Here is a 57,671-nt window from a genome sequence, read left to right as displayed (position 1 = left end):
TTCCATTTTCGCCATTTTCCTTGATTCTTGGTACAGGCCATGGACTTTTTCTAAAAAATTGATTAGAGCCCAGTTTAACGATGCGAGGTTGCTAATTTCGGACCCGTTACAATCAAAAGTTTCTACAGTTTGGCGAAGGTTACATATATGGCCCTCCATTATATCTTTTTTGAATGTCTCTAAATCTGCAGTAAAGAATAAGCTTTGTACAAGTGGGTACATTTTGTCATCAAAACTGCTCATTTCCTTTTTGTCTTCATTTTGGTGTTTTCTTAATGGATTCATCTTTTTTATAAATTATGGTTCTACTTACTCTAAATATAACTAAATCAATTACATACCCCCCCCTCTAAAAATTCTCCCCGAGTAAAATCTTTACTAAGGGGCGATGTTGAGGTACTGAAAACGCTAGTGATTTGACCCCATATACCCCTAGCATTATGAATTGAATTTGTGCGAATTATTAATATACCCATTGGCCAAAGAACAAAGAAAGTTGAATAAAATTTCAGGATTGCGTGGCATCTCTTTTATTTCAACCAAACAATTATAGTCTGCAATAAATTTTTGATACTGAGGTATTGCGTTTTGATACTTCTTTAACCACCCATTAAATCTATTTGGATAATTCAATTTTAAAAAATCAAAAGCGGGAACGCTCTCTCTTTTTATTATTTCTTTATTAGATTCTTTATTATGATACTGGTTTTTCGGTATATCAGATACCGATTTTTCGGTAGTCCTATATTGGTTTTTCGGTATTGTGGACTTGATACGCCTTTTTCCGTTTAAAATGGTACGTTCAATCAGTTCCAAGTTTTCTAATTCCCTCAACCTATCTTGAATTGTGTTTATTGATTTGCCCATTAATTCCGCCAAGTGTTCATCTTTTGCAAAACACCCCCTTTCATCATTATCATACCAAACTATTGTTGCCAATAACATCTTTAGGCCATCATTGATATTTAAACGATATACTGAGGGTGAAATCCATAAACCAACATCTTTTTTTGTACCTTGCATACGGTTATTTCTTAATGGCCATCAAAGTTTTGAACGACTTTAGAAACGCTCTCCGGGGCGTTTTTTTTGTGCCAGTTGTGGCCGTCTATCAATTGTGTTAATTCCTTTCTAGACCTTGGATAATATCCGTAGAAAGCATCAATTATTAATTCCTTTGTTTGCTCGATAAATTGGAAAAGTAGGAGGTCTTTACTTTTGGTACCGTCAGGGTGCTTTTCGTATAAATCACCATAATAGGCATTTCTAAATCTAGTTGGGAAAAGTCCGGTTTCATCCCTTGCATAAGGTTCTGTTTGAAGATACAATATTGCCCCCCTAGTTTGTGTATTGCAATCCTTAAAAGGTTCTAGCACAATGCCCACCGTTAAACGGTTTTCGACATTAGGTCGAATACCAAAAGGATGAATTGTATTTTTCAATGTGAAGCGGTCAAAATCTCCAATTTTCATTTTGGCCGGGTTTGAAAATGTATTGCGGTCTTTGTGTGAGTAGTATTTACAATCGTAAACATATCGAGTAAAAAGAAAGTCCTTAACTATTGTTCCCATGGCCTAAGAATTGGATTTTAACAATAGTTCTTTGATTTCGCTACGTAGGTAGTAGACCCTATTCGCTATCTTCTTAGGGTTTAAAATGCCCTTTTTGCCCCATTCCCACCGGGTGACGGAACTAATTTTTAAAACATCTTCTAACTCTTTCGCAGTCAAATATTCCTCAGGTTCCCTGGGTGTGAAGTTCTTTTTTAAATCTTCGATTCGTTCATCCAAAATGGATGCAAATGAAGCTGTTAATTGCTCTGTAGTAGTGTTGTGGACTTGTGTAATGTTTCCCATGATTGACAATGATTTTTAGATTCATTGCCAAAATTCCCGCATGAAAAACTCTATAAAAACTCCTTTAAACTCTAATTTTATGGAGCTTCTAATAAACTCATCAATTCAGATTCATATGGTTTTACTTTTTCCCTGTATTCATGCTCTGGAAAGTCCATTTTTGTATATCCGTTATTGTTGAGGTATGTTCCTCTAACGTAATCCATGTACGGACGTTGTTTAAATTTTTCTGGTAGTACTTTGTTCCTTTTCATAAAGTGAAAAAGTATTGTAAACTTTACGGTAGGAGCATCATAATGAAATCGATTTGCCAATTTTGCCAAAACCTTTTGCCATTCCGGAATTTCTTTAAATCTGGAATTACCACTAATTTCATTTTCAATTATACCGTTTCTAATAAATTCCAAAATGTTTAAGGTTGCAACGTTTTTAAGATATTCCATTGCCTTTATTTCGGCCAAATCATTCACATAGGGAGACGATAGACCGACAACCTCAAAACTCATTACAAAGGCATTAAATTTGTCATCATTTATGGCATAAGTTTCTTTGTCGAGTATATCTCTGTAAATTTCTAAAAAATCGGTTTGGTTAATAATTTCGGCGTGATACCTCTCTAGAAGTTCAATTTTTGCTCTGTTAGAAATATGCATATCGATTTTTATTTGGAGCTCATCCCTTTTTATTTGGGAAAACCCATCAATTTGCCAATTAAACCGATTTTTTACCTCAACAATTAACGCCTTTTGATTATTGGTAAGTTTCGATAACCAATACTTCAAAGGGTCTTGGTTTTGCATTTTCCAGTCCTTAAAATCCATAATCTAAGTTTTGAACGAACGAAATTATTTTGCAGCTTGTACGACTTGCAATTGTGCTTCTTTGGCCTTTTTCTTGGTTTCCTTTTGCCAAAATTCCTGTAGTACCATGGCATTATCTTTGGCGGTCTTACCAATATAGGCCAATAGCATTTTTTCTGTAGTGTGGCCCGTGGCAGACATGATTACGGGCGTGGGTAACTTGCCATAGTGATTAGTTGCAAAACTACGCCGAGCGGTGTGGGTGCTTACCATTTGCCATTTTGGATAGTTGCCCAGGACTTTGCGTTGAGGTGTTTTCTCCTTTTTGGATTTCCCTTTTTTCTTGTTCAAGAATATGGCCCCCTTTTGCAGTTCATCAATACCGGCCAATCTGCAGACCTCTTTAATCCAATCATTATACCGTTGATTTGATATTTTATGGGGCAATTTTCCATCATTGCGCTCAATGATACTCTCAACTTGCCAATGAACGGGCAACATGATTTTTTGTTTGGTCTTTTGGGCGGTGTACTCCAAAAATCCGTTGTTTATATTGGCCGAGGTGAAATTTAAAAGGTCGCTAACCCTTGCCCCTGTCCAAACTCCAATAATCAACCAATTACGGGCGTTATCCAAATACGGGGTACCGGATAGGTCAAGATTAAAAATTGTATCAATCTCCGTTTCGTTAAGCGTTACAAAGTAGGTCTTTTGGTTTGTGCTTCTAAATTCATCCTTTTCCCCGTCCGGGTGAATCCTTAACCCGTATTGTTTGGCACCCTTCAAAATGGTTTTTAGGCATTTAATGTATTTGCCTATAGTGTTGAGGTTCAAATTTTGTCCACGGTTCAAGAATTGTATAAAATCATTATGAAATTTTAAATTGACCTCATCAATTTTAAAACGTTTGGACTTGATTTTTTCAAATGCCAGTATTTTGTTAAGGGTTGTCCGATATTGTTTGATAGTGGCCTCTGAAACGCCCGTATTGCCATTTTTTTGAATCCTGTACGGCATACCGTCGATAAAATGATTTGCGTAGTCCGTGAGGTAAATAAAATCGATTTCGGCCGTGGTACGTCCAAAAAAGATATTCAATTCCTTTTCCAACCATTCGGCATCGATTTCAATTCCCTTGTAATTGGCGTTTCTAACTGATTCTAGCAGTTTATTTTTGAGTTGTGGCAATTTGCGCCTAAGAATATAGTAGTTCTTTTCCCCGGTCTTTGATTCTGCAATCGGGGCCTGTTTTTTGCCGTTCCAATGTTTGCCCAGGATTTTGAAACCAGTTGATTTAGAAAGCTGCTTTTTACGACCGTTTTTCAGGATAAAATTGATTGTATATTCCCGATTCGGGTCTTTCTCATTGATGTAGTAGGATAATGTGGCCATATTAAAAGTTTTGAACACTCAAATATAAACATTAAAGCAATTCGTATACCACATTCGTATACCACATTTTCCTAATTTGTACGAATTATTACTAACCTCAACTAATGATAAATTTTTATAAAAATGGCCTTAAACCCTTATTTTTATAGGACTTTGGCCCCATTTTATTTGAGTTGTCAACAATTGGTAATTAAGAGGGTTTGGTTTCTGGAGGTACCACAATATGCACAAACCCATCCACTTTAGTGAGATGGGTTTTTTTTATGGGAAAAACCAAAAGCGTTTACGCTTAACAGGTTTTGGAGATAAAAAAACAACAGCCGTTGAGGCTGTTGGGTTTGTGTATTGACTTTTGGGAACAAAGGAACAACGAGCAAAGCGAAGTTATCTACTGGAGAAGAACCTATTGCAATGAATAATTTTATTGTAATGAGCCTTATTTTGAATGAGAATTGTTTTAAATCATTTTGAAATATGACCATCCTAATCGATGGCGTATTTAAAATTATGAAACTGGATAGTTATAAACTGCCCGAAAAGGGTTGGGAGAGGGTAGAGCAATGATAAATGGTTAATAACTGAGTACAAGTATTTGATATTTAGCCACCTAATAGGTAGTACTTTTGATTCTAAAATAATAATTTCAAATGCGTACACTTAATTTAGATGAATTTAGCCAACAATTTAGCAGGTTAATTAATAGGATTGAAGTGGCGAATCCTGAAGATACAACAACACTTGTAGATCATTTGTTTTTCTTTATTCATGAACAATCCATATCAAAAAGGATTATAGAAAGAATTGAGTTTGAATTTAAACCTTTGAAGCTGTTAATTGATAACATCCATTTTGAAACAGAGTATAAACAAATTAAGGAAATCAAATCCCAATTAAAGAGTGATGAAATTCAAGGAGCTTTTTCATTGTTTCTTTTGAATAGATTATTTAATAGCAATGAAAAAAAGTACAATACCTATTACATCGAACTAGGTCATAGGTGGTACGATGGCGGTGGAGATTATTACGACTGGCAAAATAAATTCAATTTATATTTTTTGTCTCCACTTTTTAATATTGTTGAATGGTATTGTTACGAAAGTCATCCAAAAGAAGGTGGTGATTATTTTTCTTTGGATTCGAGAAACGAAGTAAGGGAAAAACTAAATCAAATATTACTTGAAGTCCAAAAGCAGGGCTTTGCCAGCCAGATAATTTTTGAAGAAATAGAGGAGTTGAGCGATACTCTAATTTTTCTGAATAAAAGAAGCTGGTTGCAATTAATGCAAGCAAAACTGACACCCAATGCTGCATCACTTGTACCTCCTGAAATAGCAAATGATTTAAGGAATACTTTATCTGAATTTGTAAATAATCTACCAAATAGTCCATTTACATAAATGACATGGCTTATATAACTTTTTTATTTGGAGCAGGGGCTAGTGCTGACAAACTACCTGTAGTACAAGCTATTCCTCATGTAATGGAAAAAACGATTGATTTTATTCAGCAGGAAAAATTCAAACTTTCCAATTCAGATAATTTTGAGAATAGACTGATACAAGGAGAACCTAAATCAAAACAATATTATTTAGAATTGTTAATTAGTGAATTGAAATGGCTAAAAAAAATGTCCATGACTCATGCCAGCATTGATACATATGCAAAAAAGCTTTCTATAACTGGGTCTTTTGGAGAGTTAAGACGACTTAAAATTGCAGCTTCAGCTTTTTTTGCTATAAACCAAGTTCGAACTGAGTGGTCCGAAAAAAGAATCGACCCAAGATATGATTCTTTTTTTGCTTCCATTATGGATAGTGAAATGGGTCTGCCAGAAAATTTAAATGTAGTTTCTTGGAATTATGATTTTCAGTTTGAAATGGCCTATATGGAGTATAGTAATCAATATAAGGATATTGATACTGCTGGGATGGGTTTGAATGTTAAATCGAAATTCATGGGAAAAAGAAGAACTGTTGGTTTTTCCATTATGAAACTAAATGGAAGTGCTTCGTTTCATAGTCCTGATGGACAAAGCAGGCACCATTTTGTAGATACTTTCGACTTAACTTTAAATGAAGATTTTTTAAATAAATTAGTTGAACAATACGCCATTTTTTCTACAAATACAGAGTTAATACCATCATTATCATTTGCATGGGAAAACGACACTCATTCACTTAATCCTATTGTGCAGTACTCTGCACGAGAACTTCGTCAAACCGAAATATTAGTAATTATTGGTTACTCATTTCCTTTTTTTAATAGAAATGTAGACAAACAGATTTTAGGAGGAATGCATCAATTAAAAAAGATATACTATCAGGATTTGAATGCTGACAAATTACAGTCAAGACTTAGTGCGATATTAAATGTTTCTCATATTGAAGTTGTACCATATAAGGAAGTTGGGCAATTTTTTATACCCTATGAGTTTTAATCATTTAAGTTACTTCGCTGAAATTTGACTCCATTTGCAATACGTATTGCGCCTTGATTTAAATTTTCTTTATTCAATTTTTCATATGTTGCGTTTTTGGTCTCAAAATTTTATCATAACCCCAATTAAAAGCGTTTTTCCAAAATATTCCCAACCCCAAACATCCCATCACTTTACTAAAGCTGAAAAATACAAATTTAATTCACTTACCAATAATCCCTACCCCCAACTACCACCATCCCCACATTAACCGTATCTTGTATGATTAAAAAAGTCTCTTATTTTGATACGTATCCATGAAGAAATGCCCATTGAAACGCTCAAAGCCTTTTTGGCCGAGCGTCAATGGTTACACCCCAATGAAAAAATTGACCGACTTTCCAAAGCCGGGGAGGGCAATATGAACGTGGTGCTAAAGGTGCACACCGATCAGCGTTCCTTTGTTATAAAGCAATCCCGGGAGTATGTACAGAAGTATCAGGACATTCCCGCCCCTATTGAACGGATTGCCGTGGAAAGTGCATTTTACAAAGCTGTTGCGCAAGAAGATCTAGAAAAACACTTGCCCAAAATCTTGGGTTTTGACAACGATGCCTACCTTTTATATATGGAAGATTTGGGCGATTGTAAGAACATGACCTTCGTATACCACCAACGGAATGTTGAGCAACATCAATTAAATACTTTGGTCGAAGTACTTTACAAAATACACTCCAGCAAGGCTCCAAAGAATTTTCCTTATAATATGGAAATGCGCCAACTCAACCACCAACACATTTTTGTGCTTCCTTTTATGGAGGACAACGGGTTTTCCTTGGATACCGTTCAAATAGGACTGCAAGATTTGGCCGCGCCCTATAAAACAAATACAGAATTAAAGTCGGTCATTTCCGAACTTGGAAAAAAATACCTCAGCCAAGGGGATACCTTGCTGCATGGCGATTATTATCCGGGCAGTTGGATGTCCAAAAACGAGGAAATCTATGTTCTAGATCCCGAATTCGGTTTTTTGGGTTTCCCCGAATTCGATTTGGGGGTCATGGCCGCCCACCTCATCATGGCCACGAACGATGCGACTTTCGTGGATAGTTTATCCAATACGTATCCCGGCAAACATGACAAAACATTGGTAGCACAAATAGCTGGTGTGGAGATTATGCGTCGGATCATCGGTCTAGCACAGCTTCCCATGGAGCGCAGTATAGAAGAAAAGGTATCACTTTTGGCCATGGCCCAAAAACTGATGCTGTCTAAATAGCAAAGAATATAAAACAATCAATACTTAGTTTTTGAGGTTCAAACATGGTTTTAAGATGTCAAAAAATCTATGCTGTATTTTAAAAAAATATGTTACTTCGAGTGGATTTTTCGATTGATAATGAGAAAAATTTTTATCGAGAAGCGGTATTTTTCCATCGTTTAGTTCTCGATACGATTTTTCGTGCCTCAAAATCACTACCAATGACATAATTGTTAACAAAAAAATTGCCGGATATTTAGATTGCATCTATACTCGTGGCTTTCCCTTCATTTTTTTCTTGATAAAAAAACGAAGCAAAAAAATCAAGTTGAAAATAGGCAATTGCTGCGCACCATTCACTATCGGGTTTACATGCGTTGTGCTAGCGCACCGCACTTCCAACCCTTCGTTCATTATTGCTGATTTTCAAAGGACAATACAAACTCTAATTTATAAGCATAGAACCAACAATGAAATCTACACACTCCGTTCAAAAAAAATGTCATTCATATTTCAACGAAATTTTTTCCAATGTCTCGAACTGTCGATACATTGAGTTTTTGACACATATTTGTAAATAAATCTAAATTGAATCCCAAGAAGAACATTCTCTTCTTTTGAGATGACTGTCGGATATTTGTTGACCCTAAAAAAGTATAAGCCTATGAAATATAATCATCCTAACATAAGTAAATGTATTGTTGCCCTTTCGTTGGTTCTAATGTTTTCATGTAAGCATAACGAGAAGGAAACCCCGCTTATACAGGCTCCAAAAAATGCGGCATACACCTCGGATACCCTACAACTCTCCAAAGAAGCCTATTACGATAGGGTCTTGGGTGCTTTGGTGGGGTCCGCCATTGGCGATGCCATGGGCGCAAGTACCGAAATGTGGCACCGGAAGGACATTCAGCTAAAATACGGCTACATTACCGGCCTAACCCCAGCGGAGCGGGTGCAGTCCCCGGAGGGCACTTGGGAAAATAACCTCCTCCAAGGTGCCACGACCGATGATACCCGCTGGAAATTTCTCATGACGGAATATGTTACGCAATCCGAAGGAAAGCCAAATGCAAGGTCCTTTTCAAAATTCATCAACGGCTATTACGGGCAACTTACCAAAAACCTTTCCGATGCCGGCCTGGCCACCCAAACAGACCTGCTCGACCAAAAAATGGAACAGATCGATTGGATCAAGGAATGGGCCCGGGTCTCACTGGCCTACCAAAATGGTATGGACGCATATACCCGTGCCCTAAACCGATTCTACGGTGGCGAAATGTCCTGCGCCGGACAGTTGTATGCGCCCATGTTCGGGTTGATCGCCAACAACACGGAGGATGCCTATGCCCTTGGGTACGAGCATTCCCTGTTCGATATTGGCTATGCCAAGGACATCACGGCCAGTGTATCGGCCATGACACATATGGCCCTGCGCACACATGATATGGATTCCATTTTGAATGTGGTTCCCTTTACCGATTTGGAGGGCTATCAGGACAGCAGATTGGTCGGCAGGATACCTTACAACATCTGGGTGGCTTCCACAAACCAAGTTAGGGGAATAAAAAAGATAACCGCTGAACGAGATTCCCTAACTGAATATATAATAGGTAACGTCGTCCCACCTCAAAATTATCCTGGGTCCGCCATTGACTGGGAACAACAGGAAATGTCCTATGCCTTCCTGGAAAAAGAGCAAAAAGCCATTCCCTTCCATTCCGGGGAAATTTGGCAAATCCTGATTACCGGCCTGGCCTTTGGCGAAGGCGATTTTTTAAAAACGATACAATACATAGTAAACTATGGCCGGGACAATGACACTGTTGCCGCCGTGGCGGGGATGGTTTTGGGGGCGAAAACCGGTTACCAAAACCTGCCAAAAGAAATCAAGGAAGAGGTCGTGAAGGTAAATCGGGATTATCTGGGCATCGATTTGGTAGCCATGGCCCGAAAGATCACACAGTTAAAATACCCTTAGAGACTGTTATGAAATATGTTGTTAGAATTGTTATGGCCTATTTTTGATGTAGAATTAGGCAAAATTTTTAAGCATAGCAGGGCTACGGTTCAAAATTTTAACGACATTATGCGCAAAAAGAGGATATAAGAAAATAATCGAGATATTTCAAAACAGTATCTTAATCCCAAATCCGCATCACCTTACTTTCAGAGAGTCTATCTATTTTCTGTTCGGTATCCGATGTATTCTCCAAAGTAAGTTGTGTATAATCGGCATTGGGAAAGATTTGGTTCGTCATTACGTACTGGCCCTTATTCAAAAAGATTTCCAAGGAAGACTTGTCCAAGAGCATCCGGACTTCAATGGCATCGGTAGGCAAATTGGGAACGGGCATATGTTGTTGCCCCAAGACGAATTCGGGATTAAAATCTACCTTCCCGGATTTGGAACGGTCCAACGAAAGCACTTTCTCCGAACTATCCAATGAAATGACCAAACTATCCCCCTGCGAATTGCTAAAAATCCATTTGCTGCCCAAAGCCTCCAGGTGAAAACGAATCTCAGATTGGTTCCCGTATTTTAAAGGTAACTGGCTTTTCTGTGCCGGCGCAAGGAGCACGGGCCGTTTGGGGTTGGCCTGTTCTACAATTTCGTCAAAATTAGAAATAGGGTAGCTATACAGTTCCAAGGTTCCGTTGTTTTCATGGAGTGATAGGTTTCTGGGTATCGTGTTGGCACTTCGCCATACCTCGGTGGGCGTGTCACGGGCGTACTGCCAATTGCTCATCCAACCAATGAAGATTCGTTCGTTATCGGGTACATTATTGTAGGTGACCCCTGCATAGTTGTCCCGCCCCCAGTCGACCCATTTGGCATCTTCTTGGTCGGTCGTAAAAGTGGTGCCATCAAAATCGCCCACAAAATATTGCGTGCCGCTACCGCCATTGGGCGCACCAGGATTGATGCTGATCAGCAAGACCCATTTTTCGGTCGCGGTCCCCTCAATGTTCAATTTGAACATATCCGGACATTCCCAAACACCTCCGTGGGCGCCTTTGTCCTTGCCAAACTCACTTACCTTATTCCAATCCTTTAAATTATCCGATTGCCAAATCTGCAGGTGGTCCCCTGCGACCAAGAGCATGGTCCAATTGTTTTTGATTTCGTTCCAAAACACCTTGGGGTCCCTAAAATCACGCATACCCTCATTTTTAATAACTGGGTTTCCATCGAATTTCGTCCAACTATCCCCATTGTCCAAACTGTAGGCGATTCCTTGGGTCTGATAATCGGTTCTTCCCGCTTTCTCGCCCTCCATATCATGATAGGTAAAAATGGCCACCAAGGGCGGATTTTCTACCGTTCCAAACCCCGAAGTATTGTTTTTGCCCACCACGGCGGAACCCGAAAAGATATACCCATTTTCGTCTGGAAACAATGCTACAGTTTTATGTTCCCAATGTATCATGTCCTTGCTGGTGGCGTGGCCCCAATGCATGGGTCCCCAGACGATATCGTCTGGATAATATTGATAGAACAAGTGGTAGATTCCCTTGTGATATACCAAACCGTTGGGATCGTTCATCCATTTTTCCTCTGGGGAAAAATGAAACTGCGGCCGGTAGGCTTCGGTGTAATAGAAAGTTACGTCAGGATTTTCCATAGGTTCATTTTTGGGAGTTTCCTTACATGTATTCAGACACAAAAGAATCAAAAAAATAGGGATGATAGACTTGAACATTACGAGCAATTTAAGATAGGGCGATATGCGACCTTCGCACCTAAAATACTACCTTTGTATAGATGTTACAAAAAGTTTTATCCTTTCTGGTCTTACCGTTCCTTTTGCTTGTGCATTCCCATGCGATAAGGGCGCAACGCAGTTTGGACAACACCCTAAAATTGTTGAACAAGGAGACCGTTCCCTACATCCAACCGGAGAACCTGCAACCCAATGATTCCATTGTACTCTTGGATGCCCGGGAATTGGATGAATTTGAAGTAAGCCACTTAAAGGGTGCCGTTTGGGTGGGCAATTCCGATTTCGACGCGGATAAAGTCCTGCAAACCGTTCCCCAAAAGGAACAAGCTATTGTCGTATACTGCTCCATAGGCGTACGGTCCGAGGATATTGGCGAGAAACTACAGGAATTGGGCTATACCAACGTAAAGAACCTCTATGGCGGCATCTTTGAATGGAAGAACAAAAACAGAACGGTATACAATTCACAGGGTATGGAAACGGACAGTGTTCACGCCTTTAACCGTTTGTGGGGACGCTTATTGAAAAATGGGATTAAGGTTTACGAACCCTGAACGACCAATGACGTGCCATCTTAATTTCCTAAAGAAAAAACAGTACTGACACTTGGGTATTCTACAGACCAACAAAAACGAAAAGGACGAAAAAACCATAGATTTTACCTTGGCCAACAGCAAGAACCTGCTCCTCATCTTCACCAGAAACCCGGAACTTGGAAAGGGCAAAAGGCGCTTGGCGGCAACCGTGGGAGACCAAGCGGCCTTGGATATTTATAATTTCTTACTTGAACATACCGTAAAGATTACCTCCGGATTGTATACTGATAAAATTGTTTACTATTCCGATGAAGTTTGGGAACGGGACATTTGGGACAACAAGATTTATGGAAAAAGGCTTCAGGTTGGCGACCACTTGGGCACCCGGATGCTCAATGCCTTTCAGGACGGGTTTGCCAGCGGATATGAAAAGATAATCATCATTGGGAGCGATATGTACGACCTGTCCCAAGAAGATCTGGAAGAAGCCTTTAGGATACTAGCGCAAAACGATTTTGTCTTGGGCCCCGCCGAAGATGGCGGTTATTACCTCTTGGGCATGAAAAAGCTGAAGCCTGCCCTTTTCAAAGATAAGAAGTGGGGCACGGACACCGTTTTAAGGGATACCTTGAACGATTTGGAAAACGAAAAAAGGATACTTTTAGAAACGAAAAACGATGTTGATTATTACGAGGACATAAAGGACATACCTGCCTTTGCCCCGTTTTTAAAAAATAGATAAGCATGCAAAAGAAACAATTGGAAGAATCGGTCGCCTATTTAAAATCCAAGGGATTTGAAAACCCGGAAATAGGTATCGTGCTGGGTACCGGATTGGGAAAACTGGTCGAGGAAATTCAGGATCCCATTGAAGCACATTATAACCATATCCCATTCTTTCCCCTCGCTACGGTAGAATTCCACACGGGAAAGCTTCTCTATGGCACCATCGAGGACAAAAAAGTAGTGGTCATGCAAGGTCGGTTCCACCTGTACGAAGGGTATGACTTTCTGGATATTACCTATCCCATACGCGTGATGCACCTATTGGGTATTTCCAAGCTATTCATCTCCAATGCCGCGGGAGCCATCAACCTCGATTTTAAAAAGGGCGATATGATGTTGATCGAGGACCACATCAACTTGCAAGGGGGGTCACCGCTGGCTTTCAAAAACGTGTCTGAATTTGGACCCCGTTTTGTGGACATGTCCCAACCCTACGACAAGGACATGCGAAAAAAACTTTTAGAAATTGCCAAAGAACATGGCATTTCGCTAAAATCCGGCGTATATGCATCCGTGGTGGGGCCGCAGTTGGAAACCAGGGCGGAATACAGAATGCTGAAAATATTGGGTGCCGATGCCGTGGGAATGAGCACCGTACCCGAGGTCATTGTAGCGAATCATTTGGAACTGCCCATTGTGGCCGTTTCCGTACTGACCGATGAATGCGACCCGGATCATCTGGAGCCCGTAAACATATCTGAAATACTGGCCATCGCCGAAGCGACCGAACCCAAGATGGTAAAACTCTTTAGGGAACTGATCAAGCAGCTATAAACGTTTTTGGCCCTACCTGGGAATTTAAAATGCAAAAGGAAGTACCCAATATCAGTATCATCATCCCCGTCCTGAACGAGGAAGACTATATACAGCGGGTATTGGCCAAGATTCTAGAGAATACCTGCACGGACCAGATCATGGAAATCCTGATCGTGGACGGCGGTAGCACGGACCGAACCGTTTTTTTTGCCCAAAAATTTGGAGCCCGGGTTTTATCCAGTGAAAAAGGCAGGGCCAATCAAATGAACTGGGGCGCCAAAAATGCTTCGGGCGATATTTTGTATTTTTTACATGTGGACAGCCTTCCGCCACCGGGTTTCGATACACAGGTTCTAAAAGTGGTTGAGGAAGGAATACGGACAGGATGCTTCCGACTCAAATTCGATTCGCCCAGTCCCTTTCTGGGATTTTTCGCTTGGTGTACCAAAATAAACCGACCTATATGCCGTGGCGGCGACCAATCCCTCTTCGTGGACAAGGAACTTTTTGAAACGCTTGGCGGATTTGATGAAAACTACAAAGTCTACGAGGACAATGAGTTTATTGGACGATTGTACAAAAAGACGCCGTTCAAGGTCATCAATGATTATGTGGAAACTTCGGCACGAAGGTACATGGAAAAGGGAATGGTCCGCCTTCAATATCATTTCGCCATGATACACCTTAAGTATTATTTGGGCAAGGGTCCGGAAAATATATATGACTATTACAGGAAGAACATCGCCCTGTAACCCGGTTTATGCATTAGAGAAGTGTCGTGAAAGTAAAAGCGCAAAAAAATAACGTGGTTTGGAAATTTCAGCATAGCACCGCTATGGTGAAATTGAAAACACGGGGCAACCTTTTATTTTGAAGGGATTTTTAGCTGCAACAGCTTTTCTAATGTATAATCCGGATTGAACTACCGCTCCTCATAATCCAGTATCACACCTTCTGAAATCCATTTGGCCAATGCCTGCCTATTGTCAGGGTCCAGAATACGTCGTTGGTCCTTTTCATTACGGATATTCCCGATCTCGATAAAGGTCATTGCCGGATGCGTCTTTTTGACCAGGAACAGGGAAGTACGGTCCTCAAAAGTTCCGGAATAGGTCCTGTTGGGCTGGTACTGTTTGTATTTCGCCTCGAAGGTCTTGTGGATACTCTCCGCCAGCCGCTTCCCATTTTGGCTCTTTTCATGATGGTAAAAGAACACATCTATATTTTGGCCTACGCTCCTGCTGTCCACATGGGTAACGATTAGCCGCTGGTAGGCACCTTTGTTCTGTTTGTACAAACCGTTCACGATATCCACACGCTGTTGCAGTCTATCCCTTTGGTTCAATGGAATGACCTTATCGGGATAGGCGACCTCGTCCCGGTCCATTTCCAGAATGCGTTCCTCGCGAATGCCATCGTTTTCATCCCTGATTATAATATATACCGATGCCCCATGTGCCAGAAGTTCCTTGGCCAAACGCAAGGTAATGTCATAGGCATACTCATCCTCCGATATGGATTTGCCCGCATACACGGCCATTGCCCCTGGGTCCGGACCGCCGTGGCCGGATACCAAATAATAGATGGCACCTTTCAGACGTTCGCTCTTGGATAGTACCGTTTTGTGCTTCTCCCCAAAAATATCGTAGGTCTTGGCCTCCACTTCCTTCACTTCCTTGGCCTGCCGTTGGATGGAGTCCACCACGGGTATGGTGTCCATGAGCACTTTGGGGATGGCATAGATCCTACCCTCGTACAAATGAACGCTGTCACGTAGATTTACCAGGTTGATATCTATAAATTCACGGTAATATTCATAGGGGTTCACACCATGTTTTCGCAAAAGGGAATAAATACCGTCGCCTTTTTCCGCAGTAACGGTGGCCAAGGTATCCTGCCCATGTACAGGGAAAAATTGGAAGGAGAAAACAAAAATAAACAAGATAAATTTCCGCATCATACACTTACCAAAATCAAAGTCCATGCCGAAGAATCCAAGATATTCCCCACTAATTTTCAAAATTCAACTGGGAGTAATCCTCTAGAATGCCGTCGTTCAACAGACCCACTAAAGGTTTCTTTTCGGATTTTAGGTTAAATCCGCCCTGTAAGGGTTTGGAACCATCGGTAAAGTTCAAAATTACGATGGGCGGAACCAAGTTGTTGGCAAAATACAAACTGGCGTCGTCCTTAAAGGAATTCGGTTCGTTCTTTTCCTTTACGGGAACCGAGGTATTTTTTCGCAATACGTTCTCCAAAACGGAAGCAAATTGTCTGCCTTCCCTACTTTTAGGATTATGGCTAATACGTACGACCGAATTTTCCCGTGGTCCAAAAGCGTCCTCAATTAGAATCACGCGTTGGTAGGCGCCCTTATGCCTCAAATATTTTTTATTGATCGCGCTGGAAAAATTTCCGTACATCTCCTTTTTTGCCACAAGGGACAGCGAATCCGAAATCGCCGCCGCTATTTTGGAATCCTCCAAAAGATAGACCCGCGCCCCCTTTACCATAAGGTCATTGGCCAATTGGCGTGTGAGTGAATCAAAACGTTTTTTAGATTCGGTACCACCGGAATGCACAAAGTAATAGACCGTATTTTGCAAGGTGGTATCCTTTTGGTTCATCAGGGACAACTCCGTTTCATTGAAAATGGGAGCTTCTACCTCTTCGCCCGTATCGATTCGGACCCCAGTGCGCTTAAAGGAGTCTGGCGCATCCGGAAGAATGTATTCCTTCCCCACAATCAACTCGCTACCGTTCTTGATGTTATCGGCATTCAACTTCAGGAACTGCTCATAGTAATTAATAGGATGGATTCCGGATTTCCGCAAAACGGAAAAGATACCATCACCCGTTTTGGCCACAATGGTATTGGACGTTTCTTGGGCCACGGTTGCATGGATATGAAGTAGAAAAAAGCAAATGGATAAGCTCCTAAAAACGGAACGAGGTATAGGGTTGTGCATGCTGATAGTATTCCTGTTACAAAGATTAACAAAAATAATAGCCCTTTCAAAACAGTGGGCCGACTAATTTTCAAGGGTTTACTCTAAATCAATCCTTATGTAGCCTGTAATAGTTGGCAATAATGGCCTGTGAAGGTTTGTTCTGGGGGGTAAAACGATTATCCTTTTCCCCGCCGGAACGGTCATGCTGTATGAACCATTTCCAGACGAAGCCGCCGGCGAACCATTCCTCGCCCCAAAACTCCTCAAAAATGGCCTTTTTGGCGTTGGACTGACCCACCATATTTACGCCCTCTTCGGTTCTATCCACCAACCAGGGCTTTTTGGCGGTGTAGTCCATGGATCGGTAGCCGTATTCCGTAAACAGCACCGGTCTTTGTACTTGGAGGGCCAATTGTGAAATTTTCTGTTTCCAGGGCTGCCAACCCGCCTTCAATTCGGTTACAGTAGGTGTTTTGGATTCCGATAAAGGAAAATAGGCATCGATGCCGATGAAATCCAGTTGGTTCCAAAAAGGTGTTCTGGCATATTCGTCCCAGTTGGCCGCATAGGTCAGCTTACCGGAATAGATTTTACGGATTTTCGCGATGAGCTCGTTCCAGTATTCCGGCCGGTTCTTTATAAAGGTCTCCAGTTCCGTCCCGATGCAAAAAATAGGCGCATTGGTCTCCTGTGCCAACGCTGAATAGTTTAAAATAAACTTGTCGTAAGATTCCTCCAGCACCTTCCAATCTTCGGGCGATTTCATGGCGATGGTACCCGTAAACTGACCGCCCCCGATCCAAATCTGGGGTTTTACCATCACTTGGATCCCGTTCTTCTTTAAAAGTTCGATGTACTGTTTTGCGCCTTTTCTGGTTTCCCCGAACCATTGTCTCTCCGTATCGAAAATAATTTCGGGCGAAGCCAAATCACGTATAAAACCAAAGGGCATTACGGCCGCACTGTTGGCATGGATCTTAATGATCTCGTCTACGTGGGGCTGCGCCGCCTCTTCCCGGGAAGCTACAAAACTGACGCCGTTCCACTTTTTCTGTGCCTTTCCATTACAGCAGAATTGGAGAAAACATACAAGAATTAGACCTAATTTCCTCATAGTGAATCAATCTAAAATCTAAAGTAATGTATTTAGGCTTTCCAAGTAAGTCCATTTTTTAAAGTGAAGTGTTAAACTTTTTATTACTACAAATCATACATGCTATACAAATCAAAGAAATCAAACCTATTTCCATAGGACATTCCTATCTAAATTCTTTATAACTTAACATGGCTTGTTAAGGAATTCGTTTTTAGAACGACCCACACTATAACTAAATCAACCGGCCCATGGAACACATCGTCATTATTGGAAACGGCATATCGGGCGTGACCCTTGCCCGACACATCCGTAAACTATCCGACAAAAAAATCACCATCATTTCTTCCGAATCCGATTATTTCTTTTCACGTACCGCCCTTATGTACGTGTACATGGGCCACATGAAATTTGAACACACACAGCCCTACGAAAACAACTTTTGGAAGAAAAACAGGATAGAATTAGTAAACGGCTATGTTGAAAAGGTGCTTCCGGACCAAAAAACGGTGTCCCTTTCCAATGGCGACCGCATTGAATACGATGCCCTGGTCATCGCCACGGGCTCCAAACCCAACAAATTTGGGTGGCCCGGTCAGGATTTAAAAGGTGTACAAGGGCTTTATTCCAAACAGGATCTGGAGCAATTGCAGAAAAATGCACCAAACAAAAATGTTTGCAAACGGGCAGTCATAGTTGGTGGCGGACTTATTGGAATCGAAATGGCGGAAATGTTGCGGAGCAGGGACATCCCGGTGACCTTTTTGGTACGCGAAACGAGCTTTTGGAATGGGGTCTTGCCCAGTGGGGAATCTGAAATGATCAACGAGCACATCAGGGAGCACCATATTGATTTACGGTTGGATACCAATTTAAAAGAGATATTATCTGATGAGAATGGCCGGGCCAAAGCTGTAGTGACAGATAAGGGAGAAACTATTGCTTGTGATGTGGTAGGGTTGACCGCTGGGGTAACCCCCAACATAGATTTCCTTAATGATTCCGGTATTGAACTCGGAAAAGGAATCAAGGTAAACCGAATGCTACAAACCAACATCGAGGACATCTACGCTATTGGCGATTGTGCGGAACAACACGAGGCCATTGGGTTGCGTAGACCCATAGAGGCCGTTTGGTATACGGGCAGGATGATGGGCGAGACCTTGGCGCAGACACTTTGCGGCAACCCCACCGAATACAATCCTGGGCACTGGTTCAACTCGGCCAAATTCTTGGATATTGAATATCAGACCTATGGCTGGGTGTTCAGCGAACCAAACAAAAAGGAATATGAAGAACATTTTCATTGGCGACATCCCAAGGAAAAACTTTGTATCACTATTGCTTTCCACAAAGACACTCATGAGTTTTTGGGCATCAATAACTTTGGTATACGATTACGGCATGAACTGTTCGATAGATGGCTGAATGAAAAACGAAGCGTGGAATATGTATTGGAACATTTAAAGGATGTGAATTTTGACCCGGAACTCTATGAGACATATGAGGAGGCCATTGTATCTAAATTTAATCAAGATTTTCACCAAAACATCAGACCAAAAAAGAAAAGTTGGAAGCGGATATTAAATCTTGCCTAACCTTACCAACAGTTAAAAACAACTTGTATGCGTACTCTAGACAAAAGCATGTCATTGGCCGGGGAACCGCCAAAGGCCTTGAACACCAACCAGAAAATATCCGTGTTGATCGGTATGACCGGTCTTGGCATTCTAGTCCTACAACTCTTCAACCTGCAATTGGGCAACAGTGCCCTTTGGCTAAGCATATCACTCCTGCTTATTTTCTTGGGCGTGTTCCTATTTTCCCAAGCGGCCTATGCACATAAACATGAGGGTATCAAAAACGATGGGGTGTGGTTCAAGTCCATTTCTAGCAGGGGCTTTTTAGGCTGGTTGACAGGAATTGCCCTGACGGGATTTTACATCGTACTTTATTTTTATCCGGAATATCTGGGTTTGGTTCAGGATGGGGATAACAAGGGTGTGATTGCCCTTTTTGACCCCTTGAGCAAGGCTTTGAGCGGGAATCCTGCCAGTCAGTGGTTCGTATATGGAGCCTTATATACTTTGGGCATACTGGCCTTTGGGTTAAAATTTATGTGGAAATACCGGCATAACGGCTACCAACGTTTGCGAACGCTAAGTGTTATGTTCTTCCAAACGGCCTTTGCCTTCATCATTCCCGAAATCATGGCTCGGTTAAACGGGGACCTACCCTATTACGACCTCAAGAATATGTGGCCACTGAACTACTATAATTTTGAGCGCTACCGGATAAACGGTTTTATAGAAGCTGGGGACATTGGGTTGGCCATGTTGTTTTTTGGGATTCTCTCCATTTTTGTCATTTCTCCTATTCTTACTTATAAATACGGAAAAAGATGGTATTGTTCCTGGGTTTGCGGGTGTGGTGCCCTGGCGGAAACGGTGGGGGACCCTTTTAGACAATTGAGCGATAAGTCCAAATTCGCCTGGAAGGTAGAAAGATGGGTGGTGCATAGCGTAGTAGTATTTGTAACCTTAATGACCACGGCCGTTATCTACTCCTATTTAGGGAACGACACCAGTAAATACTGGTTGACCAAAACCACCTTTCTTATTGGGGTATCCGTAATACTGACCGCAGTTTTCGCTTGGGCCATGATTTATAAAAGGGACCAACTTGAAAAGGATGCCCAGTACGGGGCCATAGGCTATTTTACCATCATTGCGGTGCTGATTGGTATGCACTTCTTTAGCGGTGACGGCAACATTTTCATATTCAAATCCAATACACTTAGGACCACCTACAGCTTTTTGATCGGGAGTATCTTTTCGGGTGTTATTGGTACGGGGTTCTATCCCATTTTTGGTAGCAGGGTATGGTGTCGCTTTGGGTGTCCCATGGCGGCCATCCTAGGATTTCAGCAACGCTTGTTTTCCAAATTTAGGATTACCACCAACGGGGGCCAGTGTATTTCCTGTGGCAACTGTTCCACCTATTGCGAGATGGGCATCGATGTACGCGCCTACGCCCAAAAAGGCGAGAATATCGTACGATCCAGTTGTGTGGGCTGTGGTATTTGCTCGGCGGTTTGCCCGCGGGGCGTACTCAAATTGGAAAATGGACCGCAGGAGGGTCGCATCAATCCAACCGAAATACTTTTGGGCAATGACGTTGATTTAATGAAGTTGGTGAATAGGAAGTAGTTCTCGAAAGGCCTGCCTTTAGCGGAGTTGTAACACTCGGAAAGACAGTCGAAAAACACAGTGTCACGCTGAGCCTGTGGAAGCGCAGGTCAATAAAAAAGTTCACTGAAATTTTATGTTATAGGTCCTCAAAAGGCCTGTCCTGAGCGTAGCCGAAGGACTTGGACTGACAGTCGTACATTATATGTCACGCTGAGCATGTCGAAGCGCATAAATTTGGTCCATATTAAAAGTGCCATCCCAAAAAGATGGTAAGTTATTGATACTTTTGCGACCTAATTACTTTTAGATGGTCAACCGCCTTTTCAATTAAGATAATGAAGGACATTAAAGTCATTATACCCGCCTTCAACGAAGCAGATTCCATTGCGCACGTCATCCACGACCTTCCAAAATCGGTTTCCGAAATAATAGTTATTAACAATGCATCTACCGATGCAACCGTTGAAAATGCCCGTGCCGCTGGGGCTACGGTGCTCACCGAGACCAAGAAAGGGTATGGGTATGCCTGTCTTTGCGGTATGGATTACATCGCCAAACAATCCAAACAACCGGATATTATCGTATTTATCGACGGAGACTACTCCGACTATCCGGAGGAATTGGATAAAGTTGTAGCTCCCATTATTGAAAACGATCTTGATTTTGTTGTAGGGGCCAGAAAAAAAAGTTTGCGGGAGGAAGGTTCCATGACCCCGCAACAGGTTTTTGGCAACCAATTGGCCACATTTTTAATGCGCTTGTTTTTTGGCTCTAAATTTACGGATTTGGGACCTTTTAGGGCGATAAAATACGAAAGTCTCAAAGAATTGAAAATGGAGGACAAAACGTACGGATGGACGGTAGAAATGCAATTGAAAATTTTGCGAAAAAAAATGGCATATACCGAAGTACCAGTGCGTTACAAAAAAAGAATTGGTGTTTCAAAAGTGTCCGGTACGGTAAAAGGTACTATCTTTGCCGGAGTAAAAATATTGGGTTGGATCTTTAAATACAGTTTAAAATAATATGGCAATTACCATCTCTTACATTATCATCGCGATCTATAGCATTGCACTGCTGTTGATCTTCTTTTACAGTTTGGCCCAATTGAACCTTTTGGTCAATTACCTTACCCAAAAAAGAAAAAACCAGACCGCTCCAAAATTCAATTTGTTGGACCCAAGGGAAATTCCATTTGTGACCATTCAGCTTCCCGTGTACAACGAGGAATACGTGATGGAACGTTTGTTGGAAAACATTGCCAAGATTGAATACCCAAAAAGCAAGTTGGAAATTCAGGTGTTGGACGACTCTACGGATGACTCCGTGGCGGTTACCTCAAAACGCATATCCGAACTTCAGGAAACTGGATTGGACATACAGCATATCCGTAGAACGGATAGAACGGGCTTTAAGGCCGGCGCCCTAAAGGAAGGACTAAATATTGCCAAAGGCGAGTTTATCGCTATTTTTGATGCCGACTTTATGCCGTCTTCGGATTGGTTGAAGAAAACCGTTATCTACTTTAAAGATCCGGAAATTGGTGTGGTACAGACCCGTTGGGGCCACCTCAACCGCGACTATTCAACCTTGACCAAAATACAGGCCTTTGCGTTGGATGCACACTTCACCTTGGAACAAGTAGGTAGGAATGCCAAAGGACACTTTATCAACTTTAACGGAACCGCTGGTATCTGGAGAAAAGAAACCATTTTGGATGCCGGTAACTGGGAAGGTGACACCTTGACCGAGGATCTGGACCTAAGCTACCGTGCCCAATTAAAGAATTGGAAGTTTAAATATTTGGAGGATGTGGAGACACCGGCCGAACTTCCTGTCGTAATCAGTGCGGCCCGTTCGCAGCAGTTTCGTTGGAACAAGGGCGGCGCGGAAAACTTTAGAAAGACCGTTTGGAGCGTAATCAGCGCCAAGAACATTCCTTTTAAAACCAAATTTCATGGTGTCATGCACTTGTTGAACAGTAGTATGTTCCTTTGTGTGTTCACTGTGGCCTTGTTGAGTATTCCTATGTTGTACATAAAAAACATGTACGGGCACTTGGCGTGGGTATTTGAGGCGACCAGCTTCTTTATCCTTAGTACAATCATCCTTTTTATCTGTTATTGGTTTACCTACAAGAGCGTACAGGGCAGTAGTTTCGACAATTTTGTGGACTATATAAAACTGTTCTTTACCTTTTTCTCGGTGGCCTTGGGCTTTTCTTTGCACAACTCCATCGCGGTGTTGGAGGGCCACATGGGCAAAAGAAGTGAATTTGTACGTACACCCAAATTCAATATCAATAACCTGACACAAAGCTGGAAGGGCAACAAGTACTTGGCCAAGAAACTGTCCCCCAACATGATCTTGGAGTTCGCCTTAATGTTGTATTTCCTTTTTGGCATGTACAGTGCGGTACCTTTAAACGATTTTGGACTGTTCCCGTTCCACTTTATGTTGTTCCTAGGGTTTAGCTTTGTCTTCTTTAAAAGCTTAACGGCCAGGGCATAGAAATTATAGATAGCTTAAACAAAAAAAGGACGGCAATTGCCGTCCTTTTTTTGTTTAAGTACCATTTTGTTAAGTATATTCCATTTTTATTGGGTGTATAGACCATTAAAATCCATTAGATTAGTATTCGTAAAACGGGTATAAACGTACCTAGGTACGTTTATGCGATTGTTGGCAATAATTTAACACTACTTACTAAATATGAATTTTAATCTTGATAATTTTTTATTTAACACACCAATCTATACGAAAATAAAAATAGAAGAGACTGACCAAAACGAATTCGAAAAAATAGTTTACAGCTATCGTAATATAAATGTCGAGGGATATAATCCTTGGCGGAAAGTTGAAACGACATTTGCTATTTCTAGAACTTTAAGATATGCTGACAACGATTTTCAGACAAATGGAGGTTTTGCAAGTGTTGAAATACAATGTAAAAGATATAATGATATTTTTAGATACTATTGTTTGTGGGAGCCAGAGTCACAAATTCTTATGAAAGTTGGACAATTTCCATCTGTTGCAGATCTACATATCGGCGAGATAAAGCAATATAGCAAGCTTCTCAATTCAGAGAAATTGAAAGAATTTACACGAGCTATTGGATTAGCTGCTAACGGAGTTGGAATTGGTTCTTTTGTCTACCTAAGAAGAATTTTTGAATTTTTAATTGACAAGGCTTACGAAAAAGGACTTGCCATTAAAACTGTAGACGAATCCAAATTTCAGAAAGCACGAATGGATGAGAAAATCGAATTGCTTAAATCTTATTTACCTTCATTTTTAGTAGATAATCGAACAATGTATTCAGTACTTAGTCTTGGTATTCATCAACTAGATGAAAACACTTGTTTAGAGCATTTCGATACATTAAGGGTCGGAATAGAAATTATCCTTGATGAACAACTTGACGAATTAAAAAAGAAAGAGAAAATTGAGGCAGCGAAAAAAAAGTTACAACAGCTAAAAGGTAAAATTGGGAAATAAATACTATTGCCAACCCCCGCTACCCCCCCGCTACCGCAGGCATCCATTCGTGTGGTCCCATTAAACAATAGTACTTCTTTTTCTCTTTTTAGCATAGCTCCTCAAAAGGGTTAAAAACCATAAATTCCACAATCCTTAGGTTCATGTTCATGGCAATACAAGGGATTATATTTTATGAGCTGGGGGTTTTATTAAAATACTGCTTTGACCAGTATTGAGCTAAATGGCCGCAAGAATCCATTCCCACGGCATCGATTGTCCTTTTTGTTTTGATCTGTTATTTTGTCTAAATTCCTTATGTTCTTGGAACTGAGAAAAAACAAAATTGTTACAAATGTAATGGCGGATAAAAAGAAACTATACAAAATAGCCTTCGGACTGGCGGTATTTACGATCATCTACAACGTTGCGGAGGGACTGATATCAACGTATCTGGGCTTTGAAGATGAAAGTCTGGCTCTTTTTGGTTTTGGTTCGGATAGTTTTATCGAGGTGATTTCCGGACTCGGGATTGCCCATATGATTATAAGAATCCAAAATAATCCAGATAGTAAACGGGATGATTTTGAGCGTACAGCCTTGAGAATTACCGGAATTGCCTTTTATATTTTGGTCTATGGACTTGTAATTACAAGTATTTTCAACATTTGGACAGGACATAAACCGCTTACAACGTTTTGGGGAGTCGTGATTTCAGCCATATCAATTTTAATTATGTGGATATTGGTCGTTTGGAAAAGGAACGTAGGAAACCGACTCAATTCTGCACCAATTTTAGCCGATGCTAATTGTACTATGGTTTGCGTTTACATGTCCATAATCCTACTTGTGAGTAGTGGTATTTATGAACTGTTCGGAATTCCATACATAGACAGTCTTGGAACGCTGGGACTTGCATACCTTGCCTTTAAGGAAGGAAAGGAGTGTTTTGAAAAAGCAAAAAGCGACAAGAATTGTTGTTGCGATTAAAGAATCGGTGTTTCATTAAACCCAGATGGAACAAGGCTTATAAAAGCGATTCTGTTTGTTGAAAAAGAGGGCAAGAGGCCCGTAAAACCAGTCTTTAAGAAACGTGGAAAAAACAATGTTATGGTAAACTGATTTTTTAGTGTACATTTAACACTAATTAAATCTGTAATACCGAACAAATTATGAGACCATTTTTAAAGACGTGTACGCTATTTCTATTTTTTGCGGCAATAAGTTTTACCTCCTGTAAATCCGACCCAAAACCAACCGCAGAAGTAGATTTGGTAATTGAAACCACCAACGGGAAGATAACCGGAAGCGTAAATGATAGCGTTTATGCCTACAAGGGAATTCCCTATGCCAAGGCAGAAAGATTTATGCCTCCACAGGATCCAGTGGCTTGGGACGATGTACGCGAATGTACGGATTTTGGGCCTGTAGCCAGACAAGTAGTGCCTTGGTATCCTGATGAGATGCAGAGCGAGACGGATCTGTTTAGCCTGAACATCTGGACCCGTGGAATAAAAGACGGTCAAAAACGTCCCGTAATGGTTTGGTTACACGGGGGTGGATTTTTTGTGGGTGCCAGTAACGACCCCATGACTTATGGAGAGGCCTTGGCCAAGAAAGGAGATATTGTAATGGTTTCGGTCAATCATAGATTAAACATTCTAGGATTTCTTGACCTATCCGCTTATGGCGATTCCTATGCACAATCGGCAAATGTGGGCATGCTGGACATCGTAAAAGCATTGGAATGGACCAAAAACAATATTGCAAAATTTGGGGGAGACCCTTCGGATGTGACCATTGTTGGAGAATCCGGGGGTGGTGGAAAAGTAGGTACCTTAATGTGTATGCCTGCGGCGAAAGGCTTATTCAACAAGGCGATTATACAAAGCGGTACCTTGATAAATTCAATGACCAAAGAGAAGTCACAGAAACTGGCGGCAACCGTGCTTGAGAAATTAAACCTTACCCCGGAAGACGTTAAAAAGCTGGACACCATTCCGTATCATGATCTTGTGAAAGCAGGAAATGAGGCCGTAGCCGAAATTTCAGGCCCTAGAATTCCGGGTTCGTCTGGAATGTTTGGTTTTGCACCCTCGGTAGACGGCGAGGTATTGCTTCAACAGCCTTTTAGCCCAGGCTTTGCCGATATTTCAAAAAACATTCCCGTGATGATCGGTTCAACCTTGAACGAGCTGATGCCTGTCGCCTATGGAAACAAGACACTGACATTGGAACAGGCCAAGGACAGTCTGGCCAAGGAATATGGAGACAGGACCGATGAATTTGTATCGCTATACGAAAAAGCGTATCCGGATTATACCCCTCAGGACCTGTTGTCCATTGATAAAATGTTCAGGCCCTATACCATTCGTACTGCCGATGCCAGGGCCGAAGAAACAGATGCACCTGTATACGCGTACCTATTGGCCTGGAAAAGCCCCGTTGAAAATGCCTCTAAGGGTTCGTTCCATGGTTTGGACATTCCTTTGGCCTTCAATACGGTCGATCTAAGGTCAGACTGGACCGGCAATGGAGAGGATGCCTGGGCATTGGCCGACAAGATGAGTTCTGCCTGGATCAATTTTGTAAAAACGGGAAATCCCAACGTACAAGGGGTACTTCCAGAGTGGGAACCTTATACCGCGGACAATGGCGCCACGATGTATTTTGATACGGAATGCCGCATAGTGCATAACCATGACCGGGAGTTGATGAAAATGATCAGGCCACTGGATTAGCCGGATACCTCAAGTATGTATTTAAAATGGATGTGAACAAATTAAAAATACGGAAAAGGGGCCATGAACAAGGGCCCCTTTTTATTTAGGAGCAAACTGGCAAGCTCGAATGATCTCTTTAGGCGGTTCCTAGGCATTATCCTTTTCCCCTTTAAAGACCTAACTGCCAGGGCCTAGCAATTAAAAATAGCTTAAATGAAAAAGAAGGGCTATCGCGATTCTTTTTTTTAATGTAGAATCATTTTGTTGACCATAATCCATTACTATTGGGTGTATAGAATATTAAAATCCATTAGATTAGTACTCGTAAAAAAGAAATAAACGTACTTAGGTACGTTTGTCTTTTCTTATTATAATTCTGGAGATAGACAAAATGATTAATTTAAAACTTTAAAATATCGAGTGATGAAAAAAATCAAATACGAAAAGAAGATAAATTCTTCATCCCAAAATGTCTATGAAGCGATGCTAGGGTTAAATGATAAATCCACCTATGAATATTGGACATCAGCTTTTAACCCAACATCAACTTTTGAGGGAAGCTGGAATAAAGGAAGTAAAATTCATTTTATCGGATTAGATGAAAATGGTAAAAAAGGAGGCATGGTTTCGGAAATTGTTGAAAACAAACCTGCCGATTTTGTTTCAATTCGTCACTATGGTATTCTGGATGGAGAGACTGAAATAACAACTGGGGAAAAGGTAGAAAAATGGGCTGGCGGACTTGAAAACTATAAGTTCAAAGAAAATAATGGAATCACTACCGTAATTGTGGAACTGGATGTTGTTGATGAATACCTTGACTACTTTGATAATACTTATCCCAGCGCATTAGACAAATTGAAAGAGATTTCAGAAAAATAAAACTGCACCTAACAAAGAACTAAGTTAAAAAACAAGTTCTTTTAGTTCAATTTCGATACATAGTTCTCATCATAGGACAGCCCAGATTTTGCAATGTTAGCCGCTTGTTTCAAAATTTATTGTCTTTGCTCATCTAGCCCAACTGGATAGCTTCAATTCCAAATTTGAAAGGATAACCATATTTTTCTAAAGGGCTTTCGTTATATTTCATTTAAAATCCATATAAAGTAAGAAATGCACCATACAAACATGCAGAAGGTGGGAAGCCTTATCTTGGCCCAATGAAAATAGACCTTTTTAACTCACATTACTTTACTCGCAGTACGGTCACAAACGCGATTAAATAGCATACAATTTTAGGAATGCAACCCATGGCAAACAAAGCTTCTTCACAAAACTTAAATTCCATGAACTGGTATAATGAACCAAGCTCCTGGAACATTTCAGACGACAGATTAGAATTGTTCGTAACCCCGCAATCAGACTATTGGCGTAAAACACGTTATGGATTTACGGTAGACGATGGTCCGTTTTATTATACTGTCAGAGGTGGCGAGTTTGAGGCCACCTTAAAAATTACAGGTTCCTATAAAACCCAATATGACCAAATGGGGATGATGTTACGTATTAACGAAAAACATTGGATAAAAACTGGAATTGAATATGTTGACGGCATGTATAATTACAGTACCGTAGTAACGAACCGTCAAAGTAGCTGGAGCATTATTAGATTATTGGAAAGACCTAAATCCGTATGGATTAAGATTATTAGAAGATTAGATGCGGTAGAAATATATTATTCCCTGGATGGCAAGGACTATGCGATGAGCAACCTATGCTATCTAAAAGATAGGATTCCGGTAAAGGTAGGTATGATGGCGGCAAGTCCAGATGGAGATGGCTTTAAAGCCATCTTTGAAGGGTTTACCATCAAACATTTAGGGGACTTGAAAAGATTGGAATGGTTGGAAAGTATAAAAAAATAACCATTGTCAAACTGCTTAAAATAACAATGCTTCTTATGCGTGGACTAAAACCAATGGATAAATGAGGAATCATTTTAAGGCCACACGCCTAAAATAGACCATTATAGCCTAATTCACGATAGATTTCTATGGCTAATCTGCCGCAGCATTCCTGAGCTTATGAAAAAAAGGACATGGTAAATTATTCTAAAAACAACTGCCAATAATCGAGATCATTGAACTAATTACTAAAAGTTATTTCCAAAATTTGACCTCTAGAGCATTTTACTTGGCCCTTTTATTTTTATCAACCTTTAGGAGCCTTCTTCTTATTATTGATTTCCAGATTTGCTATATTTCAGCTTATTTGTCCGATTTTCAATTTTCGGTCTTAACGTAATCAACCATGAAAACATCCCTGAAAAAATTAGCCATCGCCTTAATCCTTCTGTTTACCTCCTATTCCTTTTCCCAGGCCATATTGGAAGACGAACGCTATGTTCCCGAAACGGATCCCTTGGTGCTGGAAAAACTGGACCAGTGGCAGGATATAAAATTCGGACTCCTCATGCATTGGGGGCCCTATAGCCAATGGGGCATTGTAGAATCATGGTCCATTTGCCCGGAGGACTACGGTTGGTGCGAACGTACCAAAGGAAGTAATCCCCAGAATTATTTTGAATATAAAAAGGAATATGAAGGGCTAAAAAAGACGTTTAACCCCGTAAAATTTGACCCGGATAAATGGGCCGATGCCGCCAAGGCCGCCGGAATGCGCTATGTGGTCTTTACCACCAAGCACCATGATGGGTTTTCCATGTTCGATTCCAAGTATACGGATTATAAGGTAACGGACCCGGAATGCGCCTTTAGCCAACATCCCAAGACAAATATCACCAAGGAAATTTTCGATTCCTTTAGGGCGAAGGATATGTGGGTAGGTGCCTATTTTTCCAAACCGGATTGGCACCATGAAAACTACTGGGACCCTTATTTTCCGCCACAGGACAGGAATGTAAACTATGACCCTGCCCTATATCCTGAAAAATGGGAAAAGTACGTACAGTTCACGCATAATCAATTGTTGGAATTACTGACGGACTATGGCAAGGTGGACATTATTTGGCTCGATGGCGGTTGGGTAAAAAAACGGGATCAACAGAACTTGGAGGAAAACTATGCGGAAAAGTTTATCGAAAACGCTTCGGGAAATGGTTTCATAAAACACAGAATGGTATCCCAGGATATCCGCATGGATGAACTGGTGACCAAGGCCCGTGAAAAACAACCCGGGCTCATTGTCGTGGACCGTGCCGTTTACGGAAAAAATCAAAATTACCTCACCCCGGAAAACCGCGTACCGGAAAAGGAACTGCCCTACCCTTGGGAATCCTGCATCATTTCAAGTGATGGCTGGTCCTACACGCCGGATTCCAATTACATGACAGGTAAGGAGGGTATACAAATGTTGGTGGATATTGTGACCAAGGGAGGTAATCTGTTGTTGAACATTGCCCCATCGCCTGAGGGGGAATGGGACCCGGGTGCCTATAATTTGCTCCAGGAATATGGAAAGTGGATGGACATCAACAATGAAGCCATTTACAATAGCCATACCCTGGCGCCCTACAAAGAGGATAACATTTGTATGACCCAACAGAAGGATGGTACAACCTACTTTCTGTACCTCGCGAAGGAAGGGGAAACGGAAATACCGGCAACGATTCCCATAAAATCGCATCGGCCCAAAAAAGGAAGTACCGTAACGCTTTTGGGATATGATGAGGTTTTAAAGTGGACGCCCCAAGGGGAAGGCTTCGTGGTAAACATTCCAAGATCCATCCGGAAGAATCCCCCTAGCGACCATGTATGGACCATCAAGGTTACCCAGTTGGAATAATCCAGTAACATAGTTTTATGTAGGTCTACAAAAAGCTTTCATCGATAGCAGCTATAAAAAACTTTCAGATTTGGTATCTTTCAGATACAATCCTGACGGATAACTTACTTATTATTAATCCGATAAAACTAACCAAAATAGAACGCTATGCTCAATAAACTATTCAATACCAAACATTTAAAAGGGGACTTTACAGGTGGCTTGGTTGCCGGGGTAGTCGCCTTGCCCTTGGCCTTGGCCTTTGGTGTACAGTCCGGCCTCGGTGCAACGGCAGGGCTCTATGGGGCCATAGCGGTAGGTATTTTTGCAGCCATGTTTGGGGGAACGGAGACACAGGCCAGTGGTCCAACAGGTCCCATGACCGTGGTATCGGCAGCCTTGGTGGCTACTGCCATGCAAATGAACGGTGGTACGGAGGGTTCCATGAACATCATATTATTGACGTTTTTATTGGGTGGTGCATTTCAGGTCATTTTTGGATTTTTGAATATAGCGGGCTATGTGAAATATTTTCCCTATCCGGTAATCTCGGGATTCATGAGCGGGGTGGGCCTTATCATCGTCATTTTGCAGATCTTTCCATTTTTGGGCATGGACTCGGCTAAGTCGACCGTATCGGTCATAAAGGATTTACCAAGAATTGCTTCCGAAACCAATCTCAATGCCCTGTTGTTGGGGGCCATAACCATTGCGGTGTATTTCCTTTTTCCGAAAATCACCAAGGCCATTCCCAGTGCCCTTGTGGCATTGATCGTAGCGACCTTGATAGCCTATTTTGCCAAAATGGACGTGCCATTGATCGGGGAGATTCCGTCCGGATTGCCCGCCTTCCAACTTGGGGGCATCTTTAGCGTTCCCCCAATTGCCTATCCAAAGATCATAGAATTTGCCTTGGTATTGGCCGTTCTTGGCAGTATCGATTCGTTGTTGACATCCGTTATCGCGGACAATATGACCAAGACCAAGCACAATAGCAACAGGGAGCTCATTGGGCAGGGAATTGGAAATATGTTGGCGGCCGCCATTGGCGGGATTCCCGGTGCGGGAGCCACCAAGGGAACCGTGGTGAATATCAATGCGGGCGGGAAAACGCGTTTATCGGGGATTTTCCATGGCCTATTCCTTTTGGCCGTTTTATTGGGGCTTGGACAACTGGCCGCGCACATTCCGCTTAGTGTTCTGGCCGGATTGCTGATTCCCATCGGGTTTAAAATCATCGATTTTAAGGGGCTGAAGCATCTGCGAAAAGTACCCAAGGCAGATGCCGTCGTACTTCTGTTGGTGCTGTCCGTAACCACGTTTGGTAGCTTGATTCACGCAGTAGGAATCGGGATTGCCCTGGCTTGTCTGTTGTTCATGAAAAAATCCGGCGACATAGGCGAAAAAGGACTGGAAGTGGGAAATATAGCCGAAATAGACGGAGAGAAACCTTGGCAGGACGAGATAGAGTTTTACGATAAATACAAGGACAAGGTCATCGTTAAACATTTATATGGGCCCTTGTTCTTTGGTTTTACTTCTTATTTCAAGGACCAGATCAAGACCCTTTCCCAAGATGTAAAAGCGGTAATCATACGCATGGACCGCGTACCCTACATGGACCAGACCGGGCTATATACCTTGGAAGAAGTGATTTTGGACCTTGAACTGGAAAATATTGAGGTGATCTTGGTGGGTCTGAAGGAGCAGCCCAGGGACATGTTGGAGGCCGTGGATATTATTCCTGACCTTATACCTCCCGAAGATATTTTTGAGCATATTGGGGATAGCTATTCCTATCTTAGGGACAAATTGAAAGCAGGCGAAATATCGAGCTGATTTTCGATTTACAGGACTTTTCCTTTTGGAGCGAACGATGCGCTTTATAAGGTCAAAATTTTTCTTAAATGAAGTTCAATGTAACCTTTGTTACTGTCTATTTTTATAGAATGTCCTATTTTATTTGGGATACTTTTTTAAAAATAGAGAACTACACATTATGATTATAAAGCAATTTGAATATGCCCCTTTGGCCCATTATTCATATGCCATAATAAGCGATGGGAAGATGTCCATCATAGACCCGGAAAGAGATCCCACACAATATTATGAGTATGCCCATGAAAACGATGCGGATATCGTTGCGGTCATGGAAACACATCCACATGCCGATTTTGTAAGTTCCCATCTTCAAATACATGAGGAAACAGGTGCTACGATTTACAACAGCGAAAAGTTGGGTGCCTCTTATCCCTTTACCGCATTTGACGAAGGTGTTACCTTGAACCTGGGAAACGTAACGTTATCGGCCATTAATACGCCGGGGCATTCCCCGGACAGTATCACGATAATTGCCAAAGATGATAATCAAATGGCTCTTTTTACTGGGGATACGTTGTTCATTGGCGATGTTGGAAGACCTGATTTAAGGGAGAAGTCGGGCAACATGAAGGCAAAGCGTGAAGAATTGGCGGAAATGATGTATCACACCATAAGGAACAAGTTCAAAGGTATACCGGACGAGGCCATAGTGTATCCTGCACACGGAGCGGGTTCGCTCTGTGGTAAAAATTTAAGTTCCGCCAGTAGCAGTACCTTAGGAGAGGAACGGCAGGGAAACTGGGCTTTTAAGGAACTGACCAAGGAGGAATTTACAAGCTATTTATTGGATAGTCAGCCCTTTATTCCCTCCTATTTTGGTTTTAACGTGGACATAAACAAAATGGGCTCAAAGAATGTTAGAAAGGCGACAGCGTCTATAGAGTTTAAGTTCAATGCCATGGAAAATGGATGGCTTGTGGACACACGAAATGAATCGGATTTTAAGAAAGGCCATTTACCGGGGAGCATTAACATACAGGCCAATTCACCAAAAGACAAATTCGAAACTTGGTTGGGTTCCATAATAGCACCGGAAGAGCCTTTCCATATCGTCATCGATAATCCGTATGACTTGGAAGCAATATTGAATAGGGTGTCCAAAATTGGGTATGAAAGCCAATTAAAATCGGTCATAACCCCGGATAAAAAGCATTTGGAGCAGAGCAATGGACTGGATTTATCCGATTTCAAAAAGAATCCCTCCAATTATACCATTGTGGATATTCGTAACCAAAGCGAAATCAATGAAGGAACCTTTTTTGGAGGGGCCTTAACACATCCCCTGAACAATCTTAGAAATACATACAAGGATATACCGCGGGACAAACCGATTGTCGTGCACTGCGCGGGAGGGTATAGAAGTGCCGCTGGGAGTAGTTTGCTTCAAAAACTAATGGAAAATGCCAAAGTTTTGGACCTTGGTGAGGAGGTAAAGGAATTCAAAAACGTCTAATACCCATGGATTTGGCTATAGCCTCTTGCCTTTTTGAAAAGAATACAACCAAAAATGCCCCCGAGTTTTTGCGTGAGAGACAATCTTGGATATCGTTATATAAACGAATTTCAAACACTTTGAGAAGCTCATATTTTTGGAGTTGAAATAATCCGCTAAATTAGTGTGCTTGTTCAACCAAACTAAATAACGTGCCCAGAAGGCTGACAACGTATTTTCAACTTCATAGACTGCCCTTACTCTTTGCGCTGTTCTCCATGGTTTTTTACTATAGTCTAGCCTATCATTTGGAACGAACGGACTATGTAAAGCTTTTTACTCTATTTGCGGCACTTTTCTTTTTCTATTGGAAACTTATCCAATTCGAAAAATGGAACTTTCGTTTTCTGTTGGTTTCGGGAATATTGTTCAGGCTGATTTTTATCCCGCTTGAGCCACACTTGTCCCAGGATTATTTTCGTTTTATTTGGGACGGGGAACTCATCATAAACCTTTTGAATCCGTACTTGGAAGTTCCAAATACCCTTATTGAAAATCGGGACCTTCCCATTGCGAACGCACAGGAATTGCACCAGGGAATGGGTAGTCTAAGCGCCAAACATTACAGCAGCTATCCTCCTTTGCACCAAATAGTATTTGCCCTTGCGGCACTGTTAGGCGGAAAGTCCATCTTGGGCTCAATTGTAGTTCTAAGAAGCACGATTATCCTGGCCGATTTGGGTATCTTTTATTTTGGCCGGAAACTATTAAAAAACCTCAATAGGTCCCCGCACCTTATCTGTTGGTACTTTTTGAATCCCTTGGTCATCGTTGAACTCACCGGTAACCTTCATTTTGAAGGTATCATGCTGTTTTTTCTGGTGTGGTCGCTGTATTTATTGTCCCAAAACAAATGGCAGCTTGCGGCCATCGTCATGGCCTGTTCCATATCGGTCAAATTGGTTCCCCTGCTTTTTATGCCCTTGTTCTTAACATATTTCGGACTAAAAAAGAGCCTGCCTTTTTATCTTATCATTGCAGGTATTTCGATCCTATTGTTTTTGCCTTTTTATGACCCTGCCTTTTTAACCAACTATACAGAGACTGTCGGACTCTGGTTTTCAAACTTTGAATTCAATGCAGGCTTCTACAATGTGACAAAACGCGTTGCCATTGCCATGGATGAAAAACCCTGGGAATTCATAAAGGAGTATGGCAAAATTGTTCCTTATTTAACCTTAATTACGGCCCTACTCCTTACTTTTCTAAGGAACAATAAGGACCTCCTAACACTCATGGCTTCCATGATGTGGCTTCTCACGATGTACTACATGATTTCAACAACGGTCCATCCGTGGTACATCATTTCGGTCTTGCTTTTGGGCGTCTTTATTTCTGTTAAGTTTCCTGTAATCTGGACAGGTATGATCGTTCTCAGTTATTTTGCCTATTCCCAAGTGAACAATGAGGAAAATTTACTGCTTCTGGCTTTGGAATATGCCGTGGTATTGGGTTTTATGGGATATGAAATTTTCGTGCATCCTAACAAAAAGTAAGCTTTTTGTAAAAAATAGGCCCATTATTACTTAGGTACAATTTAATTTGTACTTTTACTTCATAATGAACGAGAAGCTTTACATTTCGATTTTTACGAGTATCAGTACTCCCATCAGTCCGTTCGTATCTCGCCGTCGTCGCCCGTAAGGGTTGTACATTTTTAATGGAATTAGGTGAGTCCATTTCCGCACGAGCAAAATCTTATTTTTATTTCTTATTAAAATCCAAACATGGCAATGAAACTAGTTGTTGCTAACGAATCACATTTTAAATATGCACAGATTATCTGCGATACCATCGCGGAATCCGCCAAAGTTCGTGGAACGGGGATTGCAAAGCGCACTCCAGAATATATTCAAAAGAAATTGTCCAACGGAAATGCAATTATTGCCTTGGACGGGGACAAATTTGCCGGATTTTGCTATATCGAAGTATGGGGCCATGAAAAATTCGTGGCCAATTCTGGGTTGATCGTACACCCTGATTATAGAGGTCACGGACTTGCAAAGGCCATTAAGGGTAGGATTTTTGAACTGAGTAGGGAGAAATTCCCAAATGCCAAAATATTCGGAATCACTACAGGATTGGCAGTAATGAAAATCAATTACGATCTTGGATACCAACCTGTTACATTTTCAGAACTAACGGACGACCCCGAATTTTGGAAAGGTTGCCAAACCTGTAAAAACTTCGATATTCTGACCCGTACCGAGCGTAAAATGTGTCTTTGCACGGGAATGCTTTACGATCCGGAACGCAAGGAAAAGGACAAGAAGAAAAAGGAGATTAATAGCAAATCCTTTAAACGATTAAAAAGTATCAAGGAGGCCTTGTTCTTTAAAAAAGAGAATAAATAATATCAAATTGATTCCCAATTGGGGAACTAAATAGAATAAGTAATGAAATTAGTTTTAGCATACAGCGGTGGATTGGACACCTCCTATTGCGCCAAATATCTATCAAAGGAAAAAGGATTTGAGGTCCATGCCGTGAGCGTAAATACAGGAGGGTTTACTCCTGAGGAAATTAAAAACATTGAGAAAAAGGCCTTGGAACTTGGCGCCACTTCCTACACCTCTATTGATGCCGTACAGACGTTTTATGAGAAAGTGGTAAAGTACCTAATTTTTGGCAACGTATTGAAGAACAATACCTATCCGTTATCGGTAAGTGCGGAACGTATCGTTCAAGCCATAGAGATCGTTAACCATGCCAAGAATATAGGAGCCAAATACATTGCCCACGGTAGCACGGGAGCCGGTAACGACCAGGTGCGTTTCGATATGATTTTTCAGATAATCGCTCCGGAAATAGAAATCATCACCCCCATCCGTGACAACAAATTGGCCAGGGAAGTCGAAATCAAATATCTACAGGAAAATGGGGTGGACTACCCTTGGGAAAAGGCCAAATACAGTATCAACAAAGGTCTTTGGGGAACTTCGGTTGGGGGCGAGGAAACTTTGACTTCTGAAAAGGCTCTGCCGGATAGTGCGTATCCCAGCCAGTTGGAAGAAAAAACGCCAACGGATGTTAAACTGACCTTTGAAAAAGGAGAATTGGTCGCTTTGGACGGAACCACCGATACTCCCGTAAACAACATAGAAAAATTGGAAGCAATGGCCTCCAAATATGCCATTGGCAGGGATATCCATGTAGGTGATACCATTATTGGAATTAAGGGGAGGGTAGGTTTTGAGGCAGCGGCCGCCTTGATCATCATTAAGGCCCACCATCTATTGGAAAAACATACTTTGACCAAATGGCAACAATTTCAAAAGGAGCAGCAAGGTAATTTCTATGGGATGCTGTTGCACGAAGGACATTATTTGGATGCCGTCATGCGGAACATCGAGGCCTTTTTAACCGATACCCAAAAAACGGTATCGGGCGATGTGTTCGTGAGTTTATACCCCTTCCAGTTTCGATTGAACGGTATTTCCTCACCCCACGACCTTATGAATGCCTCCTTTGGAAGTTATGGAGAAATGAACAAGGGCTGGACGGCCGAGGAAGCCAAGGGCTTTATTAAAATCCAGTCCAATGCGGGAAAAATATACAACCACGTAAATCAAGGCAATGATTAAAGCGGGTATTATTGGAGGTTCGGGATATACTGGGGGGGAACTCATCCGGATAGTATTGAATCACCCTGCAGTGGAAATCGATTTTGTTTATTCCACTACCAGGGCCGGTAAGGGTTTACATACTGCGCATCCCGACCTTTTTGGGCTGACCGATATGCAATTTACCGGAACCGTTAACCTAGAGGTGGATGTTGTCTTTCTTTGCTTGGGACATGGGAATTCCTCCCAATTTTTATTGGAAAACAACTTTTCCGAGAAGACGGTAATCATCGATTTGAGCAACGATTTTCGGTTACAGGCCGATGCCAATTTCAACGGAAAACAATTTGTATACGGTCTGCCCGAATTGAATACTTCCGATATTGAATATGCCCAATACATCGCCAATCCCGGATGTTTTGCCACGGCCATTCAATTGGCGCTGTTGCCATTGGCTAAGGCAGGAAAGTTATCGGACAAGATCCATGTAAACGCGGTCACAGGAAGTACAGGTGCGGGCATAAGCCCTACGGACACCTCCCACTTTAGCTGGCGCAGCAACAACGTAAGTTGGTATAAGCCCTTTACGCACCAGCATTTGGGGGAAATCAACGAAAGCCTGCGTTCCTTTCAGCAACCTATTGGCGAATTGTTTTTCCTACCAAACCGGGGGAATTTTACACGGGGCATTTTTGCTACGGCTTATACGGATTTTTCAGGTTCCTTGGAAGATGCCAAATCCCTGTTCAAGGAGTATTATTCTGATGCCATTTTTACGCATGTTTCGGAAGAACCTATTAGTCTAAAGCAAGTGGTAAACACCAATAATTGCCATATACACTTGCATAAACACAACGATACCCTTTTGATAACATCGGCCATCGATAACTTATTAAAAGGAGCATCCGGACAGGCGGTACAAAATATGAACCTGATTTTAGGGTTGGAAGAAAATTTGGGACTGAATTTGAAAGCTGGGGTTTTTTAATGATAGTGAAATAGTGGATTAGTACGTTAGAGGGATAGTGAATAAAATCGAAGATTTTCCAAGCACTGTCAACAACTAAAATCCAACAACGAATAACGAAAAAGGGAAATGAAAATAGCGATCATAGGAGCAGGTAATCTGGGACTTTCCATTGCCAAAGGAATTCTGAACAGCAACGGTGCTACGAGCATGTACCTGACCAAACGTAATGTAAGGTCCATTTCTGAATATGAGAAATATGGCAATGTTACGGTCACACCGGATAATAGGGAAGCGGTTGCCAAATGCGATATCCTGATTTTTGCGGTGCAGCCAGGGCATTTTGCAAGTATTCTGGAAAGTGTCAAAGACCTGTTCACGGACAATCATGTCATTATCTCCACCATCACGGGATTTGAGTTGAATAGGATTGAGGAAGTAATTGGAACAGACAGATACATCATTAGGAGTATGCCCAACACGGCAATTTCCGTTGGTGAATCCATGACCTGCATCTGCAGTAATGAAAAAGGCAAAAAACGGATCGATTTGGCCAAAGCCATTTTCAATAGGATGGGGCACTCCATGGAAATTCCGGAATCGCAGATGCAGGCAGCAACGGTAATCTGTGCCAGCGGCATCGCTTTTTGGATGCGGTTGATCCGCGCCACCACCCAAGGTGCCATTCAGCTTGGTTTTGATGCCAGGGAAGCACAAGAACTGGCCATGCATACCTGTAATGGTGCCGCAAAATTATTGATTGAATCCGGCAACCACCCGGAAGAAGAAATAGACCGGGTAACGACCCCCATGGGCTGTACCATCCAGGGCTTGAACGAAATGGAGCACCAAGGTTTAAGTTCCTCATTGATCCAGGGTATTGTGGCATCCTACGATAAAATTACCGAGTTTAAGAAGAGGTGACGTATTGGGAATTAGGGGATTTGACGATTAATGGATTGATTGATGTGTGGATTGGGCAATTTGTGGATTTGAGGATTTGTGGATGTGCGGATGTGGGGATTGATTGATGTGGAGATTGATGTGAGGATGTGTGGATTTGAGGATTGGCGGATTTGGGGATTGGTGAGATAGTGTTCAAGTGAGTTAGTGAACTAGTGGGATAGAAAGTAATCCAATAATTGACATTTTTTACATGAACTTGATATTTGAATTTGAGTTTGAGTTTGAACTTGACCCTTGGACTTGATACTTAAAAATATAATTAACGATTAAAACAAACACCCCGTAAAATACCCTCTTTGGGGGTTAGGGGGCTCATGATATGAAACTATTCGACGTATACCCTTTGTACGATGTTACTCCGGTTTCGGCCAAAGGAATTGTAGTTACCGATGCTAAAGGACAGGAATATTTGGATTTTTACGGTGGTCATGCCGTGATTTCAATAGGTCATTCACATCCGCACTATGTGAAACGGATAAAGGACCAGTTGGACAACATCGGGTTTTATAGCAATGCCGTTCAAAATCCGATTCAGGAAGAACTCGCCGAAAAGCTGGGCAAACTTTCAGGCTGTGAAAACTACAATCTTTTTCTATGCAATTCGGGCGCGGAGGCCAATGAAAATGCCCTAAAGATGGCTTCCTTCATTACGGAAAAGTCACGCATAATCGCCTTTAAAAATAGTTTTCATGGTAGGACATCCGCAGCGGTAGCGGCGACGGACAACGCTTCCATCAACGCTCCTATAAACAAGCAGCAGCAAGTTACCTTTTTGGCCTTGGACGATGCGGAAGGCTTGAAAAAAGAATTGAGCAAGGGCGATGTATGTGCCGTCATTATCGAAGCAATCCAAGGGGTTGGTGGCCTGGACGAGCCATCGACACAATTCTATCAAAAAATAGCCGCGCTGTGCAAGGAACATGAAGCTGTCCTCATCGCCGATGAGGTACAATCCGGTTACGGGAGAAGTGGGAAATTCTTCGGTTTTCAGCATCATGGGATCGAACCAGCTATTATAAGTATCGCAAAAGGCATGGGAAATGGATTTCCTGTAGGTGGTATTCTATTGCACGAAGACATCAAGGCAAGTCACGGTATGTTGGGCACCACTTTTGGAGGAAACCATTTGGCCTGTGCCGCTGCCCTTGCCGTTTTGGAAGTGATTGAAGAAGAGAATTTAATAGAAAATGCCGCCAATCTTGGCTCTTATTTTACAAAAAAGGCTACCGAAATACCCCAAGTGAAGAGGGTGAAAGGCAAAGGTTTGATGCTAGGGCTGGAATTTGGTTTTGAAGTGGGTCCCTTGCGAAAAAAATTGATCTATGACCATCATTTGTTCACGGGGGGTGCCAAGGACAAACATGTGCTGCGAATTCTACCGGCCCTGAATATTTCCAAAAAAGACATCGATATATTTTTTGAAGCCCTAAAAACTGCATTGAAGTGAACAAACAGTTGGACATAACGACCAGAAACGCCGTGCTTACGACCATGGCGCAACTGATTTCCATGGAGAAATCGGCCTTGTTTGCCGCCAACAAATTGGATATGGGTAATTACGACGGGGCGGATCTGGCCATGGGCGATCGATTGAAAGTGGACGATGCCAAAGTAGCGGGTATGATTTCCGCCTTGAAGCAATTGGCATCGGAACCGGACCCGTTGGGCATTGAACGTTTTGCCTTTTCCCATGAAAACGGTATTAAGGTCAGTAACAAAACAGCTCCTTTTGGAACCATCTTGATTATCTATGAATCAAGGCCCGATGTGACCATTGAGGCAGCGGGAATCGCCTTTAAATCGGGCAACAAAATTTTATTGAAAGGCGGCAAGGAGTCCCTGAACAGCAACCTATTTTTGGTAGAACTTTGGCATAAGGCGCTGGAAGAGCACGAGTGTCCTAAGGATTGGGTGACCTATTTAGAATTTGACCGTACACAGACCCAAGCCTTTTTGGAACATCCAACGCAGAAATTGGATTTGATAGTCCCTAGGGGCGGGGAAAAACTGATTGCCTTTGTAAAGCAACATGCCCGCTGCCCGGTCATCGTAAGCGGTAGGGGCAACAATTTTGTATATGTGGATACCGATGCCGATTTACAGATGGCCCTGGACATTATCATCAATGGGAAGGCCTCAAAAATATCGGCCTGCAATGCCTTGGACAAGGTGTTGATTTCAAGGGATTTGCCAAGAAAACAAGAGTTTTTGCACCACCTCATCCAATCTTTAAAAAAGCACAAGGTCGAGATTCTGACCGATGCAAAGTTGGAAGGATTGGAAGGCACTTCGGTCATGCCCAATGAAAAAGTATGGTACGAGGAGTTTTTGGATTATAAAATACTCATAGGGCAGGTACCGGATTTGGACGAAGCGATAATTACCATCAACACGTATGGCGGCGGGCATTCTGCCGTAATCGTCACAAACAATGAGGAAAAGGCAGCCGAGTTTATGAATTCCGTGGATGCTGCCGCAGTTTATCACAATGCATCCTCCCGCTTTACGGATGGGGGCGAATTTGGACTGGGAGGTGAATTGGCCATCAGTACGGATAAATTACATCAAAGAGGGCCTATCGGCCTTCAACATTTGGTGACCAACAAGTGGTATGTGAAAGGAAATGGGCAGGTTAGGTAAGTTGTTGGTAACATAAATAAAGCTGTTCGGTCGAGCGCAGTCGAGACCTAAAGGTGAAAAAGAATATGAGTTCTTGTTTTATAGTTTAAAATAGAGGGATTCGAACAGACTGGAAAAGAAATTAAGTTCAGTAGTTAGATGTTAGAATAATAAAATATAAAAAGACCCTCCAACAACTAATAACGAACTGGGCTAAGCGTCCAGCGAACGGCGAATAGCGAATAGCGAATAGCGAATAATGAAAAAAAGGATTTTATTAAAAATAGGCTCTAATACCCTTACCAAGGAAACCGATCAGATTTCCAGAGGTAAGATTGAGGATATCGCACGGCAAATCGCCAAACTGAAAAACGATTATGAATTCATCATCGTAAGTTCCGGGGCGATCGCCGCTGCAAAGCAGTTCGTAAAATTGGAACACAATGGGAAGGAAATTACCGTGAAACAGGCATTGGCGGCTATAGGTCAGCCGCACCTCATGCGCATCTATCAGGAGAATTTTAGGGAGTTGGGACTGTTCACTTCGCAATGCCTCCTTTCCTATTCCGACTTTGAAAAACCGGAATCCAAGGAAAATATCAAGAACACCATCAATGTCTTGGTAGAAAATAATTTTGTTCCCATCATCAATGAAAACGATACGGTGGCAACGGACGAAATCAAATTCGGTGATAACGATAAATTAGCGGCATTAGCGGCAAGCCTTTTAGATGTGGATGTGTTGATCATCGCCACAAATACAGATGGCATATATGTCAAGGATACTATCCACGATTCTAAACCACAGACAATCCCGGAGGTAATGAATATTGAAGAACTGGAAAAAGAAATAAGCTTGGAAAAATCCTCCCACGGTACGGGCGGAATGGAATCCAAGATGCAGGCGGCCAGAATCGCAAAAAAGGCCCGCATCGAAACATGGATCGTAAACGGGCTCAAGGATAATTTTATTTTGGATGCCATTGAAGGAGCATCGAACTTTACAAAAATAGTAGTATGACGCATTATTTATCCATTAAAGACATTGATAATTTATCCGTATGGGTAAAGGAGGCAAGAATTTTAAAATCGCAACCAAAGGCAGATAAAAACCTAGGAGCGAATAAAACCATTTGCATGCTCTTCTTTAATAATAGCCTTAGGACACGTTTGAGCACCCAAAAAGCGGCGATGAATCTGGGCATGGACGTAATGGTCATGAATTTTGGAAGCGAGGGTTGGACCTTGGAATACGGGGATGGTACGGTGATGGACCAAAACACATCGGAACATGTCAAAGAAGCGGCCCAAGTAGTTTCCCAATTCTGTGATATTGTGGCCATTCGTGCCTTTGCTTCGCTCACCGATAAGGAGCAGGACGAAGCGGAAGTTGTCCTGAACGGATTCAAAAAATACGCCGGTATTCCCATTGTCAATATGGAAAGTTCCGTAGGTCACCCTTTACAGGCCTTGGCAGATGCCATTACCTTAGAAGAGCACAACAGCAAGGAAAGACCAAAAGTTGTGCTGTCGTGGGCACCACACCCCAAGGCGCTACCCCATGCCGTTGCCAATTCCTTTGTGGAAATGATGCAGCTACAGGAAGCAGATTTTGTCATTACACATCCCAAAGGATATGAACTTAATCCAGCTATTACGAAGGATGTCCAAATTGAATACAATCAGGAAAAAGCCCTGCAAGATGCAGATTTCGTATATATAAAAAACTGGAGCAGTTATAAGGAATATGGCAAGGTCCTGAACCAAGATCCTAATTGGATGATGACCAAAAAGAAGCTGGGGTCTGCAAAATTCATGCACTGTTTGCCGGTTCGAAGGAACGTCGTGGTCGAGGATGCTGTCTTAGACAGCGATCAGAGTTTGGTCATTGAACAGGCCAATAACAGGACATATGCGGCCCAAATCGTTTTAAAGAAAATTCTGGAAAACCTGTAACCTTGATTGAAGCAAAACTGAAAGACAAAGTATGTATCGTTACCGGCGCTACCAGCGGTATGGGCAAGGCGATTGCAACCAAATTTTGGGAAGAAGGTGCTAAATTGATTTTATCCGGTAGAAACGAAGAACGTGGGTTGGAGCTCTCATCCAGCTTAAAAGATTCCATTTTTATTGGAGGGGATATCCGCAATATAGACTACAATGAAAAGTTGGTAGCAACGGCGATTTCCCATTTTGGCACACTGGATATAGTTTCCCTGAATGCTGGAATACTGGGTTTGGGCAATGTGGTCAATCTTTCTATGGAGGACTGGAACAATACGATACATACCAACCTCAGCGCCATTTTTTATCTGTGTAAATATGCTGTTCCACATCTTCAAGCATCAAAAGGGAATATATTAATCAATGCATCCATCGCTGCATTCAAAAGCTTTCCCAATCACCCTGCCTATTGTGCTTCCAAGGCTGGTTCAGTAGCTTTGATGAAACAAATGGCCGTAGAGTATGGTCCAGAAGTACGCGTAAACGCAATATGCCCAGGTCCGGTTGATACACCCTTACTTTGGGATTCGGCGAAAGCATTTTCAGTGCCTGGTAAAGCCGTTGAAGATGCGGCCAAGGCGACCCTATTGAAACGCTTGGGAACACCGGAGGACATAGCAAAATTGGCCTTGTTCTTAGTCTCTGAAGAAGCTAGCTGGATAACGGGAACAGCGATGACCATTGACGGAGGAATTATAAATTCGTAAGTTGAAACCCTTAACGAAGGATTTATTATGGTAAGTTAAATATCTATACAGAAGGAAATGTTTAAGAATCAAGATATTGACCCAATTTTAAACGTATGAGAGAAAAACTGTCGGTTGTAAAAATTGGAGGAAACGTCATTGAGAACGAGGCCGAAATGGAGCGATTCATCCATTTGTTTTCCGAAATGGAAGGTCCTAAAATCCTGGTACATGGCGGTGGCAAACTGGCTACACAATTGGCTTCCAAATTGGGCATAGCATCCAAAATGGTAAACGGTCGCAGAATTACCGATGCAGAAACCTTGGACATTATCACCATGGTCTATGCGGGTCTTACCAATAAGAATATTGTTGCTAAATTACAGGCAAACCAGTGCAATGCGATTGGTCTGAGCGGTGCCGATGCTGATAGCATACAGGCCCAAAAAAGACCGGTTAAAGAAATCGATTTTGGATTTGTGGGCGATATTGATGGTGTGAATACAACAACAATTTCCAATCTGGTTTCACTAGGTCTAACTCCGGTGTTTTGTGCCATGAGCCACGACGGCAATGGGCAGCTTTTAAATACAAATGCGGATACTATCGCCTCTGAATTGGCCATTGGATTGAGAGAAAAATACGACACAACACTCTATTACTGTTTTGAAAAACCGGGGGTTTTGATGGACGTGACCGATGAAGCATCGGTAGTTAGGCACATCGATACAAAAAAATACAAGGAGCTTTTACACGAAGGCATCATTGCGGACGGGATGCTGCCCAAATTGGAAAATTGTTTCCATGCTTTACATCATAACGTAAAATCGGTCTGTTTGGGAAATATGTTCATGTTGGACCAAAAAAACGACCTATTTACGACCATAACCTTATAAAATGAACCAACGAACACTTACGGAAAAGGCCTTAGAACTGCTGAAGGAATTGATTTCCATACCCTCCTTTTCAAAAGAGGAAGAAGGTACGGCGGCTGCCTTGGAAAATTGGTTCAAGGGCCTGGATATTCCATTTGAGCGTATTCACAACAACATTTTTGCAAAGAACAAGTATTGGGACGATTCCAAACCAACACTATTGCTAAACTCCCATCATGACACCGTAAAGCCCAATCAAGCATACACGAAAGATCCCTTTCAGCCGCATATTGAGGATGGCAAATTATTTGGACTGGGAAGTAACGATGCAGGAGGATGTTTGGTGTCCCTGTTGGCAACCTTCGCCTATTTTTTTCATGCCGAAAACCTGAACCATAATATTTTGATGGTCGCTTCGGCCGAAGAGGAAAATGCTGGTAAAAACAGTTTGCGGGGACTTTTGCCCAGTCTGCCCAAAATCGATGTGGCCATTGTTGGCGAACCCACACTTATGCAATTGGCCATTGCGGAAAAAGGTCTTGTGGTTTTCGATGCCGTGGTAAGGGGAACGCCATCACATGCAGCGCACCCTAACGATAACAATGCCATTTATAACACGATCGAAGTTTTGGAGTGGTTCAAAAACTATTCCTTCAACAGGAAATCCGAAGTTTTGGGAGACGTGAAAATGACGGTTACTCAAATAAACGCGGGGAGTCAACATAACGTTGTCCCTTCTCAGGTAGATTTGGTAGTAGACGTACGGGTGAACGATAAATACACCAACCAGGAAATTGCCGATTTATTGAAACGTGAGGCACCCTGCGAATTAAAGGAACGTTCGCTGCGTCTCAACTCCTCAAGCATCGACAAAGACCATCCCTTGGTAAAATCGGGCATCGCATTGGGACGTAAAACTTATGGTTCCCCTACCCTATCCGATCAAGCGGCATTGAGTTGCCAATCCTTAAAATTGGGACCGGGGGACAGTACACGTTCCCATTCCGCGGATGAATTTATATATGTATGCGAAATTGAGGAAGGCATTGATTTGTATATTAAGTTATTAGAAGGATTTATTAAATAATAAACACAAGTTCAAACACAAATTTTTTGAACTTGATGTTTGCACTTGAAATTGAATTTGAAAAACGATGAAGCTCTGGGATAAAGGATTTAGCACGGACAAAAAAATAGACCAGTTCACGGTTGGCAACGATAGGGAATTGGATTTACAACTCGCAAAATATGATGTGATCGCCTCAAAGGCACATGCGAAAATGCTGGGAAAAATCGGTCTTTTGACGCAAAAGGAAACCCAGGAGCTGGTCAAGGAATTGGATGCCATCGCCTCAAGAATTGAAAGGGGGACCTTCACCATTGAGCCCTCCTTTGAGGATATGCATTCCAAAATAGAATACATGCTTACCTTGAGTTTGGGCGATACGGGCAAAAAGATCCACACGGCCAGATCTAGAAACGACCAAGTTTTGGTGGCAATGCATTTATATCTGAAGGATGAGTTGTCTGAAATTAAATCCATGACCAAAGAATTATTCGACCTGCTTTTGGAAAAGGCCGAAACATATAAGGATGTCTTGCTCCCGGGATATACGCACTTGCAGATAGCGATGCCCTCATCGTTCGGGCTGTGGTTTTCCGCCTATGCCGAAAGCTTAATAGACGATCTTTATTTTATAGAAGCTGCCTATAAAGTGGCCGACCAAAATCCCTTGGGGAGTGCAGCGGGATACGGAAGTTCCTTTCCAATAGACCGAAGCTTTACTACTAAGGAAATGGGCTTTGAGACCCTAAAATATAATGTGGTGGCCGCCCAAATGGGACGTGGAAAAGTTGAAAAGGCAACAGCTTTCGGGATGGCAAGTATCGCGTCCACCCTATCCAAAATGGCGATGGACATTTGCCTTTACATGAGCCAAAACTTCAATTTTATTTCCTTTCCGGACGAGTTGACCACCGGGAGCAGCATCATGCCCCACAAAAAAAATCCGGATGTCTTTGAACTGGTCAGGGGAAAATGCAACAAACTGCAATCCGTCCCCAACCAATTGACACTGGTCATCAACAATTTACCCAGCGGTTACCACAGGGACTTGCAATTGGTGAAGGAAATCATCGTGCCAGCCATCCAGGACATGAAGGCCTGCTTGGAAATACTTACGTTCAGCTTGGAGGAAATCCAGGTGAACAAGGATATTTTGGAAGATGAAAAATACGATTACCTGTTCAGTGTGGATACTTTGAACGAGTTGGTCCAAAACGGAATGCCGTTCAGGGATGCCTACAAGAAAATGGGACAGGAAATCCAGCAAGGTACCTTTACCCCAAAACGGGATATTTCCCATTCCCATGAAGGAAGTTTGGGCAATCTTTGTCTGCCCGAAATCAAATCGAAAATGGATAAAATAGGTTAGCCTGACGAAACGAACCTATCCGAATAGATCTTGGTAAACTGTGCACCAAAGGTAACGATGAGGCTGGAGTAGGAAACCCATAACATGATTAAAATGATGGAGCCGGCCGCACCGTAGGTTGAACCGGGTTCAGCTTTCCCAAAATAAAAGGCCAGGGCGTATTTTCCCATCAGGAACAAAAGTGCCGTAAGTGCCGCCCCAATTTTTACGGCACTCCACTTGACCACTTTGCTGGGCAAAAACTTGAACATAGCGGCGAATAGAAAGTAAATAAAAACCAATGATAATAAGATGTCCATTACAAAGGTCCAACCTACTACCTGAGTGGACAATAAGCTCGACAATTGCCTGGAAAATGCCGATAGCAAGGATGTAATCACAAAGCTTATCAGCAAAAGAAAACCAAAAATCAGAATAAAACCAAAGCTTTTCAACCTACCAAAAATGGTAGCCAAAAGTTCGTTGGAATAGTTAGGTGATACGCCCCAAATTTCGTTAAGGGCATTTTGCAATTGGTAGAATACCCCCGTTGCGCCGTAAATAAGCACGCAGACCCCTAAAATGGTGGCCAAGGTGGATGTGTTTTCACTGCCTGTATTGGCCAACATTTCCTGGATGGACTGTGCCGTTTCAGGGCCCATGGCTGAAGATATTTCAGAAAAAAGTTCCCCACGAACTATTTCCCTTCCCCAAATGGAACCAACAATTTCAAGTATTATAATTAAAAGTCCGGGTAAAGAAAGAATCGCGTAATACGCTATTACGGCGCTTATTTTAAAAGGTTCCTTTTCCAACCAGGAATTAAAAGTCGCCCATAATAATTTTGGAAGCTGTTTCAAACTAAATTTCATCGTATCACCTTTGGCTTTTTGAAGCTATTTTATCTACTCCAATTTCGTTGACCCATATCGGAATTATACTATCCCAAACCCTGAAAACACTTGTAGAATTAATTGTGTAGGACTGTTTACAACTAATAATGGGCAACTGACATCATTTCTGATCCTTCCTAAAATAATTCGAGGTTGAAAGCGTTTTCAGCAAACATTATAATGTCGTATTATGTTCAAGAAGTTCTTCCCGTTTTTCATACTACTGATACTAGGCTTAAAAGCCAATTCCCAATCCTTCACTTCCATTTGGAATACGAACAATACAAGCAGCGGATCTTCGGCGGCCAATGAGGTAACCATACCTACAAATCCCGCCTATACGACCTATAACTATGACGTGGACTGGGGCGATGGAAATACGGAGACCGGTGTTACCGGAACTATTACCCATACCTACGCATCTCCTGGAAATTATACGATACAAATTAGCGGTACTTTTCCTGCCATTTATTTTAACAATACGGGAGACCGACTAAAAATCATTGAAATACTGGACTGGGGCAACATCCAATGGCAAACCTTGGAAAATGCATTTTTCGGATGTGAAAACCTCAACTTTGATGCCATTAATTCCCCAGACTTATCGCAAGTTACCAACATGTTCCAAACCTTTCGAAATTGCCGAAGCTTTAACGGTATCATGAACAATTGGGACGTAGGCAATGTCACAACCATGGCCGGTCTGTTTCACGGAGCTACCATTTTCAATAGGCCCTTGGATGCCTGGAATACGATTTCCGTTACGGACATGACCAATACGTTTAATAGTGCAAACGCCTACAACGAACCTTTGGACAACTGGAACGTGGCCTCCGTCACTACCATGGAAGGAATGTTCTCAGCTGCCACTTCATTCAATCAAAACATCAACAATTGGGACGTAAGTCAGGTTACCAATATGTCCGGGACCTTTCAAAGTACAAATAGTTTCAACCGCCCTTTGAACAACTGGAACGTTGGCAATGTAACGGACATGTCCAATATGTTCTACAGCTCCGGTTTTAACCAACCTATTGGCAATTGGAATGTTAGCAATGTAACGAATATGAGCTACATGTTCGCACAAGGTCAATTCAACCAACCCATAGAAGGTTGGGACGTGAGCAATGTGACCAACATGAGCAACATGTTCTATAGACATAGAACTTTTAACCAACCCTTGAACAATTGGGACGTGAGCAACGTGACCAGTATGGCCAGTATGTTCGATGGATGGATTTGGAACGTTACATTCAACCAACCACTGAACAACTGGGACGTTAGGAATGTGACCAATATGAGCTACATGTTCCGGGACACGGACAATTTTAATCAGGACATAACCGGATGGAATGTGAGCAATGTTACCAATATGAAGGGCATGTTCAATGGTGCCCATATGTTCAATCAACCCATTGGAAGCTGGGTTGTAAGCTCCGTTACGGATATGAGCGAAATGTTTCAGAATGCGCCACTTTTTAATCAGCCTCTGGATAGCTGGGACGTAAGTAACGTTACGTTGATGAACAACATGTTCTTAGGAGCTTTGGCCTTTGACCAACCCCTGAACTCGTGGGTGGTGGATATCGTTACCAATATGAGCGGTATGTTCAGGGGGACACCAGTATTTAACCAATCTTTATCCAATTGGAATACCGCCAGTGTTACCAATATTGGCAGAATGTTCCAAGAAGCTACTGCATTTGATCAAAATTTGGGTATGTGGCCTATTGGCAATGCATCCAGTATGGAGAATATGCTGTCCGATTCTGGAATATCCCAAGAAAATTACGACAATACCTTGATAGGATGGGCAGCTCAAACGGTCCAATCAAACGTAAACCTGGGAGCTACGAACCTTACTTATTGTGATGGTCGCGATGCCAGACAAGATTTGATGGATAACCATGGCTGGAACATTACCGGGGATTCCATAAACTGTTCGTTCGTACTTTGCGCAAACATTACAATGCCGGCGGCAGGTGATACCCAAGTACCCGCCAATAGTGATATTCGATGGGACCCGGTACCCAATGCTACTGGGTATAGGGTAACGGTAACCAGGGACGATGGCTCGGGACCCGTGGAGGTATACAATCAAACTTTGGGAGCGACTATTGTAGGAGTAGATTTCACCAATGAATTTATCCCAGGGGACGATGTTTCCGTATTGGTAATTCCATTTAATGCCGAAGGCGATGCAGTGGGTTGTACCCCTATTACCTTCACGGTAGTTGAAAGCTGGGTCAATAGTCCAGCTGCTTTTAAATTGACCTACAATACTACCCTGACCGACTATAAGAGTACACCCGCCAATCAGTTGCGAATAGAGGCCAATACGGGGTATCCAGGCTATTTAGTATATGATTATTCCATCGACTGGGGTGATGGCCAATACAATAACCATGTTACGAGTACCATAACGCATACCTATCTTACCCCAGGAATATATACCGTTTCCATTATAGGCAATTTTCCGGCACCCTACCATTATTACTCAAATTCGGATAGTTTTAAACTAATCTCCATAGATCAATGGGGCACCCAACCATGGGAATCTATGGAACTAGCCTTTTATGGATGCTCCAACATGGAATATAACGCCACCGATGTTCCGGATCTGTCAAGTGTAGCCAATATGCGAAGTATGTTTGGTTCCTGTGCATTGTTCAATGGAAATATTTCCAATTGGGACGTAAGCAATGTGACCGATATGTACGGCGTATTCATAGGTGCGACGGATTTTAATCAACCTTTGAACAATTGGAACGTAAGCAATGTTACAAACATGAGCGCCATGTTTTTAGCAGCAACCTCGTTCGACCAGCCCCTTAACAATTGGAATGTAAGCAGTGTAACCAATATGGCGGATATGTTTCGGCAAGCATCTGCCTTTAATCAAAATATAGATAGTTGGAACGTAAGCAACGTTACCAATATGTCTTCCATGTTCGAAAGGGCAGAATTATTTAACCAGCCGCTAAATTCCTGGAACGTTGGCAATGTAACGGATATGAGTCAAATGTTCGACGGTTTTGTATTCGATATGGTCTTTAACCAACCCTTGGATAATTGGGATGTAAGTAGTGTAACCAATATGCAGGCCATGTTCCGTAGGAGCACGGCATTCAATCAAAACATAAATAGCTGGGACGTATCCAATGTTTTGGACATGAGTTACATGTTCCGCGATACGGATAATTTTGACCAACCCTTGGGTAATTGGGATGTATCCGAAGTTACGAACATGCAATACATGTTCTACGATGCAAAGGTCTTTGATCAAAACATCAATACCTGGAACGTTACCAACGTTACCAATATGCGCAGTATGTTCCAATTGGCAGGTGCTTTTGACCAACCTTTGAGTAACTGGGACGTGAATTCCGTCGTGAACATGCAATCCATGTTCCAATCGGCTTCCGTTTTTAACCAACCCTTGGATTCTTGGAACGTAAGTGCCGTAGCCAATATGGCATCCATGTTCGAGAGTGCGGCGCTTTTCAACCAACCATTGAATAGTTGGGATGTTTCTTCGGTTACTCTAATGAATTCCATGTTTGAGGATGCGGCGGTTTTTAACGGATCCATAGGTAACTGGAACGTAGGTTCCGTAACCAATATGGAAGCCATGTTCAAGGATGCCATTGTTTTTGACCAGCCAATACCAAATTGGGATACCGGTGAGCTATTGAACGCAAGGGAAATGTTCAGGGGAGCATCGGCCTTTAACCAAAATATAGATGCTTGGAACACTTCTTTCGTAACAACTATGGAGGCTATGTTCCAAAGTGCCACTTCCTTCAACCAACCCATAAATTCCTGGAACGTGGCATCTGTGACGACCATGCTTTCCATGTTCAATGGGGCATCGGCCTTTAATCAACCTTTGGATAATTGGAACGTACGTAGAGTCACCACAATGCAAAGCATGTTCGAAAATGCATCGGCCTTCGATCAAAATATTAATACTTGGCGCGTTTCCGGGGTAGGCAATATGAATTCGATGTTCAGGAACGCCTCAGCTTTCAATCAGCCTGTAGATCAATGGGACCTTGGCAGTGTTTCCATGCAAGCCATGTTTGAAAATGCTTCGGCCTTTGACCAGTATTTAGGGGATTGGGTAATGGGGGATGTCAGCAATGTGACCAACATGCTCAACAATACGGCGTTGACTCGCATAAACTATGACAATACCTTGATTGCATGGTCCGAGCAAAATCTTACTCCTGGTCTTTCGCTGGGAGCCCAAGGCTTGCTATATTGCGATGCGCTTGAGGAAAGGCAATCCATGACGGATAATTTTGGATGGTCCTTCTATCAGGATATACTGGATTGCCCGATTCCTGAATGTACCCTACTTGTTGCACCCTTAAACGGTGAAGTTGATGTTCCTGTTAACACCAACCTAAATTGGGAGCCTGTCCTTTACGCCCGTGAATATCATTTGACCGTTGGCACTACTCCGGGAGGAAATGATATCCTGAATAATGAAATCGTGGTCAATGCAACATCCTACGAGTTCCCAACCGAATTTTTAGGGGGTGAAACCGTATACGTGACCATAGTTCCCACCAATGATACGGGAAGTGCCGTGGCATGTAGCGAAGAGAGTTTTACGATAGCTATCAATCCACCAACCATACCGGAATGTACCCAACTTACTATGCCCATGAACGGAGCTACGGAAGTAGCCGTGGATACCGATTTGTCCTGGGAACCCATTTCCAATGCGGATGGCTATAGATTGACGATTGGCACCAGTTCCGGGGGCAACGAAATCCTGGATAATGTAGACGTTGGGAATACCACCAATTATAATCTGGCAGCCAACCTACCCGAGGATACGGATATTTATGTAACGATAGTACCCTATAACGAACAAGATCCTGCTCTGGGATGTACCGAGGAAAGCTTCCGTACGGAGTTAATTCCCGTACCACCGGTGTGCACAAACCTAACCAATCCTATATCGGGGTCCGTGAATGTACCTATTGACACAGATCTAACTTGGAATTTGGTAGACGGCGCGACCGGCTATATCGTCAATGTGGGGATTACGCAAGGCGGTATTGAAATCGCCAATGGAATAGACGTAGGAAATACGACTACCTATTCTTTCGCGCAGAATTTACAAATCAATAGAACCCACTACGTGACCATTATACCCTACAATGAGGTAGGCGATGCCGTTGGATGTGCCGAGGAGAATTTTAGAACCGGAACTTCCACCTTGAACAACCCTCCCCTTTGTACGGCGCTTTCATCTCCATTGAATGGGGCGGCGAATGTACCTTTGGACACCAATATTAGTTGGAACGCTGCCGCAAATACGGGTGGGTATTATCTTACTATAGGAACAGCATCCGGAGCTACGGATATTCTTGACGCAATGGATGTTGGGAATGTGACGATGTATGACCTTCCTTCGGATTTACCCGAAAATGCAACTATTTTCGTGACCGTTGAACCCTACAACAGTTTTGGAAGTGCCGCTTCGTGCACCGAGGAAAGTTTTACGACGGAAACCTTGCCAACCGCACCCAACTGTACCAGTTTGACGGCACCGCTCAACAATGCGACGGATGTAATCCTATCCACCAATATTTCATGGAATACCGTTTCCAACGCGGATGGATATTTCCTGACCATGGGAACTACTTCCGGCGGAAATGACATTTTGGACAATGTAGATGTTGGCAACGTAAGTGTGTATAATTTGGCAACGGATTTGCCCGAAGCTACTACCATTTTTGTGACGATTGTACCCTATAATTCGGTTGGAAATGCAATGGGCTGTGCGGAAGAAAGCTTCGTAACCGAAACCTTGCCAACCGTACCCAATTGTACCAATTTGACGGCACCGCTCAACAATGCGACCGATGTAATCCTATCCACGAACATTTCATGGAATACCGTTTCCAACGCGGATGGATATTATCTGACCATAGGAACATCAACGGGCGGAAACGATATACTCGATAGTATCGATGTTGGGAACGTGAGTATGTACAATTTAGCTACAGACCTACCTGAAGCTACCACAATTTTTGTGACTGTTGTTCCTTATAATGCCGTTGGAAGTGCCATAGGTTGTGCGGAAGAAAGTTTCGTCACAGAAACTGTATTGAATGTTCCAGATTGCACCAACCTGACCAGTCCATTAAATAATGTAACCGATGTAATCCTATCCAGCGATATTTCCTGGGCTCCCGTTTCCAATGCGGATGGCTATTACCTAACAGTGGGAACCACATCGGGTGGAAACGATATTTTGGACACTATCGACGTGGGGAACGTAAGCATGTACGATCTGGCAACGGACCTGCCCGAAGCTACCGTCATTTTTGTGACCATCGTTCCTTATAATTTGGGTGGAACGGCAATGGGCTGTTCAGAAGAGAGTTTTACCACGGAAACCTTGCCCACCATACCAGATTGTACCTCCTTGCTCACTCCAAGCAATGGAGATATCAACGTTCCTGTAGATGTAACCTTGACTTGGGAGGAATCCCCAACGGCAGATGGATACCGTCTCAGCGTTGGTACTTCTTCCGGTGGCAACGATGTGGTCAATAATGAAGATGTAAGCATCCTAACTTCCTACTCGTTTACGGAAAGATTGATGGAGGACACCCGATATTACGTGACGATTACCCCGTATAATTCGCTGGGCGATGCCATAGACTGTACGGAATTTATGTTCACCACCATTAACCAGGACGACACCCAATACGGTTTCTCTCCCAATGGGGATGGCATTAACGATTTTTGGACCATTGACGGTATTGAACTAAATCCTGATAACACGGTCTCCATTTATAACAGATGGGGGGACCTGGTATTCGAGATCCAGGGTTATGATAATCAGTCCAATGTATTTAGCGGTACCGCCAACAGAAAAACCCAGCTTGGGGCCAGTGAACTGCCCAGTGGCACCTATTTCTTTAACATACAGGTATCTGGTGAACACAATCTAAATAAACTACAAGGGTTCTTAGTCTTAAAGCGATAATAAATGAACAGAACAATGTACCAATTCGCTTTATTGGCGATATACTTTTTATTTCAGATAGACGGAAGCAAATTACAGGCACAGCAGACTCCTTTGTTCGCTGAGTATAATTACAATCCGTATCTCATCAATACGGCCTATGCGGGACTGGCACCTAGCACGGAAGTCTCCTTGAGCAACACCGGGTTTTTCAATCAGGTGGAGGGAAGTCCGCGTAGTTTTGCCTTAAGCCTCCATACCCCTTTGAACCGGGGAAAAGTAGGTTTGGGAGCGGGGTTCATTAGGGACGAGATCGGGGTTACCACATCTACCAATGCTTTTGCGACCTATTCCTATAAAATATTCTTCGATACCAAGAAAAATAGGCCTTATTGGCAGGTGTATACGCCCAACTCCCTTTCTTTTGCCATCACGGGAGGGCTACAGCAATACCAGGACAATCTCCTCGATCTGGGTATTGTTGGTGATCCCAATTTCGCCCAGAACATCAATGCATCCATACCCACGATAGGCTTGGGAATATTATTGAATCTGGCAGATTTTCTTTTGGGCTTTTCGGCTCCCAATGTATTGGGGGACACCTTGGCTACGGATGACAATCTAGATCTTTCCAATGCATATTACGGATATTTTGGTTACCGATTCTATTCGAACATCTTTGAAGAAATCATGATCAAACCCAATGTGCTGGCCAAATATGAAAACGGCGCTCCGTTTCAAGTGGATTTTAACATCGCCATGAGCTATAAAAATAGGTTCGAGTTGGGCACTGGGTACCGCACCAATTCTTCCATAAACTTGTTGGCCGGAGTGTATCTCTTAAAAAACATACGTGCCATTTATAACTACAACTTGGCCTTTAACAACAATCCGCTTGGAAACACCCATGGGATCGTGGTGAGCTATCTTTTTGGCGAAGGGTATCATAGGGATTGATAGCTCTTCCTTGATTCAAGCATGGAACTGAATAACGGCTTTGAATTCGGGAATTTCGGTAGTCCGGTTTTAAAACCCCATGGATAAAACACGGATATATTTTATCTTAGGCCGATATATTGTAAGCCAAACGAATCCATGATCAAATATCCCTGCAAATCCATCAGTACTGTTTTCATTCTTTTTTTATGCTCGCTTTCCTTGGTATCACAGGATACCTATGTTAGAAATGCATCGGTCGATATAAAGAAATATATATTCAATTTACAGCTAAACGACACTACCAATATTATTGCAGGAGAGGCGGAAATCCATGTGGATTTTGAAAAAGAATCGGTTCCCTTTCAATTGGACCTTATAGGATATTCCGGCAAGTACGGAATGAAAATTTCGAATGTTTCCGAAGCGGGAAAACCTGCGGACTATGTTTTTGAAAACAATAAAATTACCATCACCCCTAATCAATCCATTCCCTTATCTCAGGTATATACGGTAATCTATCATGGCATACCTGAAAGAGGCTTGGTGATAGACACTACCAAGTTTGGCCAACGTTCCTTCTTTGGTGACAACTGGCCCAATTTAGCCAGACATTGGTTACCTTCCGTTGATCATCCGTACGACAAGGCTTCCATTGAATTTAAGATTACCGCCCCGGACCATTATGA

General features: G+C 42.3%; 47 protein-coding genes (2 of these 47 cut by a window edge). 36 read left to right on the top strand and 11 right to left on the bottom strand.

The genetic code is table 11. The annotated features are described in order from the left end of the window. The 6 genes from FEK29_RS03925 to FEK29_RS03900 all read right to left on the bottom strand — a co-directional run. Window positions 1–285, bottom strand: the 5' portion of a protein-coding gene (locus FEK29_RS03925) for a hypothetical protein (protein WP_138257071.1). 18 nt of this gene lie to the left of the window's left edge; 285 of the gene's 303 nt are visible here — the first part of the coding sequence; it begins with the start codon at window positions 283–285; its stop codon lies off the left edge, out of view. Between the two features lie 153 nt (window positions 286–438). Beyond that, the gene (locus FEK29_RS03920) at window positions 439–1,023 is read right to left on the bottom strand and encodes a helix-turn-helix domain-containing protein (RefSeq protein WP_138257070.1); all 585 of its coding nucleotides are present in this window, start codon (window positions 1,021–1,023) and stop codon (window positions 439–441) included. A gap of 11 nt (window positions 1,024–1,034) precedes the next feature. After that, complete coding sequence (locus FEK29_RS03915; RefSeq protein WP_138257069.1) at window positions 1,035–1,472, bottom strand: hypothetical protein; 438 nt, start codon at window positions 1,470–1,472, stop codon at window positions 1,035–1,037. A gap of 102 nt (window positions 1,473–1,574) precedes the next feature. Further along, entirely contained in the window at window positions 1,575–1,856 is a 282-nt protein-coding gene (locus FEK29_RS03910) for a helix-turn-helix domain-containing protein (RefSeq protein ID WP_138257068.1), read from the bottom strand. A 77-nt stretch (window positions 1,857–1,933) separates the two neighbouring features. After that, window positions 1,934–2,677: a hypothetical protein gene (locus tag FEK29_RS03905; RefSeq protein WP_138257067.1), complete on the bottom strand. Its 744-nt coding sequence runs from the start codon at window positions 2,675–2,677 to the stop codon at window positions 1,934–1,936. A 24-nt stretch (window positions 2,678–2,701) separates the two neighbouring features. Continuing rightward, complete coding sequence (locus tag FEK29_RS03900; RefSeq protein WP_138257066.1) at window positions 2,702–4,048, bottom strand: site-specific integrase; 1,347 nt, start codon at window positions 4,046–4,048, stop codon at window positions 2,702–2,704. A 647-nt stretch (window positions 4,049–4,695) separates the two neighbouring features. Here FEK29_RS03900 and FEK29_RS03895 point away from each other — a divergent pair. From FEK29_RS03895 to FEK29_RS03880, 4 genes are all read left to right on the top strand, one after another. After that, window positions 4,696–5,445, top strand: a complete 750-nt coding sequence (locus FEK29_RS03895) for a hypothetical protein (RefSeq protein ID WP_138257065.1) — start codon at window positions 4,696–4,698, stop codon at window positions 5,443–5,445. Window positions 5,446–5,450: 5 nt separating this feature from the next. After that, window positions 5,451–6,485, top strand: a complete 1,035-nt coding sequence (locus FEK29_RS03890) for a hypothetical protein (RefSeq protein WP_138257064.1) — start codon at window positions 5,451–5,453, stop codon at window positions 6,483–6,485. A 283-nt stretch (window positions 6,486–6,768) separates the two neighbouring features. Then, window positions 6,769–7,743, top strand: coding sequence for a phosphotransferase (locus FEK29_RS03885; RefSeq protein WP_240042656.1), 975 nt, complete (start codon window positions 6,769–6,771; stop codon window positions 7,741–7,743). Between the two features lie 646 nt (window positions 7,744–8,389). Continuing rightward, the gene (locus tag FEK29_RS03880) at window positions 8,390–9,706 is read left to right on the top strand and encodes an ADP-ribosylglycohydrolase family protein (RefSeq protein WP_138257063.1); all 1,317 of its coding nucleotides are present in this window, start codon (window positions 8,390–8,392) and stop codon (window positions 9,704–9,706) included. A gap of 160 nt (window positions 9,707–9,866) precedes the next feature. On the opposite strand, the gene FEK29_RS03875 is transcribed toward FEK29_RS03880, so the two are convergent. Then, on the bottom strand, window positions 9,867–11,351 hold the full coding sequence (locus FEK29_RS03875; RefSeq protein WP_240042655.1) for a glycoside hydrolase family 32 protein: 1,485 nt from the start codon (window positions 11,349–11,351) through the stop codon (window positions 9,867–9,869). A gap of 140 nt (window positions 11,352–11,491) precedes the next feature. On the opposite strand from FEK29_RS03875, the gene FEK29_RS03870 reads away from it, so the two are divergent. From FEK29_RS03870 to FEK29_RS03855, 4 genes are read left to right on the top strand one after another with little or no spacing between them, the layout of a single operon-like run. Beyond that, complete coding sequence (locus tag FEK29_RS03870; protein WP_138257061.1) at window positions 11,492–12,004, top strand: rhodanese-like domain-containing protein; 513 nt, start codon at window positions 11,492–11,494, stop codon at window positions 12,002–12,004. 58 nt (window positions 12,005–12,062) lie between these two features. Then, on the top strand, window positions 12,063–12,728 hold the full coding sequence (locus tag FEK29_RS03865; protein WP_240042668.1) for a TIGR04282 family arsenosugar biosynthesis glycosyltransferase: 666 nt from the start codon (window positions 12,063–12,065) through the stop codon (window positions 12,726–12,728). A gap of 2 nt (window positions 12,729–12,730) precedes the next feature. Further along, window positions 12,731–13,546, top strand: a complete 816-nt coding sequence (locus tag FEK29_RS03860) for a purine-nucleoside phosphorylase (RefSeq protein WP_138257059.1) — start codon at window positions 12,731–12,733, stop codon at window positions 13,544–13,546. Window positions 13,547–13,575: 29 nt separating this feature from the next. Next, window positions 13,576–14,280 (top strand): TIGR04283 family arsenosugar biosynthesis glycosyltransferase, encoded by a 705-nt coding sequence (locus FEK29_RS03855; RefSeq protein WP_138257058.1) that lies wholly within the window; start codon window positions 13,576–13,578, stop codon window positions 14,278–14,280. A gap of 170 nt (window positions 14,281–14,450) precedes the next feature. Here FEK29_RS03855 and FEK29_RS03850 read toward each other — a convergent pair whose 3' ends face one another. The 3 genes from FEK29_RS03850 to FEK29_RS03840 form a co-directional block, all read right to left on the bottom strand. Next, window positions 14,451–15,485, bottom strand: coding sequence for an N-acetylmuramoyl-L-alanine amidase family protein (locus tag FEK29_RS03850; RefSeq protein WP_240042667.1), 1,035 nt, complete (start codon window positions 15,483–15,485; stop codon window positions 14,451–14,453). Between the two features lie 52 nt (window positions 15,486–15,537). Further along, window positions 15,538–16,497 (bottom strand): hypothetical protein, encoded by a 960-nt coding sequence (locus tag FEK29_RS03845; protein ID WP_138257056.1) that lies wholly within the window; start codon window positions 16,495–16,497, stop codon window positions 15,538–15,540. A gap of 88 nt (window positions 16,498–16,585) precedes the next feature. Continuing rightward, window positions 16,586–17,593, bottom strand: a complete 1,008-nt coding sequence (locus FEK29_RS03840) for a glycoside hydrolase family 113 (RefSeq protein WP_138257055.1) — start codon at window positions 17,591–17,593, stop codon at window positions 16,586–16,588. A gap of 230 nt (window positions 17,594–17,823) precedes the next feature. On the opposite strand from FEK29_RS03840, the gene FEK29_RS03835 reads away from it, so the two are divergent. From FEK29_RS03835 to argH, 25 genes are all read left to right on the top strand, one after another. Next, the gene (locus FEK29_RS03835; protein WP_138257054.1) at window positions 17,824–19,170 is read left to right on the top strand and encodes an NAD(P)/FAD-dependent oxidoreductase; all 1,347 of its coding nucleotides are present in this window, start codon (window positions 17,824–17,826) and stop codon (window positions 19,168–19,170) included. A 27-nt stretch (window positions 19,171–19,197) separates the two neighbouring features. Next, window positions 19,198–20,781 (top strand): 4Fe-4S binding protein, encoded by a 1,584-nt coding sequence (locus FEK29_RS03830; RefSeq protein WP_138257053.1) that lies wholly within the window; start codon window positions 19,198–19,200, stop codon window positions 20,779–20,781. Window positions 20,782–21,098: 317 nt separating this feature from the next. Beyond that, window positions 21,099–21,788 (top strand): glycosyltransferase family 2 protein, encoded by a 690-nt coding sequence (locus FEK29_RS03825; RefSeq protein WP_138257052.1) that lies wholly within the window; start codon window positions 21,099–21,101, stop codon window positions 21,786–21,788. Between the two features lies 1 nt (window position 21,789). After that, the gene (locus tag FEK29_RS03820) at window positions 21,790–23,274 is read left to right on the top strand and encodes a cellulose synthase family protein (RefSeq protein WP_138257051.1); all 1,485 of its coding nucleotides are present in this window, start codon (window positions 21,790–21,792) and stop codon (window positions 23,272–23,274) included. Window positions 23,275–23,475: 201 nt separating this feature from the next. Then, window positions 23,476–24,264, top strand: coding sequence for a short-chain dehydrogenase (locus FEK29_RS03815; RefSeq protein ID WP_138257050.1), 789 nt, complete (start codon window positions 23,476–23,478; stop codon window positions 24,262–24,264). Between the two features lie 339 nt (window positions 24,265–24,603). Beyond that, complete coding sequence (locus tag FEK29_RS03810; RefSeq protein ID WP_138257049.1) at window positions 24,604–25,233, top strand: cation transporter; 630 nt, start codon at window positions 24,604–24,606, stop codon at window positions 25,231–25,233. 182 nt (window positions 25,234–25,415) lie between these two features. Beyond that, window positions 25,416–26,984, top strand: a complete 1,569-nt coding sequence (locus tag FEK29_RS03805; protein ID WP_138257048.1) for a carboxylesterase/lipase family protein — start codon at window positions 25,416–25,418, stop codon at window positions 26,982–26,984. Window positions 26,985–27,389: 405 nt separating this feature from the next. After that, window positions 27,390–27,848 carry an SRPBCC domain-containing protein gene (locus FEK29_RS03800; protein ID WP_138257047.1) on the top strand — a complete coding sequence of 153 codons (459 nt, stop codon included), beginning with the start codon at window positions 27,390–27,392 and terminating at the stop codon, window positions 27,846–27,848. Between the two features lie 407 nt (window positions 27,849–28,255). Next, window positions 28,256–28,834 carry a DUF1349 domain-containing protein gene (locus FEK29_RS03795; protein ID WP_240042654.1) on the top strand — a complete coding sequence of 193 codons (579 nt, stop codon included), beginning with the start codon at window positions 28,256–28,258 and terminating at the stop codon, window positions 28,832–28,834. Window positions 28,835–29,219: 385 nt separating this feature from the next. Further along, window positions 29,220–30,713 carry an alpha-L-fucosidase gene (locus tag FEK29_RS03790; protein ID WP_138257045.1) on the top strand — a complete coding sequence of 498 codons (1,494 nt, stop codon included), beginning with the start codon at window positions 29,220–29,222 and terminating at the stop codon, window positions 30,711–30,713. Between the two features lie 147 nt (window positions 30,714–30,860). Next, on the top strand, window positions 30,861–32,531 hold the full coding sequence (locus FEK29_RS03785; RefSeq protein ID WP_138257044.1) for a SulP family inorganic anion transporter: 1,671 nt from the start codon (window positions 30,861–30,863) through the stop codon (window positions 32,529–32,531). A gap of 160 nt (window positions 32,532–32,691) precedes the next feature. Then, window positions 32,692–34,026, top strand: coding sequence for an MBL fold metallo-hydrolase (locus FEK29_RS03780; protein WP_138257043.1), 1,335 nt, complete (start codon window positions 32,692–32,694; stop codon window positions 34,024–34,026). A 191-nt stretch (window positions 34,027–34,217) separates the two neighbouring features. Further along, complete coding sequence (locus FEK29_RS03775; RefSeq protein ID WP_138257042.1) at window positions 34,218–35,561, top strand: mannosyltransferase; 1,344 nt, start codon at window positions 34,218–34,220, stop codon at window positions 35,559–35,561. Window positions 35,562–35,798: 237 nt separating this feature from the next. Further along, a complete protein-coding gene (locus FEK29_RS03770; protein ID WP_138257350.1) occupies window positions 35,799–36,419 on the top strand; it encodes a GNAT family N-acetyltransferase in 621 nt (206 codons plus the stop codon). 42 nt (window positions 36,420–36,461) lie between these two features. Further along, entirely contained in the window at window positions 36,462–37,649 is a 1,188-nt protein-coding gene (gene argG / locus FEK29_RS03765; RefSeq protein WP_138257041.1) for an argininosuccinate synthase, read from the top strand. Beyond that, window positions 37,642–38,616 carry an N-acetyl-gamma-glutamyl-phosphate reductase gene (gene argC / locus FEK29_RS03760; RefSeq protein ID WP_138257040.1) on the top strand — a complete coding sequence of 325 codons (975 nt, stop codon included), beginning with the start codon at window positions 37,642–37,644 and terminating at the stop codon, window positions 38,614–38,616. The genes argG and argC overlap by 8 nt, the downstream gene beginning before the upstream one ends. Window positions 38,617–38,724: 108 nt before the next feature. Further along, entirely contained in the window at window positions 38,725–39,519 is a 795-nt protein-coding gene (gene proC / locus FEK29_RS03755) for a pyrroline-5-carboxylate reductase (protein ID WP_138257039.1), read from the top strand. Between the two features lie 361 nt (window positions 39,520–39,880). After that, window positions 39,881–41,008: an aspartate aminotransferase family protein gene (locus FEK29_RS03750; RefSeq protein WP_138257038.1), complete on the top strand. Its 1,128-nt coding sequence runs from the start codon at window positions 39,881–39,883 to the stop codon at window positions 41,006–41,008. Further along, on the top strand, window positions 41,005–42,201 hold the full coding sequence (locus tag FEK29_RS03745) for a glutamate-5-semialdehyde dehydrogenase (protein WP_138257037.1): 1,197 nt from the start codon (window positions 41,005–41,007) through the stop codon (window positions 42,199–42,201). The genes FEK29_RS03750 and FEK29_RS03745 overlap by 4 nt, the downstream gene beginning before the upstream one ends. A 235-nt stretch (window positions 42,202–42,436) precedes the next feature. Next, window positions 42,437–43,201, top strand: coding sequence for a glutamate 5-kinase (proB, locus tag FEK29_RS03740; protein ID WP_138257036.1), 765 nt, complete (start codon window positions 42,437–42,439; stop codon window positions 43,199–43,201). After that, the gene (locus FEK29_RS03735; RefSeq protein WP_138257035.1) at window positions 43,198–44,136 is read left to right on the top strand and encodes a Rossmann-fold NAD(P)-binding domain-containing protein; all 939 of its coding nucleotides are present in this window, start codon (window positions 43,198–43,200) and stop codon (window positions 44,134–44,136) included. The genes proB and FEK29_RS03735 overlap by 4 nt, the downstream gene beginning before the upstream one ends. 2 nt (window positions 44,137–44,138) lie before the next feature. After that, a complete protein-coding gene (locus tag FEK29_RS03730) occupies window positions 44,139–44,891 on the top strand; it encodes an SDR family NAD(P)-dependent oxidoreductase (protein WP_240042653.1) in 753 nt (250 codons plus the stop codon). A 95-nt stretch (window positions 44,892–44,986) separates the two neighbouring features. Beyond that, window positions 44,987–45,766, top strand: a complete 780-nt coding sequence (gene argB, locus FEK29_RS03725) for an acetylglutamate kinase (protein WP_138257034.1) — start codon at window positions 44,987–44,989, stop codon at window positions 45,764–45,766. A 1-nt stretch (window position 45,767) separates the two neighbouring features. Further along, on the top strand, window positions 45,768–46,832 hold the full coding sequence (locus tag FEK29_RS03720; protein ID WP_138257033.1) for a M20 family metallo-hydrolase: 1,065 nt from the start codon (window positions 45,768–45,770) through the stop codon (window positions 46,830–46,832). A gap of 67 nt (window positions 46,833–46,899) precedes the next feature. Then, window positions 46,900–48,180 (top strand): argininosuccinate lyase, encoded by a 1,281-nt coding sequence (gene argH / locus FEK29_RS03715; RefSeq protein WP_138257032.1) that lies wholly within the window; start codon window positions 46,900–46,902, stop codon window positions 48,178–48,180. On the opposite strand, the gene FEK29_RS03710 is transcribed toward argH, so the two are convergent. After that, a complete protein-coding gene (locus FEK29_RS03710) occupies window positions 48,177–49,031 on the bottom strand; it encodes a YihY/virulence factor BrkB family protein (protein ID WP_138257031.1) in 855 nt (284 codons plus the stop codon). The genes argH and FEK29_RS03710 overlap by 4 nt on opposite strands. A 211-nt stretch (window positions 49,032–49,242) precedes the next feature. Here FEK29_RS03710 and FEK29_RS03705 point away from each other — a divergent pair, with 211 nt between their 5' ends. The 3 genes from FEK29_RS03705 to FEK29_RS03695 all read left to right on the top strand — a co-directional run. Next, the gene (locus tag FEK29_RS03705; RefSeq protein WP_138257030.1) at window positions 49,243–56,067 is read left to right on the top strand and encodes a BspA family leucine-rich repeat surface protein; all 6,825 of its coding nucleotides are present in this window, start codon (window positions 49,243–49,245) and stop codon (window positions 56,065–56,067) included. Between the two features lie 3 nt (window positions 56,068–56,070). Next, window positions 56,071–57,003 carry a PorP/SprF family type IX secretion system membrane protein gene (locus FEK29_RS03700; protein WP_138257029.1) on the top strand — a complete coding sequence of 311 codons (933 nt, stop codon included), beginning with the start codon at window positions 56,071–56,073 and terminating at the stop codon, window positions 57,001–57,003. Between the two features lie 138 nt (window positions 57,004–57,141). Then, window positions 57,142–57,671, top strand: partial view of a M1 family metallopeptidase gene (locus FEK29_RS03695; RefSeq protein WP_138257028.1) — the beginning only. 1,066 nt of this gene lie beyond the right edge of the window; 530 of the gene's 1,596 nt are visible here — the first part of the coding sequence; the start codon lies at window positions 57,142–57,144; its stop codon lies off the right edge, out of view.

Origin of the sequence: Maribacter aurantiacus, assembly GCF_005780245.1 — a bacterium.
Classification (GTDB): domain Bacteria; phylum Bacteroidota; class Bacteroidia; order Flavobacteriales; family Flavobacteriaceae; genus Maribacter; species Maribacter flavus.
The sequence above is the reverse complement of the archived record's forward strand: the minus strand, read 5'-3'. Positions and strand labels throughout refer to the sequence as shown.

Coding starts and splice junctions, on each gene's coding strand:
- FEK29_RS03920 (WP_138257070.1), bottom strand. CDS start 1,023: ATGCAAGGTACAAAAAAAGATGTTGGTTTATGGATTTCACCCTCAGTA.
- FEK29_RS03915 (WP_138257069.1), bottom strand. CDS start 1,472: ATGAAAATTGGAGATTTTGACCGCTTCACATTGAAAAATACAATTCAT.
- FEK29_RS03910 (WP_138257068.1), bottom strand. CDS start 1,856: ATGGGAAACATTACACAAGTCCACAACACTACTACAGAGCAATTAACA.
- FEK29_RS03905 (WP_138257067.1), bottom strand. CDS start 2,677: ATGGATTTTAAGGACTGGAAAATGCAAAACCAAGACCCTTTGAAGTAT.
- FEK29_RS03900 (WP_138257066.1), bottom strand. CDS start 4,048: ATGGCCACATTATCCTACTACATCAATGAGAAAGACCCGAATCGGGAA.
- FEK29_RS03895 (WP_138257065.1), top strand. CDS start 4,696: ATGCGTACACTTAATTTAGATGAATTTAGCCAACAATTTAGCAGGTTA.
- FEK29_RS03890 (WP_138257064.1), top strand. CDS start 5,451: ATGGCTTATATAACTTTTTTATTTGGAGCAGGGGCTAGTGCTGACAAA.
- FEK29_RS03880 (WP_138257063.1), top strand. CDS start 8,390: ATGAAATATAATCATCCTAACATAAGTAAATGTATTGTTGCCCTTTCG.
- FEK29_RS03875 (WP_240042655.1), bottom strand. CDS start 11,351: ATGGAAAATCCTGACGTAACTTTCTATTACACCGAAGCCTACCGGCCG.
- FEK29_RS03870 (WP_138257061.1), top strand. CDS start 11,492: ATGTTACAAAAAGTTTTATCCTTTCTGGTCTTACCGTTCCTTTTGCTT.
- FEK29_RS03860 (WP_138257059.1), top strand. CDS start 12,731: ATGCAAAAGAAACAATTGGAAGAATCGGTCGCCTATTTAAAATCCAAG.
- FEK29_RS03855 (WP_138257058.1), top strand. CDS start 13,576: ATGCAAAAGGAAGTACCCAATATCAGTATCATCATCCCCGTCCTGAAC.
- FEK29_RS03850 (WP_240042667.1), bottom strand. CDS start 15,485: ATGCGGAAATTTATCTTGTTTATTTTTGTTTTCTCCTTCCAATTTTTC.
- FEK29_RS03845 (WP_138257056.1), bottom strand. CDS start 16,497: ATGCACAACCCTATACCTCGTTCCGTTTTTAGGAGCTTATCCATTTGC.
- FEK29_RS03840 (WP_138257055.1), bottom strand. CDS start 17,593: ATGAGGAAATTAGGTCTAATTCTTGTATGTTTTCTCCAATTCTGCTGT.
- FEK29_RS03835 (WP_138257054.1), top strand. CDS start 17,824: ATGGAACACATCGTCATTATTGGAAACGGCATATCGGGCGTGACCCTT.
- FEK29_RS03830 (WP_138257053.1), top strand. CDS start 19,198: ATGCGTACTCTAGACAAAAGCATGTCATTGGCCGGGGAACCGCCAAAG.
- FEK29_RS03825 (WP_138257052.1), top strand. CDS start 21,099: ATGAAGGACATTAAAGTCATTATACCCGCCTTCAACGAAGCAGATTCC.
- FEK29_RS03820 (WP_138257051.1), top strand. CDS start 21,790: ATGGCAATTACCATCTCTTACATTATCATCGCGATCTATAGCATTGCA.
- FEK29_RS03815 (WP_138257050.1), top strand. CDS start 23,476: ATGAATTTTAATCTTGATAATTTTTTATTTAACACACCAATCTATACG.
- FEK29_RS03810 (WP_138257049.1), top strand. CDS start 24,604: ATGGCGGATAAAAAGAAACTATACAAAATAGCCTTCGGACTGGCGGTA.
- FEK29_RS03805 (WP_138257048.1), top strand. CDS start 25,416: ATGAGACCATTTTTAAAGACGTGTACGCTATTTCTATTTTTTGCGGCA.
- FEK29_RS03800 (WP_138257047.1), top strand. CDS start 27,390: ATGAAAAAAATCAAATACGAAAAGAAGATAAATTCTTCATCCCAAAAT.
- FEK29_RS03795 (WP_240042654.1), top strand. CDS start 28,256: ATGAACTGGTATAATGAACCAAGCTCCTGGAACATTTCAGACGACAGA.
- FEK29_RS03790 (WP_138257045.1), top strand. CDS start 29,220: ATGAAAACATCCCTGAAAAAATTAGCCATCGCCTTAATCCTTCTGTTT.
- FEK29_RS03785 (WP_138257044.1), top strand. CDS start 30,861: ATGCTCAATAAACTATTCAATACCAAACATTTAAAAGGGGACTTTACA.
- FEK29_RS03780 (WP_138257043.1), top strand. CDS start 32,692: ATGATTATAAAGCAATTTGAATATGCCCCTTTGGCCCATTATTCATAT.
- FEK29_RS03770 (WP_138257350.1), top strand. CDS start 35,799: ATGAAACTAGTTGTTGCTAACGAATCACATTTTAAATATGCACAGATT.
- argG (WP_138257041.1), top strand. CDS start 36,462: ATGAAATTAGTTTTAGCATACAGCGGTGGATTGGACACCTCCTATTGC.
- argC (WP_138257040.1), top strand. CDS start 37,642: ATGATTAAAGCGGGTATTATTGGAGGTTCGGGATATACTGGGGGGGAA.
- proC (WP_138257039.1), top strand. CDS start 38,725: ATGAAAATAGCGATCATAGGAGCAGGTAATCTGGGACTTTCCATTGCC.
- FEK29_RS03750 (WP_138257038.1), top strand. CDS start 39,881: ATGAAACTATTCGACGTATACCCTTTGTACGATGTTACTCCGGTTTCG.
- FEK29_RS03735 (WP_138257035.1), top strand. CDS start 43,198: ATGACGCATTATTTATCCATTAAAGACATTGATAATTTATCCGTATGG.
- argB (WP_138257034.1), top strand. CDS start 44,987: ATGAGAGAAAAACTGTCGGTTGTAAAAATTGGAGGAAACGTCATTGAG.
- FEK29_RS03720 (WP_138257033.1), top strand. CDS start 45,768: ATGAACCAACGAACACTTACGGAAAAGGCCTTAGAACTGCTGAAGGAA.
- argH (WP_138257032.1), top strand. CDS start 46,900: ATGAAGCTCTGGGATAAAGGATTTAGCACGGACAAAAAAATAGACCAG.
- FEK29_RS03710 (WP_138257031.1), bottom strand. CDS start 49,031: ATGAAATTTAGTTTGAAACAGCTTCCAAAATTATTATGGGCGACTTTT.
- FEK29_RS03705 (WP_138257030.1), top strand. CDS start 49,243: ATGTTCAAGAAGTTCTTCCCGTTTTTCATACTACTGATACTAGGCTTA.
- FEK29_RS03700 (WP_138257029.1), top strand. CDS start 56,071: ATGAACAGAACAATGTACCAATTCGCTTTATTGGCGATATACTTTTTA.